The sequence below is a fragment of the Phormidesmis priestleyi BC1401 genome, assembly GCF_001650195.1.
GTDB classification, from domain to species: domain Bacteria; phylum Cyanobacteriota; class Cyanobacteriia; order Leptolyngbyales; family Leptolyngbyaceae; genus Phormidesmis_A; species Phormidesmis_A priestleyi_B.
This window is the reverse complement of sequence record NZ_LXYR01000007.1, coordinates 56,575-114,245: the sequence shown is the minus strand read 5'-3', so window position 1 is coordinate 114,245 and position 57,671 is coordinate 56,575. Positions and strand designations below refer to the sequence as shown.

Genomic DNA, 57,671 nt, shown 5'->3' with positions numbered 1-57,671 from the left:
TCAATGCAGTGACTGGTCCAGAGGCTTCTACCAACATTCTGAGCTACATGGGCGGAATTCACATTAAAGACGTTCTGACACCCGGTAGCACCTTCGGGCTTTTGTTTGGTCAACCACCTGCTCGCGATCGCGTTTCAGGGGCAGCGTCTCCCAAACCTGAAGACGCTAAACCTTATCACCTGGAAGCGTATTTCAAATACAAGGTCAACGACAACATTAGTATCACTCCCGGCGTGTTTGTGATCTTTAACCCTGAAGGATTTAGCGGCAACCGAACCATCACAGTGCCTGTAATTCGGACAACGTTTACGTTCTAGGTTAATTCGGCAATCGATGAAAACTGAAAAACACGCTACTAAGTAGACAGACTTAATTAAACATAAAATGCGGGAGATACCCTCACCCCAGCCCTCTCCCGCAGGAGAGGGAGCCAGAATCTAGTTCCTCTTCTCCTTGAGAAGGGATTAGGGGATGAGGGTCTTCAGTTTAATTGCGCCTACCTACTTAAGTAGACAGGCGCAATTAAAGTCGGCTTGTGGCGATGGGTTTCGACTGCGCTAAACCTGCTGGGAGTTCTGGCTTTGAGCGTTGAGCGCAGCCGAAATGCGTCTTCCGACTAATTCCATCACCTACTTATGAGATCCATCCGCTAAACTAGAAACCAGGAAGGACAGTTCGCTGTTCGTCACCGAGTTTCATGAAGTAAATTCATGAGAAGTGGGCAATATGACCCACTTTTTTTATTTGGAGTAGTGGTCAAATGGCGCATCCTCTGGTTCCCCAAATCCTCGATCTCGCTGCCCCCGTGGCAGACTCTTTGGGCTTGGAAGTTGTTGCAGCGGTATTTCATACCCATCAAAATCCTCCAGTGCTGCGGCTAGACGTGCGAAACAAGCAAGATGACACTGGGCTAGAAGACTGCGAACGAATGAGCCGTGCTTTAGAGCCTGTCCTCGATGGCACTGATTTCTTCCCAGACAACTATGTGTTGGAGGTGTCGAGTCCTGGCGTTTCACGGCTTCTCACCACCGATCGAGAGTTCATCTCGTTTCGAGGGTTTCTGGCGATCATCACCACCTCTGAACCTTACAAAGGTCACACCGATTGGACAGGAGACTTAGTTCGTCGAGATGAAAAAGCCGTCTATCTCAACCAAAAAGGACGACCGATTACCATTCCCCGCGATTTAGTCGCTCAGGTTCAATTGGTCGAAGGTGAAGAATAGACCATTCTGCTGATTGACCTAATCCCCTTTCTAACAATCTAATATTCACGGAGATTTCACTATGTCAATGGTCGCCTTACCCGGACTCAAAGACATGATCGATAGCATTAGTCGAGAGCGCAACCTGCCCAAGCTCTCAGTCCAAGCCGCTCTGCGCGAAGCCCTGATGAAGGGATATGAGCGGTTTCGGCGCACCCAGCGCATGGACAGCCCCAACTTTGAAGAAGAATATTTCGATAACTTTGAAGTCGAGCTAGACACCGACGAAGAAGGCTTTCGCGTCTTGGCAACCAAGACGATCGTTGAAGAGGTCAACAACCCCGATCACCAGATTGCGCTGAAAGAAGTGCAGGAGGTCGCGGCTGAAGCCCAACCTGGCGACACAGTGGTTTTAGATGTCACCCCCGAACAGGGCGACTTTGGACGGATGGCGGCGATTCAGACCAAGCAAGTTTTGGCGCAAAAACTGCGGGATCAGCAGCGCAAACTCGTTCAAGAAGAGTTCCAGGAGTTGGAAGGAACGATCGTGCAAGCCAGAGTGCTGCGATTTGAGCGACAGTCCGTGATCATGGCGGTGACGAGCGGATTCGGTCAGCCAGAAGTCGAAGCAGAATTGCTGAAACGTGACCAGTTGCCCAACGACAACTACCGAGCAAACGCCACGTTTAGAGTCTATTTAAAAAAAGTGAGCGAAGGATCTCATCGAGGTCCCCAGCTTCTGGTTTCTAGGGCTGACGCAGGGCTGGTCGTCTATCTGTTTGAGAATGAAGTTCCTGAAATTCAGGATGATATCGTCCGCATTGTGGCAGTAGCGCGGGAAGCCAATCCTCCCTCTCGCTACGTTGGTCCTCGGACTAAAATCGCGGTTGATACGTTAGAACGTGACGTTGATCCGGTTGGGGCGTGTATCGGGGCGCGAGGATCTCGAATTCAGGCAGTCGTGAACGAATTGCGGGGCGAGAAAATTGACGTGATTCGCTGGTCACCCGATCCCTCGACTTATATCGCGAATGCTCTGAGTCCGGCTCGGGTAGATGAAGTGCGTCTCGTCGATCCCGATGGTCGCCAAGCACATATTTTGGTAGCTGAAGATCAACTGAGCTTGGCGATCGGAAAAGAAGGTCAAAACGTCCGTCTTGCTGCCCGTCTGACTGGCTGGAAAATTGACATCAAAGACATCAAAAAATACGACTACGAAGCTGAAAATGAGAAGAGCGCTGCTTTAGAAGAGTCTCGCCGTCTTGCTCAAGAGCAGGCTGAAGCCGAATATTATGAAGACGAATATTACGACGAAGAGGAGTATGAGACTGAGACTGAGCAGCCTGTGACCGCGGTCGAGTCTCAGCCCGAGACCTCAGAAAACGAGTCAACTGAAGACGAGATTTGATCCTAGAGTGGGGGCGTGTGATATACGCTCCATTATTTTCTCATGGAACCTAACTATCGCCGCTGTGTTAGTTGTCGTCGATCTGCCCCTAAAGATGAGTTTTGGCGAGTTGTTAAAAGTCACTCATCGGGCACGATCGTCCTCGACCAAGGGATGGGACGATCTGCCTATCTCTGTCCTAAACCTGAGTGTTTAACAGCCGCTCAGAAAAAGGATCGATTGAGTCGTGTCCTCAAAGCAGCCGTTTCTGACCAAATCTATAAAGCTCTGTGGCACCGTCTTTCAGAGACAACAAGCCCACCTACGACGGGTGATTTAGGTTTAATTGCGTCCCCTAACCTACCCACTAATTGAAATTGCGATATCATAAGAGTACCGTCATAGGGATTGATAGCCAACTCCAGCGCTTGTAAAGGCGAACTCATGGAAGGCAAGGAAAAGTAGGAAGTGAAGCATTACATCAGGCTCCATGCAGTCATCAGGGGTCGGGTTCGCTAAAATCGAAATTGTCTTGACTATCCCAAGCTGGCTAACTTGAGTGATTGCTCTCGTGCCAAACAAATCTTTTTCTGGAAATTTAGTCAACCTACTTTGAGGAATCAGAGTTTGCCTTTGAAAGATTTTCTTCAGGTTCAGATCGATAACTTAACGCTGCAACCCCTAGACTTAGGTCTAGATGTTTTTCTGCTGGAGTTTGATCTGTTTGAAGTACCGATAAGTGTGTGTGAGTGCGACAATAGTAGAGACAGGGTGGGTGATCGCTGAGACAGATTCTCAGTTATGCCAGCCTACTAAAAGTCTCGATGGACTTTTACGAAAAAACGTAAAAGCTGTCTACAGTGTGAAGCAGTCAGTCTTTAAAGATTGTTTCATCAGAGGCGCTCCAAACATTTTCGGGCTTCCGACCACCGTCAGAGCTTTGAAAAGCGGTAGGAGCGTCACACAGAGTCAACCCAGATCGAATGTAGTTTTAGTCAAAACAGAAGGCAACTATGTGACAACCTGGATCGAATGAGGGAAGAGTGGATGAACAACGCCAAAGTCAGAATTTACGAGTTATCACGAGAATTGAATCTAGACAATAGGGATCTTTTAGCGATTTGTGAACAACTAAACATTTCGGTCAAGAGCCACAGCAGCACGATTACAGGAGACGAAGCCGAAAGGATTCGCGCTGCGGCAGCAAAATACACGGCTAGTCACCCACCTTCTACAAAGCCCAATCCAACTCGTCAAACTGCTAGTTCACAACCTGCTGAGATTAGAAAGAAAACGCCCTTGAATATTCAGAAGAAACAGCAAATTTTAGAAATCCGTAGACCAATTACGCGCTCTGCACCGTCTGAGCAACAATCTGAGTTAAAAGCGCCTCCATCGGCTCCTACTCAACCCGGTCAGGCTTCTGTTGACTCGATCGACTCAAGCCATTCAACTTCAAAACCAGAATTAGAGCTAGAAACATCTGGAGCAGAATTGGCTGCACCGATCGAATCTCTCAAAGAGGCTGAACCAGAGATTTCTGCTGCCCCGGTCGCAACTCCTCAAGCTGCGTCTCCAGCCACTCGCAAGCCCAGTATGTCGATCTCGGTTGAACTGGTTGAAGAAAAGCCATTATCTCAGCCTCCTGCAAGACCTGCGGCAACCGCTTTTCGTCCTTCAACAGCAACTAAGCCTGTCTTGAAACGAGATAAACCCGCCCAGACAGCCCCTAGTACCGAAGCTCCTCGGAGAGAAGCGGGCGTTGCTCCTCAGAGAGAAGGTGGTAGACCTCAAACAGGTGCTCCTGGTGAAGGCGTTCGTCGTCCTGTTCCGGGCGGCAGACCCTCTGAAGATCGTTCTGCTCCTCGCCCACAGACGATCGTAGAGTTGCGTCGTCCAAAGCCTCAAGCTCCTTCAGACTTTGCGGCTTCGGGAGATGGCACTGCTCTTGCGGGTCAGCCAGTTCTACGAATCAACCGCCCAACTAAACCTTCGGCTGATGCGCCCGTTGCTCCAGGTCCGCTTGATTTACAGCTTAATAAGCCGACTCCGCCAAAACCCAAACGGGCAAAAGGATGGGATGACGAGGAAGAGGAAGTTCAAGAATTTCCGACCGATAAGGCGAAGCTTGCGGCTAAAGGCAAGCGACGTGCTCAACCCAAAATTGATGAAGATGATGATGACGATCTAGATGGATCAGCCGGTGGCGGAATTGTAGATGCGGCTCAAATGAGCATCTCCTTAGCTCGCCCTGCTAAACCCAAAGGTCTGCCAGGTCAAATCAGAGTAGCGGCGGCTCCAACCCCGGCGGCTCCTCAGCGCAAAAAGTCTGGCGGGACTCGCGATCGCCGCGATCGCCGCGACCAAGAAGTCAAAGTCGAGCGTCCAGAGACAATCACGCTCACAGGCGGCTTGACGGTGCAGGACTTGGCTCAACGGCTATCCGTTCCTGCTACCGATGTGATCACTAAGCTGTTTATGAAGGGCATTGCGGCGACCATTACCCAAACCTTAGACATCGGCACCGCCACTATGGTTGCCGAAGAATATGGGGTCGAGGTCGAAGCGGGTGAGAAAGAGGAAGCCGCTCGTAAAGTGACTGAAATGGTTGGGGCTGAGGATCTAGAGCACCTGATTCGCCGTCCGCCAGTGGTCACAATCATGGGTCACGTTGACCACGGTAAGACCACTCTGCTTGACTCGATTCGCAAAACTAAAGTCGCGCAGGGAGAAGCGGGTGGAATCACTCAGCATATCGGTGCCTATCACGTTGATGTCGAGCACAACGGGAAAGAGCAGCAAGTCGTTTTCCTCGACACGCCAGGTCACGAAGCCTTTACTGCAATGCGGGCACGCGGCGCACGAGTGACAGACATTGCCATTCTTGTCGTGGCAGCCGACGATGGCGTACAGCCACAGACGATTGAGGCGATTAGCCACGCCAAGGCAGCAGGAGTGCCGATCGTGGTTGCTATCAACAAAATAGACAAAGAAGGCGCGCAGCCCGATCGCGTTAAGCAAGAACTCACTGAGTACGCTCTGGTTCCTGAAGAGTGGGGCGGCGACACCATTATGGTGCCCGTCAGTGCGATCAGTGGCGATAACCTAGACACGCTGCTAGAGATGATTCTCTTAGTGGCAGAGGTCGAGGATCTGTCTGCAAACCCCGATCGCTCTGCGAGAGGAACGGTGATTGAGGCACACCTTGATAAAGCAAAGGGTCCGGTTGCGACGCTGCTGATTCAGAATGGAACGCTGCGGGTGGGCGACATTCTAGTAGCGGGATCGTCACTGGGTAAAGTTCGAGCGATGGTAGACGATCGCAACAAGCGAGTTCAAGTTGCATCGCCTTCATTTGCGGTTGAGGTCTTAGGTTTAAGCGACGTTCCGGCGGCTGGAGATGAGTTTGAGGTCTTCCAGGATGAGCGTGAAGCTCGTGCCGTTGCAGATGCAAGAGCCGATGAGCAACGCCAGTCTCGCCTGCTGGCAGCCGTGTCTTCTCGTCGAGTCAGCCTCAATACGCTTTCGCAGAAGGCGCAAGAGGGTGACTTGAAGGAGTTAAACCTGGTTCTCAAGGCAGATGTCCAGGGTTCTGTAGAAGCGATTCTGGGTTCCTTGCGCCAACTGCCTCAAAACGAGGTGCAGGTGCGGGTGCTGTATGCGGCTCCGGGTGAGATTTCTGAGACAGACGTTGACCTGGCGGCGGCGAGTGATGCTGTGGTGATTGGCTTCAACACGACGCTGGCACCGGGGGCACGACAAGCTGCCGATCGAGCCGGGGTTGATGTGCGCGACTACAACATCATCTACAAACTGCTGGATGACGTGCAGGGCGCGATGGAAGGTCTGCTAGAGCCTGAAATGATTGAGGAACCTCTCGGTCAGGTCGAAGTTCGAGCGGTCTTCCCAGTGGGTCGCGGTGCGGTTGCGGGCTGTTATGTCTTGTCTGGCAAAATCATTCGTAACTGTAAGATTCGCGTTCGTCGAGGCACTAACCTTCTTCATGAAGGCAACCTTGACTCCCTGAAGCGGATGAAAGAAGACGCACGGGAAGTCAATGCTGGCTATGAGTGCGGTATCGGCTTAGACAACTTCAGCGCTTGGGTAGTCGGCGATATTATCGAGGCTTACCGGATGGTGTCGAAGCGTCGGACATTATCGCTTGTGCGGTAACCGTTAGGTCAAGTTTGAAGGTGGGGGCGTACATGGGTATGCCCCTTTTTAATGAGATAGCTGGTACGCAGGAATGTTAGGACGCTGGGTTGCGGGAAGCAACAAGGAGATTAGAGCGCGGTTTAAAGCCCTTTCGCTGCGATTCTGCCTCGCCCTAAGCCCCTTGTCCTAAAATATCTGCGTAGAGCCATAATACTGCCGTCAGCAAAAACGATTGGGAAAAGTTAAACCCAGCGATCCACGGTACTGCCCGTGCAGTCGATATCCTCCCTCGACTCACGTCGCTTTGATTGGGGATCAATTTCGCGTCGCAGGCGAGAAAACCCCATGCCGACGAGTTTTTGTTCCCTGTTCGTATGAGGCAGATAGGACTGCTCAAGGAGTTGATTCTTGCTTTGATACAGCATCGTTGCTGGGCTTTGGGGCTACTTTTCTGTAGAGAGTATCTCGTTGCTGATAGGGACGACCGATCGCGGCGATCGCGCTTTGCAGAGTCTCCACTTCCATACACGTCCCGCCCAAGGCACCCGCCATTGTCGTGATGTGTTCTTCCATCAAGGTGCCGCCGATGTCGTTGCAGCCCCATTGCAGTGCGTCTACGGCTCCAGCTAACCCCAGCTTGACCCAGCTTGGCTGGTGATTAGGAATCCAGTTGCCGAGAAAGATGCGGGAGACTGCCATCAGCAACAGAGCATCTGAGAGAATGGGCTGATCGCGCCCGACTCGACGACGCAGAGGCTTGGGCGCTTCTTGACCCACAAATGGCAGCAGAATAAATTCAGTGATGCCCGTGTAGCCGTGGGCTTTAGCAGACTGTTGGAGCGATCGGATCAATCCCAAATGCCGCATCTGCTGTTCGGGGGTTTCGATGTGCCCTGAGAGCATCGTGCTGGTTGTAGGAACTCCTTGCTGATGCGTCGTTCTGACGATTTCTAACCAAGTTTCTGAGTTAATTTTCTCAGGGCAGAGAATTCGTCGCACCTCGTCGTCTAAGACTTCCGCCGCCGTTCCGGGCATCGAATCGACTCCGCCTTCTTGCAGCGCCGCCACCACGTCTGCAAACGTCAAGCCGTCTGCTCTAGCGATAAACTCAACTTCTTGGGGAGAAAAGGCGTGTAAATGCAGGTGAGGAAACTCAGATTTGATTCCGTCAATCACCTTCAAATAATAAGGAAGCGATGCTCCGTTAATTTGTGCTTCTGGATTCAAGCCTCCCTGCATACAAATCTCAGTTGCCCCGCGCTTGACCGCGTCGGTGGCTTTTTCTAGAATTTGTGCCCGATCGAGCCAATAAGCCCCCTCATCTCCGCTGTCTCGCCGAAATGCACAAAAGCTACAGTGCTGTTCGCAAATGTTGGTGAAGTTGATATTTCGGTTAATCACATACGTCACGGTGTCTCCGGCTTGCCGCTGTCGGAGTCGATCCGCCGTGTCGCGAATCTGCCCGATCGCGGTTTCGTCAGTCTGTTTAAGCAGCACCACTCCCGCTTCTGGCGATAAATCTTCTCCCGCGATCGCCCGTTCCAAAATCTCTTCAACCTGACTATTCATGGTTATACGTCTCCCGGCGCTTCCAGCATCTGCAACACTCGATCGACATCATTCAGGTCTCCCACAATCCGCCGTACCGGACGAGGATAAAGCTCAACCAGCGTCGGCGTTGCCAAAACCTAATCCAGTTCTGCCTGTTCTGTGTGTTTAAAGATATCGACTACTTTCAGTGTATAGGGGTAGCCGAGCGACTCTTCTAACAGTTGGTACAAGTTTTCTAAAATTCGCTGAGTTGCTGCACTATTGACGATATCGAGTTGAAGCGATCGGTGACGACCTCACGAAACCATTCTCGTACATCTGACTACCAAAGAATCAACTGGGCTGCCTGATTAAAAAACTGTCGAAGCAGCCCCTGGGTCACGAGTACTGTAGTTAGCAATGTGGCAAACGCCAACATAAACAAAATCAGCATCTGAAACGCCGCCGCCTGGATCGGATTTGCCCCGCCTAGCAATTGCCCTGTAATGATGCCGGGAAGTGTCACCAGCCCCACCACCATCATCGAGTTGATCGTCGGAATCAGCCCTGCTTTAATCGCATCTCGGCGATAATCGGCGACCGCTTGCTGAGGAGTCGCCCCCAAACTGAGATGAGTCTCAATTTCGAGTTGACTAGAGTTGAGAGTGCTGACCAGCCGATCGCCCGCGATCGCCGCCCCATTCATAGCGTTGCCCAAGACAATTCCCGCTAGTGGAATAATGGTTTTGGGGTCATACCAGGGCTGCGGCTGCACGATCAGCAGATTGGTGTAGGTCAACGTCAGAGCCGTGCTAACTAAAATTGACCCCGCGATCAACGGCAGCAAGCGAGGAATCTTCTGGCTGATGCGATTTCGCGCCACGATCGCCGCGACTACAAGCATTCCTCCTAAAACAGCTAACACCAACCCAGGACTGTTAAACGCAAACACCACTCCTAAAAAGTAGCCCACTACGGTGAGTTGCACGATCGTCCGTCCGGCTGCGAGTGCCAAACTGCCCTCTAAACCAAGTTTTTGCCACGATGAAAGCGCGATCGTTGCCACGACTAGCCCCAATGCCCACGGGAGTCGAATCAGTAAATCCATCGTGTCTCTAGATATCTCAACCTCCTGATCTTGCCAGAAAGGGGATTTGTTGAAACAATTAAGAAGTTTCATAGTCTAACGCCTAAGAAAACCGTTTCTGAATGTGGCGTTAGCAATTACGGCTTGTGGTGCAAAGTGAATACCATCCCCCCTTTTGACCTGTCAGACCAATACAAACTTATCGGCGAGGAGATTAATCAGGCAGTTTTAGGCGTGCTTGCCTCTGGTCGATATATCGGGGGCGCGATCGTCGAGACGTTTGAGCAACAGCTTGCAGACTATGTAGGAGTTTCTGAGTGTGTTGCCTGCAATTCTGGCACGGATGCCCTTTATCTCGCCCTACGTGCTCTAAAGATTGGAGCCGGAGATGAAGTAATCACAACGCCCTTCACATTTGTCGCTACAGGCGAGACGGCGAGCGCAGTTGGAGCTACACCAGTTTTTGTCGATATCGATCCGCAGACATTTAACCTAGATTTGAGGCAGATTGAGGCGGCGATCACACCTCGAACCAAGGCGATTATCCCCGTTCACTTGTTTGGGCAACCTGTCGATATGACGCGATTGATGGCGATCGCTCACGCCCACCGCCTGACGGTTATCGAAGATTGTGCTCAGGCAACGGGTGCAGAATGGGCAGGTCAAAAAGTCGGCAGCATTGGGCAGATTGGCTGTTTTAGTTTCTATCCCACCAAGAATTTAGGGGCTTGTGGCGATGGCGGCGCAGTCACGACGAACGATCCGAAAATTGCGGCGACTCTGCGAATGCTGCGCGATCACGGGCGACGCAGTGGCTACTATCACGAAGAATTTGGGGTCAACAGCCGACTTGATGCAATTCAGGCGGCAATTTTACGGATCAAACTACGCTATCTCGACGGCTGGAATGATCAGCGTCGGGTGATCGCCGATCGCTATCACCAACTGCTTAAATCCATTCCCAGCGTGGTGATCCCGCAAGAGACTCCCAATGGTCGCAGTGTGTGGAATCAATACACTGTGCGGATCGTGGAGGATTCTAGTCAGTCTGAAAGTGGGAAATTGCTCCGCGATCGAGTCCGCACTCAACTTCAGTCAAAGGGAGTCACCTCAATGGTTTATTACCCGTTGCCATTGCATTTGCAGCCGATTTACAAGTCGTTGGGCTACCAGCCTGGGCAGTTGCCCGTGTCCGATCGGGCGGCTCATGAAGTGTTATCGCTGCCGATGTTTCCTGAACTCTCGATCGAGCAACAAGATCAAGTGGTTTATGGCTTAAAAGACTGCTTAGGGTAAAGCAGAAAATTTGTAGTTTTCCATACTAGAATTAAGCAAAAGGTAACAATTAATAATCATTAATAGCAGTTATATGTCCGGGGTTTTTCCGAAGTTTTTGGCAATCAGTTGTTTTTGTAGACGCAAGTCGTCCTCTATTCAACCTGCTCGACTGCTATTGGTGCTTAATATTCGTCTTGAGAGGCACTGTAGAACGTGGGTCGAAGTCCCCTAAGTCAACTTAGACGCTATGATGCGAGCGCGATCGCCCAATATTATCGCTACCGTCCGTGGAGGGCTATCTGGCGTGCCCTCAGAATTGCCGGATTGTTTTTAGGATTTATTCTCGGTCTAAAGTGGGACGACTGGCAGGGTCAGACGGAACGCAACAAATGTCGTCGCGCGTCTCAGCTACGGCAGATTCTCACCGATTTGGGTCCGACATTTATTAAGGTCGGTCAGGCACTGTCTACGCGTCCTGATTTGGTGCAACAAGACTTTCTCGACGAACTGGTGAAGCTTCAGGATCAGTTGCCTCCCTTTCCGAACGAGCTAGCTTTTCGTATTATTGAGACCCAACTCGACGCTCCGATCGCCGACACGTTTAGCGAAATTTCTCCCAACCCAATTGCAGCTGCCAGTTTGGGGCAGGTTTACCGCGCTCGTCTCTTCAGTGGTGAAGAGGTTGCCGTCAAGGTGCAGCGTCCCAATCTTCACCCCATTTTGACGCTCGATCTCTATTTGATGCGCTGGGCGGCGGGTTGGCTATCGCCCTGGCTTCCGCTCAATTTGGGGCACGACCTGACGCTGATTGTCGATGAGTTTGGCACCAAGCTGTTTGAAGAAATCGATTACATCAACGAAGGTCGCAACGCTGAGAAATTTGCGGACAACTTCCGCAATGATCCAACGGTGAAAGTGCCATCGATCGTCTGGCGCTACACGACTAACACCGTCCTCGTTTTAGAGTGGATTAACGGCTTTAAGCTGACTGATTTCGATCGTATCAAACAAGTTGGACTCGACACCGATGCCCTGATTCGGATCGGAGTCACATCAGGTTTACGGCAACTGCTCGAACATGGCTTCTTCCACGCCGACCCGCACCCTGGTAATTTATTTGCGGTTGCGTCACCGTCTACGAACGGTAAGCAGCCCGTGACGGCGCAAATGGCTTACATCGACTTTGGCATGATGGATCAGCTTGATGAAGGCGGCAAAGAAAATCTGGTGGATGCTATTGTGCATCTGATCAACAAAGACTATATCGAACTTGCCAAAGATTTTGTCAAACTGGGTTTCTTAACGCCCGATGTCGATATTCTGCCGATCGTCCCCGCTTTAGAGTCCGTTCTGGGCAATATCATAGGCGAGAGCGTTCGAGACTTTAATTTTAAGACGATCACCGATCAGTTCTCGACGTTGATGTACGACTATCCGTTTCGGATTCCGGCTAAATTTGCGCTGATTATCCGATCGCTCGTCACTCAAGAAGGATTAGCGCTCACTCTCAATCCCAATTTTAGAATCGTCGAAGTTGCTTATCCCTACATAGCTCGTCGTTTGCTGACGGGCGAATCGGCTCAACTGCGACGCAGACTGATCGAAGTGCTGTTTAAAGATGGCAAGTTTCAGTGGCAGCGATTGGAGAACTTAATCGCGATCGCTCAGTCTGACGACGGCTTTGATCTACTGCCTACCGCTCAACTGGGGCTGCAATACATTCTCTCTGGGGAGGGTCAATTCTTGCGGCAACAGCTACTTTTAGCCCTTACCGAAGACGATCGCTTTCACACTGAAGAAGTTCAGCGTTTGTGGAATCTGATCAAAGACGACCTCAAGCCCGATCGATTGCTCAGTGCCGCAGTGGGCGCGATCGCCGAATTTTCTGCCGCTCGCACTGCCGCAATTATTCCGTCGGTTGCGGCTTTGACTCGCAATCCGAGTAACGGTACGATGAAGGAGTTTTAAGAATCGCCGAATTCTGACATCACTCATCGCCTGAGACAACCATCCCTTATTTTCCTAACCAACTGTGTATAGCTTCCCCGAACCTCCTTATCTTCTCCTCGTCGTCGGACTGCTAGCAAGCCTTGCATCGGGCACTGCCTTTGATGCGGTTCTCAAGCAATCGGTGCGCGAGTGGGCAAAAAATCGATCGACCCGCACACTTGCAAATATGCGAGGAACGCAACTGCTCGTCCCATTTCTAGGAATCGCAGGGGGTTGCTGTTTCTTCCTGTCGTCTGGTATGGAGATTTTTGGACTGCCTTCGTTTCTAGCGTATGGAATTGCAGTGCCCTTGACGATCGGAATTAGCTGGTTAGTCTGGTGGCAACTCGGCAAAATTTTGGCGCAGCTCGATCAAGGCGGATCTCAAGCATTAGACTTAGATTCGTTTGGCTAATACATCAACTCTCAGACGACTAAAGTACAGCAACCGTTCTAAAATAAGGGGCTTAAGCCCCTTGCCAAAAGGATATCTCTAGGGAGTTCCAAGCTTTTTAAGCTGCTGATCTGCTTTTTCTGCCCAAGGCAGGTTTTTTTGTGCTGTGAAGAGATTCTTGGCATACTTCAAAACTTGTTGAGCATCGGTGAGTTTTTTTTGACGCACAAGAACTAATCCTGCCCCATAGTAGGCATTGGCATAGTTAGGATTTACCTGACTAGACTTGCGAAACGCCGACAACGCTCCGCCTAGATCTCCTTGATTAAATAAGACTGAACCTAAGCTGTAATGAGCTTCTGCATAGTTAGGATTGCGCTGCACCGCTTGCTGAAACGCCGCGATCGCGTCCTTACTTTTCTGCTGTTTTTGGTAGACTAACCCCAAGTGATAAGGCGGCTCTGGTGCGCTCGGAGTCAACTGAGCCGCCTCTCGAAATGCCCGGATCGCCCCTTGCAAATCGCCTTGAAGCTCTAGCACAAGTCCGAGATTATAGTGGGCGAGTCCGAGTTTGGGTTCTAGTTCGAGCGATCGCTGCAAATAATCTCGCGCCTGATTTAAGTTATTGCCCTCAAGTAGGGCGGCTCCTAAATTTGCATACGCTAACGCAAAATTGGGATCGGCTTGAGTGGCTTGATGAAACGCCGTTGCCGAAGCTTGGAGTTGCCCCTGCTGCCGAAGTGCTAACCCTAAATTGTAGTGAGCGGCTGCCATATTGGGATTGAGCCGAGCAGCCGTTTTAAAAGACTCGATCGCGTCGTTGAGTCTGCCCTGCTGAATGAACTGCAACCCTTGGTTGACCTTCTCTTCGGCTGCTTGCCCGTTGGCTTGCGCCATCAGCACCGGGTTTGCCTGAACGTTGGGCAACCTCACCAAGCCTGAAACGAGCAATCCGCCTGATAGGAGATAGCTGAGAGATTTGAGGAAAATCGGATTCGTGTGGCGAAGTCTAGCGTAGCGCTGTGGCATACCAGATTTGTTTTCGAGAGAGTCGATCGCAGCCAATCATAGCAGCAATGAATCCAGAAAATTAAACGCTTCCTTGGAGACAATAATTCTTGTCTCCAAGGAAGTTAGTAAAATTTTCGGCTTCTTGAAAAAGTCGGGAATCTGGGTGAGCAGTTAGTGACGTTTTATCGTCTGTCCTCTACTCACTGCAAGCCTAGATCGTCACGCACTAAGCTAGAGATAGTATTCTTCTAAATTAATGAATCCCTCAGATCAGCTTAATCCCGTCGTGTTGGTTCATGGTCTGACCGACACCAACGTCATCTTTAAACCCATGACCGCTTATTTGCAAAAACACGGTTGGGCGGTGCATAGCGTTAATTTGCTGCCCTCAAACGGCGATTGTGAACTCGATCAACTCGCCAAGCAGCTTGACACGTTCATCAAGTCAGCCTTGCCAAACCAGCAGCCCTTTGATCTCATCGGCTTCAGCATGGGAGGTCTCGTCAGCCGCTATTATGTGCAGCGATTAGGAGGACTCGATCGAGTCCAGCGTTTTATCACCATTGCCTCGCCTCACAATGGCACGTTGACCGCTCATTTCTCTCAGCGTCCGGGCTGTGTGCAGATGCGCCCTAACAGTCCTTTTTTAAACGATCTCAATCGTGATGTCCCAATGTTAGACCAGCTAAACTTCACCTCGATTTGGACTCCGATGGATTTGATGATCGTGCCCGCAACCAGTTCTCAGCTACAGGTGGGACGAACGATTCAGGTGAATGTGCCGCTTCATTCGTGGATGGTGCAAGACGTGAGAGGGCTGCAAGCAGTGGCAAACGCCCTGCGAGAACCTGTGCAAAACAGGTAAGGGAGTCATTTCTCACCCTCGATCGCCGATTTGGTCATAGTCACGATCGCCAAAAATCGCCGATCGATGCGCGTAAAACTTGAACTCCATCAAGTTATCAAACGGGTCAGATAAAAAGAACGTTCGATGTTCTAATGGCGTTCCGACAAAGCGCTGTTTGGGCTGCTGATAGAGCGACAGTTGCTTAATCTGCACCCGTTCTAACAACATCTTCCAGTCTGCTTCGTCGATAAAGACTAACCCAAAATGTCTGGGATAGATGCCCTTTTGAGGAGTCAGTAGCTCATCGGTCATGTGGGCAACCAGTTGATGACCATAGAGATCGAGAATTATCGCCTGAGAATTTTCTCGACCTAATTGGCAGCCTAACCCGTTCACATAGAATTCTTTTGTCTGAGCGATATTTGTGATGGGAAAGGTGAGGTGAAAAAGCGTAGGAGACATGGGATTAGGAAAGTTAGGTGTCAGAATAAATTATGGCGAATTTCTAGGCTTGCTGATGCTGTCACCCTCCCTGACTCCCTGGCTAATCGCGATCGGACTCAACACTGTTTTGCTAGCGATCGTCTGGGTTGCTCCTAAAAAACTTCTGACTCCCGCAGGCATTGTTCACGCCTGGATTTTGGGAGTCATTGTCTGGGGCAGCTTGGGATGGCGGGGTTATCTCGTAGTTGGGTTCTACTTTCTAGTCGGTTCTGGCATCACGTTTGTCGGCAAAGCGCAAAAAGAAGCGATGGGCATCGCCGAGAAACGATCGGGCGCTCGCGGACCTGAAAACGTTTGGGGTTCTGCCCTAATCGCCACTGTTTGCGCGTTGGGCGTTCTGCTCATTTCGCTCATCGGTCAAGGCGAAGAATTCATTCCTCTGCTGTTGTTGGGATATGTGGCAAGCTTCTGCACAAAACTCTCAGACACTTGTGCGAGTGAGATCGGCAAAGCTTACGGCAAGCGGACTTTTTTGATCACAACTCTAAAACCTGTGCCGAGAGGAACGGAAGGAGCGGTTAGTCTAGAAGGCACCTTGGCAGGAATTGTGGCATCGATCGCCATCGCCCTCGTCGCCTGGTCAGTTGGGTTGATTAGCCCGATCGGGATTGGGCTGTGCATCGTGGCAGCGTTCATCGCCACAAATCTAGAAAGCGTCATCGGTGCAACGCTGCAATCAGACTTTGATTGGATGACGAACGAAGTCGTGAATGTTTTCAACACGCTGATTGGCGCGATCGTGGCGATCGGGTTAGGATGGGCGATCGGAATTTGAAGTCAAACACTCACATATCGTCTCAAAAAGCTTTCTAGCGTTTCTAACTTCAAGTTAAAGAGTGATTCAATGCGTTCAGTCTCGGCAGGAGTGCAGAAAAACTCATTGGCGAGGAGTGCTCTTAAAGTCCCCAATGATTCTTGACCTTTAGAATTGAGCAAACCGACCAAATTTCGAGTCGCGTCAAATGCCAATAGAGGCGGATTGATGATGATGGGTTCTCGATCGAAAATCCGCCCAAAGATGCGAGGAATCTCCTGACGTTGCAAAATTTCAGCACCGCCCACGGGTAAAACTTGATTTCGTGCGGCATCTAGAGAGACGGACTCGATCGCTATTTTCGCCAAATCATCGGTGCTAATAATCGACGTGCGACTTTGAGGATCGCCAATCAATAAATAAATTCCAGTTCGTCGAAACTGTTCTGCTAGGGGCAACAAGTTGGACGCAAACCCCGCAGGGCGAAGAATTGTGTAGTTTAGCCCACTGGTCTCTAAATATTTCTCGACCTCGCGTTTTGCCTTAAAGACCGGAGCATCTTCATAGCCGCGATCGACCCCCAACACCGAGATAAATACAAAGTGCTCGACTCCTGCCTCTTTTGCTCGATCGATGAGGTCAATGTTGGCACGATAGTTGATTGCTTCCGCGTCTCCGCCGTGGGCGCTAATCACATACTGCGCCCCTTGCACCGCTTTTTGGATATCCCGTTCACGAGACAAATCTCCGATAAAAATCTCAGAGCCTCGCTGCTCAAGTTCCGCATAATTTGACATTAGCCGCACGAACGATCGCACCGCTAATTCTCGCTCTCGCAAAAGTCGGACGATTCGACGACCTAACCCACCTGTTGCACCCGTCACTAAAAACATAGAAATAACCCACAATCGTTTCCTACTAACTTAGCGAAAGTTCGGCAATCACGGGCGTATGATCACTTGGCTGGGTGAGTTTGCGAGGTGCGGTGTCGATCGTGCAGGCGATCGTGCGTTCATATAAGTGAGGAGTCACATAATGGTGATCAATTCGCCAGCCCGCATTGCGACGAAACGCCCCCGTGCGATAATCCCACCAGCTAAACTGTCCGCCATCTTGATTAAATTTGCGAAACAGATCCGCCAAGCCCAAATCGAGAACGTGGCGCAGCGCTTCTCGCTCAGCGTCGGTTGCCATCACCTGCTTTTCGCGTCCTTTCGGGTCGTGAATATCCAAATCGTCTAAAGCGATGTTGAAGTCACCGCACACCAGCAAATTCTCTGTCTGTTGCAGCAAAACGTGCAGATATTCTCGCAGCACCTTGAGCCAGTGCAGCTTATAGACATATTTGTCACTTCCCACTGCTGACCCATTAGGGACATAGAGATTGACGACTCTAACTCCCTCTAAAACCCCGGTGATCACCCGTTTCTGTTCATCCAAATCGCCCACTAGACTCTCTGGCAAGACTGCCCCAAATCCCATGCTGACATTCGCAAGCGTTGATCGACTGATCAACGCCACGCCGTTATAGCTTTTCTGCCCAAACGCATAAACCTGATAGTCAAGATCAGTAAACGCCGATCGCGGAAAACTCTCATCGACCACTTTGGTTTCTTGCAAACACAACACGTCGATCGGGTTGTCTTGCAGCCATCCCACAACTTGCTCCAGTCGAGTTCTCACCGAGTTAACATTCCACGTCGCAATTTTCATAAGGCAATCAAATCAGGCAATAGAAAACAGCGTACTGGAAAAAGCCGCGAGTCTCCAATCCTGTTTTCTGCTGCTTAAATAATTTGCCGCAGTGCCTCCGAAACTTCTGGCGCTGATGCGTAGCGATCGCTGATTTCGGGGTGGGTCAATTTGCGAATCACCTGCACAACCTCAGGGCTTAACCCAGGCACATACTCCGCATAAAAGCGGTATCCCTGCTCTCGATAGCGATAAAACTCGCCGGGGTCTTGACCCGACAACAAAAACGCCAGCGTTGTTCCTAGAGAATATAAATCTGAAGCAGGACTGATCTCTCCTTGATACTGTTCGGGTGCGCTGTAGCTAATCGCGCTAGTCCGGTGTTTAGCCTCTAAGCTCAAAACTCTAATCGCCCCAAAATCGACCAAAGCAATCTCGCCAAAGGCAGTTGGAGCCGATCGCCGGATTAAGTTGTGCGGTCTAATATCTTGGTGTAAAACCGGAGGCGACAGTTGATGTAGATACTCTAGGACTTCACACAGTTCTAGCATCCAGCCGATCGCTTGTTTTTGAGGAATCGCGCCCCACTTTGTGACCTGCTGAAACAGCGATCGTCCAGAAACTAATTCCATGACCAGATAGGGCTGTCGCTCGATCGTAAAAAAATCCACGATGTGAGGAATGCTCGGATGACTCAGTTGGCTGAGGGCTTTGGCTTCTCGTTCAAACAAATCGAGTGCCTTGGGGTGTCTCACCCAATTGGGATTTAGCGTTTTCAACACCCAATGTTTGCCATCGCACCAAACTAGATAAGTAAAGCTCATCTCACCTTGACCCAAAAGCTTCACGACCTGATAGCGTCCGATCGTCTGCTGAACTCTTAGAGGCGCGCCGCAGTCAATGCAAAATCGCAAGTCTGGTGTTTTGCGAAGGTGAGCACAGGTGATGTTGCCTGATAAACTGGGCTTCTCACTGGGTGGTTCCATCGCCGTTGATCGCTCAGGAACCTGACTTTCAAGCACTCCCATTGCAGGCAGAGGTTGGGTGATGTCGTCGTCTAAAGCCGCGACTGCATTAAGTTGGGGTTGCTGCGGCACGGTGCGATCGCCCGCTAGCATCGTTGCTTCGTGGCTAGCAGAGACCCCGACGTGAATTTGAATATTAGGACCCGATCGTGCCAACCGAATAATCATTCCATTTCTGATGGGCACTTGAGTCATCCGTTTGCCGTCTAAATAGGTGCCGTTTGCACCCAAACTTTCGACTTCCCAAACAGAGTTAACCCGCCGCAGTTCTACATGATATCGAGAGACTACAGCGCTATAGAGAACGACGTGATTGTCGGTCGATCGCCCAATGCGAATCACCGATTCGTCGTCAAACGTCCAACACTGAACGGGCTTTAACTGGACAGGGTGTAGAAGGGTCAGAGTAATCACATTAGCGCCGTAGAGTCTAGATACGCAGACAGAACGAAAAGACTGCTACCGTCTAAAACTTTTTTATATTCTAATTCTGCTTTGAGAAGAGCGGTCAAACTATTAAGTGTCATCACTCTAACTTAGAGGAAATTTATCTGAACAGCTTTTTTTAAGGTCAAAAAAGATACGTGTCACAACGTTTGAAATAAGAATGAGACTTTATCCCCTTTACCGAGCGCAATGCGATCACCCGGACGCAGCCGATGTCGATTTCCTAGCAGCAGAGGCACGTTGTTGATATAAGTCCCATTTGAGCTTCCCACATCTTCAATGTAATAAGCATCACTATCTGCCCGAATATCGGCATGAATTCGAGAGACGATTTCAGAGTTAGGGAAGCCAGACACGTCAATATCAGGCGGAATCCGATCGTTGGGTTTGCCAATATGAACGACAGGCAACCCTTGCGGTAGCTCAATCACAACATTGGTTTGCAGATGCAGTAGTCTGCCTGACTGATGCTGCAACTGAGTGTTTGCACTAACCGGAGCAGATTGAACAGCAGTCTCTTGGGGCGGAATTGAGGTCGATTTGACGACTGACTCTTCAACCGGGATTTGGGGGGGTGGCACCACGAGCGGATCGGGCGAGACCAGCGGCTCGATCGCCAGCAAATCTGGAAAGCCACCAGGATCAGATGCCACCACGGATGATGAAACGGCGGTTGCGACCTGGCTCTCAGCCTCTACGGTCTTCAAGTTCAAGCCACACTGACCACAAAAGCTGGCATCTGCCTGCACAGTTGCTCCACAGGTTGGGCATTGAGTGGTCACCGGAAGCGGCGTATAGCACGCCTCGCACTGCACCGCACCATCAGGATTTTGATGATTGCAATTAGGACAAACAATCATGAAGGGTTCCCCATTTACCAAACCCTATGATAGATGAATAATTCTAAGTTTTAAGCTCCAGATTTTGTCCGGCTGGCTGGTCTAATAGCCACCACAGTTCTCCTGATGGATGAATCAGACGAGCAGGATAGGTCATATCGTCTGCAACTGAGGCAAAGATTTGCGTGAGGGCACTCTGTTTACTGGCACCTGCCACCATAAAAATCACCGATCGAGCGTGATTGATCAGAGGAGCGGTAAAGGTGATGCGCGGCTGTCCATCTTTGCTGCCCACCGTAATCAGTCGATCGTGCACCTGCAACGCATCGGTATGAGGAAACAGCGAGGCAGTGTGAGCATCATCGCCAATGCCCAACAAAATCACGTCAAATTCAGGAAACTCATTCGCTTTGATCTGAAAAAAGGCTTGCAGTTCTGCTTCGTGAGCTTGAGCGGAGATCGCGGGATCGGATTCGTTTGTCGCCATCGGATGAATATTACTCGCCGGGATCGCGACCTTATCGAGCCATGCGAGACGCGCCATTCGTTGATTGCTGCCGGGGTGGTCGGCAGGCACATATCGTTCATCTCCCCAAAAGACATGAATCTTATCCCACGGCAAGGATTGCTCCGCCAATTTTTCATAGAGCGGCTTGGGAGTGCTACCACCGGATAGCGCGATCGTCCCGATTCCTCGTTCTGCAACTGCCGTATTTAGTTTGTCTACAACGATTGCTAAGGCACGATCGATCAACGCCTCCAAATCTGGCAGAACTTCGACAACTCTATTCATAATTTCCACCATTGAAACAGTCCCCTGACAGAATAAGGGGAATTTTGCCATCTCGCCTTGCCCTACGGAATAGTTTCAGATCACCCAGATTTTTTGGGATTTTGCAAAGGTTTGAGGGTAGATTGAATGGGTCATTTCTATATGGGCGATCGGAGAAAGAATTCGTGAGCTATTCTGTCAAAGATTTAGGGGGAGAGATTTTGTTGATCGAAAATCTCTTAGAACCCTCACTGTGCTCCCACATCATCGACATAGCGGAATCTTCTCACTTTACGCCCGCCTCAATTTTGATCGGAACCGTTGATGCCGATGTTCGCAGCAGTGGATTGTTGAAGCTTGATCCCAAAAATTCGCTGCTCAAATCGACCAACGAGCTGCTGATTGGCAAAATCTCGATCGTCCAGCAAGCTCTTTTTAAGTGCTATGGAGTCAAGTTTCCCTATGCCGAAACCTGCTCTATCTTGCGCTATCTGCCCGGACAGCACTATAAGCGCCATGTCGATAATGTTTTGCTGACCAGTCGCTTTCAAGAGATTGAGCAGGGCATTCCGACAAGAGATGTCAGCGTGGTTGGCTATCTAAATGACTGCGAAGGGGGCGAGACCTTGTTCGATCGCCAAAACATCAAGGTCAAACCTCAAATGGGCAGTGTGATCGTGTTTCCGTCGTACTATACCCATCCTCACCAGGCGCTCCCCGTCACCAAAGGACGAAAATATGCCTGGACCAGTTGGCTCTATCACTAAATTAGATTGAATAGTAAAGCGGAAAAGATTTTGCGTCTTTTGGCTTGACATAGACCCGCTGCTCAGGTTCTAGCTTCAGTTCATCAAATCGATCGCGGGTCAGATGCGCCGTCACCACTTGCCCATCGTCGAGCGTCAGTTCAGCCTGAATTTCCCAACCCAAGTGAATCAATCGACTAACTCTAGCGGCAACCGTGCTGCCGTTTGCAGAAGTCTCGATCAAAACATCTTGGGGGCGCAAAAACATTTCTGGATGCGCTGAGTCAAACCCGTTATTTTGGAAGATGTGTGACGAGCTAGGCAGCACGTTGACCGGTCCGATAAAGCTCATCACAAAGGCACTCGCTGGGTGATCATAAATCTCAGCCGGGGTGCCGACTTGCTCGACTTTCCCTTTGTTCATCACCACGATTTCATCTGAGACTTCCATCGCTTCTTCTTGGTCGTGGGTGACAAAGACCGTCGTGACGTGGACTTCATCGTGCAGCCGCCGCAGCCAAGCTCTCAGGTCTTTTCGCACTTTGGCATCAAGTGCCCCAAACGGCTCATCTAACAGCAAAACATTTGGCTCTACTGCAAGTGCTCGTGCCAGGGCAACGCGCTGCCGCTGACCTCCTGATAGTTGGGAGGGATAGCGATCGCCCAGCCCCGCCAACTGCACTAAGTCCAGCAGTTCTTCGACGCGCTTTTTGACTTTGGCTGCCGTCACTTTGCGGATTTCTAGCCCAAACGCAATGTTTTGGCGCACTGTCATGTGTTTAAACAGCGCGTAGTGTTGGAAGACAAAGCCGATATTGCGAGCTTGCACACTGCGATCGGTGGCGTCTTCACCCGTAATCAAAATCTTGCCCACATCAGGAGTTTCTAACCCTGAGATCAATCTCAGCAGCGTTGATTTGCCTGACCCAGACGGACCGAGCAGCGCAACGAGAGAGCCGCTCTTGATTTCTAAACTGACTCGATCGACCGCCTGGAAACTGCCAAATTTCTTGGATACGTCTTGTATTACAATGCCCACCGCAATCTCCGGTTTTTTGATGAGATTACTGTAGATTTATAGCATAAATTCCGACGCACGTTTTTCTATGACTCTAATGAGATTATTTTTGGGCTGAGTGTCGGTGAAGAGAGGTTGCTTATGCTCATACAGAGTCGGTTATTCAGAAGATGGCTCGGCAACAGCTTCCTGAAATGAGGCGGATAGCGTGTGGTGATTGGTGGGCTCGATCGCTGGGTTTGGGTAGTGGTTGGCTGTCGAAGCACTTTTGACTTGACGCATCAGGCTTGCCATTTCTAGGGCATCCATGCCATAGCCCCAGCCGTGATTGCTCTTGATCCCGGCGCGCTCTAGTGCCTGCTGCATGGTGTCTGCGGTGATTACGCCAAAAATGACGGGAACCCCTGTTTGAAACCCAGTTGCCGCGATCCCCTTCGAGACTTCTGACGCAACATAGTCAAAGTGAGGAGTTTGCCCCCGAATGACGGCACCTAAGCAAATGATGGCATCATATCGGTTAGTGATGGCAAGCTGACGGGCGACCAGTGGTAGCTCAAAACAGCCCGGAACCCAGGCGTAATCGACCTGTGTGCCTTGAGGATTGACATCAACCCCGTGGCGCTTGAGGCAGTCTTGACACCCCTCTACCAGCTTATTGGTGATCAGGTCGTTAAACCGTGCAATCACCAGTGCAAAACGAAGGGACTCCGCTTGCGAAAAAGATCCTTCAAATATAGTCATTTTTTCAGTCTGAGTATCAACATTTCACAGCTACGATCGAGAGCAGATTGCCCCAGCTTCCACCTAATACTGTGACCCCAAGAATATTTGCTCAATCCACCAAAATCGTCAGCCTTTGAGTAGAGGCGACACTGTTATTTATTTAGAGTTTGCGTTTTGCGTCAGAATTCAGGCTCTGCTCAGGCATCTTAATCTGCGGAACTCCAGTTTAGAAGGGGTTGAAAGCATTGTGTTTCCTCCCCCTAAATTATATGACTTTATCAAACGACGAGGAAGTTTAATGCCCCAACTGCTAACACCAACAGAGTCCAGATTCCAGCACCTAGATAAAGTAGGCGCTTTGACTGATCCCAGTCTTTAGGAGATGCGTAAGCAACTGGCACTGCAACAACCATCACAAATGAGAACATGACTAAAGCAGCCAAAGCGGCTTGAAACAAAATGGTCATCGTCTTCTCCCTACTACAGCAAGTAAATTAAATCTAGGTTTGGCGGCATATAGGCTGCAACATTGATTAACCCTGAGTAGTAACCTATCAGAAAAATGGATCTGATTCTATGTCATGCCACGGCAGATTTCGATACCTTAGGTGCCGCGATCGGGCTATCGCGTCTCCTACCGGGATCGCGGATTGTGCTGTCGGGGGGTGCCCATCCCACGGTGCGAGATTTTTTAGCCCTATATCGCGATGAATATGCGCTAATTGAACGGCGATCGGTGAACCCGCAAACCATCCGCTCTCTGTCTGTGGTTGATGCTCAACGGCGCGATCGCTTAGGCAGCGTTGCAGAATGGTTAGATCTGCCCGACATTTCCATCACGGTTTATGACCATCATCAAGATGCAGAGAGCGATATTTCTGCTCAAGAACGTCAGGTTGAAGCGGTTGGAGCGACGACCACGTTAATCGCTGAACGACTTCAGACGGAGAAGATTTTGCTGACTCCGATCGAAGCCACGGCAATGGCGCTAGGTATTCACGTCGATACCGGATCGCTGACGTTTGACCACTCAACGGCACGAGATGCCCTGGCGCTAGCGTGGTTGATGACTCAGGGGGCAAATTTGCGGGCGATCGCAGAATACGTCGATCCCGGACTCTCGCCGATGCTGCAAGATCTGCTGAGTGTGGCACTCGAAAATTTACAGTCCGAAACGATTCAAGGCTACATTCTCTCTTGGGTGACGCTAAAAACTGAGGACTATATACCCGGACTTTCTAGCCTCGCTTCTCGAATTGTGGAATTGACTGAAAGTGATGCGCTGCTGTTGACCCACCGCTATTGTCGAGGAGCCAACTGTCAGGTTGACGATGGAAACGTGCTGAGTGTGATCGGTCGATCGCGCATCGAGGGCACCGATCTCAATGAGTTGTTCAAACCTCTGGGCGGAGGCGGACATTCCAAAGCTGCCGCTGTGACGCTGAAAGACGGCGATTTTCAAGTAGTCTTGACCCAGCTTCTGACGCGATTCAAGGCACAAATTCCGCCGCCGCCCACCGCACGAGAATTGATGTCATCGCCCGTTCGCACGATCCGCCCCGATACGACGATCGAGGCAGCTCAACGCATTCTTTTACGCTATGGTCATTCGGGTTTGTCGGTTGTGGATGCCGATGATCAGCTAGTCGGGATTATTTCTCGTCGTGACTTAGACATCGCCTTTCATCACGGATTTGGTCACGCCCCAGTTAAAGGGTATATGTCCACGAACGTGAAGACGATCGTGCCTGAGACGCGATTACCAGAAATCGAGGCGTTGATGGTCACTTATGACATTGGTCGGTTGCCTGTACTCGATCGCGGTCTACTCATTGGCATTGTGACGCGCACAGATGTGTTGCGGCAACTTCATCAAGCCAATACTCACCCTAGAGATGAGACGAACCCTTCAAACTCCAAAATCCAGACTTCAAAACCTAAAATTAGTCTCGATCGGCTCTCTCTCCACCTGCAAGAATTATTAGCGATCGCGGCACATCAGGCAGAACAGCGCGGTTGGCATCTTTATTTAGTAGGCGGAGGCGTGCGCGATTTGCTGCTGACCAATTCTCAAGAACCCGTGACGCTGACTGACGTTGATTTAGTCGTTGATGGGTTTCATCGCTCGGCAGACGTGGGCGCAGGGGTGGAGTTAGCGCGATCGCTGCAAAGTCTCTATCCCGATGCGCGTCTAGACATTCACGGACGATTTCAAACTGCTGCGCTGCTGTGGCACAAAGATCCCACCTTTGACTCGCTGTGGATTGACATCGCCACCGCCCGAACTGAGTTTTATCCTTACCCAGCGGCAAACCCAGAAGTTGAGGCAAGTTCGATTCGTCAAGATCTCTATCGTCGAGATTTCACCATCAACGCAATGGCGCTGCGGCTGACTAATCCCCGTTCAGGTGATCTGCTAGATTTCTTCGGCGGAGCGCTAGATTTGCAGGCAAAACAAATTCGAGTCCTGCACCCCAATAGTTTTATCGAAGATCCCACCCGAATTTATCGAGCCGTTCGATTTGCAGTGCGGCTAGGATTTGAGATTGAGCCACAAACCGAACGCTATATTCGCTATGCGATCGCCAGTGGCATTTATGAACAAGTCCAAAACCGTCAAGTGGCAGGTCGAGTCAGTGCCCCCGCGCTGCAAACTCGTCTTAAATCAGAACTCAAATACATTCTGCAATCGTCTTATTGGAAGGCAGCGTTAAAGCAGCTAGATCATTTGGGAGCATTGAGCTGCATTCATCCCAGTCTCACGTTAAACGACGAATTAAGGTGGCAATTACGCTTGGCGGATCGTTGGCTGCGTCGCTTCGATCGCTCCCAAACGTTGACTCACTGGCAGGTGCTTCTAGAAGTTCTGATCGCGGATCTGGCACCGAGCGATCGTGCTCTTGTTGCCCAAAACCTGCAACTCTCGGCGGATGGCACCGAGCGATTAGACCAGCTTGAAGCCGCTCAATCTGCGTTGGCGAATTTGTCAACCCGTCAGCCGCCAAGCCAGATAGCGCAGCAATTAAAACCTTACGAACTGCCGCTCTTAATGCTCGTAGCGGTCAAGAGTTCCCGATCGATTCGCAGACAGATTTGGTGTTATTTGACCGTTTGGGCGCATGTCAAGCCACTTCTAGACGGCAACGATCTCAAAGCACTGGGCTATCAACCAGGTCGGCAGTTCAAGCAAATTTTAGATGATTTGCTGGCAGTTACGTTGGATGGGAAAGTGCACGATCGAGCCGAAGCCGAGGCGTATCTAGCACACCACTACACCCCAAAGTCCTAAGTCCTGATCCTCAAAGATCGTTCAGAAAAAGGTAGCATAGTCTGGAATTGTGGAGGAAACCCAATGAAGCTGACACCAGGAATGACCTTACAAAGCGGTAAATACCTGTTAAATCAAGCTTTGGGAGAGGAAGGACTTGGCATCACTTATCTCGCAACTCAAACGCTCTTGAATCAGATTGTCGTCATCAAAACCCTAGAGTCTAGTTTGCAGGTGACGCGCAGTTTTCCTCAGTTGCACCAGCGCTTTGTCGAAGAAACGCGACTTCTTGCCCGAAGTCAACATCCCAGCATTGTCCGAGTTCTCGACTTCTTTCAAGAAGAAAACCTTCCCTTTCTCGTGATGGAACATGTGCCAGGGCACACGCTGGCAGAACAGGTCAAATTTAACGGAGCATTGCCCGAAGCTGAGGCAATTCATTACGTTCGACAAATTGGATCAGCGATTGAGATTGCCCATCGCAACGGGCTAGTTCACCGCAATCTCAAACCTAGCTCGATCATTCGTCGCCCCGGCACTAAGCTAGCTGTGCTGGTTGGCTTTGGAATCGCCCACGAAGTCGCGAGTGCCGTCAACTCACCTCAGACGAATCGTTCTGACTTCAACGAATTTGCGCCTCCCAATCAACCTAGGATCGCCGAGAACCGATTCGCGATCGACCTCTACAGCCTCTCTGCCACTCTCTATTATTTGCTATCCGCCCGTTCTCCCAGATCTCCTCAATTCGATCAATCGTGGAATCCAACAATCAAGCAAGCGATTTTGCGAGGAATGACCTCTGATGAAACTCATCGCCCTCAAACGATCGCTGATTGGCTAAACCTGTTGCCCCTTGAAGCCGTTCCTCTCGCCTCTGCTACGGCGCTGACGACTCCTAGTCAGCCTGCTCAACTAATAGAGCCAGTTTTAGAAGTCGCCAAAAAACAGGTGGCTCCCCCGATCGCCACCTCGTTACCCGTTTTACCAAAGTCAGAACCTGTCAAAGCCGCGATCGTGCAGGAAGATAATCTCGCCACCAAACGCCCATCTCCGGCGACGATCGCTCCGCAGAAACCCCCTTCTGCACCTAAATCGATTTCCGCAATTCCGCCTCGTAAGCTGTCTTTAGCATCAATGGCGATTCCGCTCGGCATTAGTCAACGTCTGCCTAAATTTCTTGGAATAACGAGCGCGGCTGCTGTCTCGATCGGGGTGGGGTTTGGGTTGGCGTTACGTTTCAGTGCCGCTCGCGCTCCGGGTGCTAGCTTCTTTCATCCCAATCAAGCCTTCCCCTCAAAAGATTGGAAAGGAACGCTGACTCCTCAAGGAGATATGTCTGATGTCCCGATTGAAAAATCAGGTGCGGTTCCAGGGGATTATCAAAATAATTTGGCATCTCCTCGGAGTGCTTCACCTACATCAAAATCCTCAAATAATGCGCCTCTCCCTGCGAATAATAGGGAAGAAGTGGCTGCTCCGTCCATTTCATCAGGAACGCCTCGTCGATCGTCTGCTAAACCCATCCCGGCTGCCCCAACCGTGAAGTCTGACCCGATTCCGGCTGGCTCGGCTCCTGCGATCGCGCCCTCGACTGCACCCGCTCCAGCGACGAGCGACCCAGTGCCGCCCACTCAATCTACTCCTGGCACCAATCGCGAGGCAGTTCCCGTAGTTCCGACTTCAAAGAACGACCCAAAACTTTAAACCCCTTCTGACTTCATCCCTCTCATAAGCAAGCTATAATCTTGGCAGCGCGCCTAACTAAAACTTCCTATGAACACCTCTCTGGTTCACGCCTTTTTTATGGGTCGAGCGATCGCCGAAATCGCCTACGAACAGCTAGAAAACGGGGTCACCAATGCCCTCAGCGAGTTAGGCAAATTTGATGCCGAGCAGCGAGAAAATTTAAGAATCTTCGTCGATCAGGTTGCCGAAAGAGCAGCCCGCGAAGAAGAGATCGCGATGCAGGCTAGAACGGGTTCGACTGGAGTGCGCGTAGAGTCTCAAACTGAAGATTTGCAAGCGACGATCGACGACCTTCGCGCCGAGATTGCCCAACTCAGATCAGCTCTACAAAGCCATCGTAGTCGTTCTATCTAAACAACACTACGCTTGTTATCGAGTTACATCAGCCCTATTTAGTTGGAAAGTCGAGTGTCTGTTCCTCCAAATGACTCCACTACGCCTCAGCGTTCGCACAGCGAAATTTTTATAGAAACGGCGGAGTCAGTCACGGGTGCTGATCTCCACGATCGCCCTGAGCAACTCCCACTTAACGCTATAGCGTTGCCCCCTGCAATGCCTGATAGAACCCGTAAATCAATGGGGAAACTCCACTCTGCAAAAGCCTATCGCTGGAGTCGAGAAAATTATTCACGTCGGGGTCGCTTTATCGACATTTGGGCATTTGTGCTCAAGCTGGTTGGGGCGAGGTGGCTCTATAAAGAGTCGTGGAGCTATCAGGGCGGCATTTCAGACGAGAAAAAGGCGACGAGACGAAGGAACCTGGCAGTTTGGATTCGCGAGACGCTGTTAGATCTTGGACCTACCTTCATCAAAATTGGGCAGCTTTTCTCGACTCGCGCCGACCTGTTTGCACCAGAATTTGTTGAAGAATTATCTAAACTGCAAGACCGCGTTCCAGCGTTTAGCTATGAGCAGGTCGAATCGACTATCGAGCAAGATTTGGGCAAGTCGATCGCAGAACTCTTTCGCAGCTTTGATCCGATTCCGCTGGCTGCCGCTAGTTTAGGGCAGGTTCACCGAGCGCAACTGCACTCTGGCGAAGAGATTGTCGTTAAAATTCAGCGTCCCGGACTTCGCAAACTCTTTGAAATTGATCTGCAAATTCTCAAGGGCATTACTCGCTATTTTCAAAACCATCCAGAGTGGGGCAAAGGGCGCGACTGGCTCGGCATTTACGACGAGTGCTGCAAAATCCTCTGGGAAGAAATCGACTACCTCAACGAGGGGCGCAACGCAGACACCTTCCGCCGCAATTTTAGAGGCATGGACTGGGTAAAAGTGCCGCGAGTCTACTGGCGTTCTACTTCCCCCCGCGTGTTGAGCCTAGAATATGCTCCTGGAATTAAGATTAGCCATTATGAAGCCTTAGAGGCAGCCGGACTCGATCGTAAAGAACTTGCCCAAATGGGGGCTAGAGCCTATCTCCATCAACTGCTGGACAATGGATTTTTTCACGCAGATCCTCACCCTGGCAACATTGCGGTCAGCCCCGACGGCTCTCTAATCTTTTATGACTTTGGCATGATGGGGCAGGTGCAAGCCATCACCCGCGAGAAGTTATTGGATACCTTTTTTGGGGTGGCGCAGAAAGATGCTGATCGGGTGGTTGAGTCTCTGGTTGCATTAGGGGCATTGGCTCCCACTGATGACATGGGTCCAGTGCGGCGATCGGTGCAGTTCATGTTAGACCACTTCATGGATAAACCCTTTGAGGATCAGTCTGTCAGCGCTATTAGCGACGACCTATATGAAATTGCCTACGATCAGCCGTTTCGCTTTCCGGCAACATTCACGTTTGTGATGCGTGCTTTTTCCACTTTAGAAGGGGTGGGCAAAGGCTTAGACCCAGACTTTAACTTTATGGAGGTTGCAAAACCTTTTGCAATGCAACTTATGACCAACGGAAATTCCTCCTCAGAGACGGGAAGCCTGCTGAATGAACTAAGTCGTCAAGCGGTTCAAGTCGGCAGCACCGCGTTTGGGTTGCCCCGTCGTATTGAAGATACGCTAGACAAACTAGAGCGAGGTGATATTCGCGTGCGCGTGCGATCGACCGAAACCGATCGCGTTCTGCGACGCATCAGTGGCGTGAACATGGGCACTAACTACACGCTGCTGACCTGTGCGTTTACGGTTTCTGCGACTATTTTGTTTGTGAGTCACTATCTCTGGTTAGCCATTGCGATGGCAGTTGCCGCACTTGCTGCCGCGATCGTGTTGATCCGATTGTTAATTAAGCTCGATCGTTATGAACGAATGCCTTAAGCTGGAGTGTCTCTAACTATCCTCGCTCACCCATGAAATGCCTCTTCACCGGGATGACGGATACGGGTTTGATCCGTGCTGTCAACCAAGATGCCTATCACCTCGACTCAGATGGGCGGTTTTTTATCGTGGCAGATGGCATGGGTGGGCACGCAGGGGGGCAAGAAGCCAGTCGTCTAGTGACGCAAGTCATTCAGTTATGTTTAGATGCTCATTGGAACGCAGCGATTCCTTCACAAGATTTGTTAGAGAAATCTTTGTTAGAGGCAAATCAAGCGATCTTAGATGATCAACAGCAGCACCCGGAACGATCGGACATGGGGACTACGGTCGTCGTGGTGATCTTTCGAGATGACCAACCTTTATGTGCTCACGTTGGTGATTCTCGGCTCTATCGTCTGCACGGGTCAAAACTAGACCAAATCACAGAAGACCACACTTGGGTGGCGCGGGCAATGCGTTTAGGCGAAATCACTCCTGACCAAGCGCGAACTCACCCACTACGTCACGTTCTTGCTCAGTGTCTAGGGCGAGAAGACCTTCAGAAAGTTGATGTCAACTCGCTGTCTGTGCAACCGGGCGATCGCCTGTTACTTTGCAGCGATGGCTTGACTGAAGAGCTTTCTGACCAATTGATCACAAACCAACTGAAGTCGATCCAGGTCGGTGAGAAAGCCGCCTCTGCCCTGATTAATGCCGCAAAAGATCATGGCGGGCGAGACAATATTACAGTCGTGATTGTGACGATCGAGAGTCTGAGCCGCAGTGACTATTAGCGGCATTTTCAGTGAGAATGTTCAACCAGTACATGTTGAGAAGATCTAATCATGCAACTGTCGAACGAAAGATTTACCTGATCAATAAGTCTCCCTTTTGTCATAATCGCTACCAAAATTTCTGCTAGTCTGTCGCGATACATACCGTTTTGAGGCTCACTTCCAATGAGGTATGAGAACCTTTGCTAAAGTAATCCGAGCGGGGTATGGTCGTTTTGTCAAATAGTTGTTATCTTTTGTAATAGCAAGGGACAGGTTGATTGATTCATTGGGTATCTTTGAAAAATCAATCCAGTCCAACGAGAACCTACTAACGGCTTTCCAAACCAATGATTCTCTAGCTGACCTACTCTCTTTTACATTGGAGTGTATTATGAACCAACCTGTAGAACTGTCTCTGGAACAAAGATTCAGCATTCGATCGTTTGAAACCCAAGTCGAAAAGATGAGCCATGAGCAAGCTCAAGACTTTTTGATCAAGCTCTATGAGCAAATGGTCATGCGTGAAACGATGTATCGTCACTTTCTTAAGCATCAGTGGGGCTTAGAGCCAGGTTCTCAAATGCCATAGACTGCCCTGAATTATTGGGCGACCTCTATCTCCTGCTTTGTTCTGAGCCAGAAAGAAGCCTGGGTCATGGGGCGTTCAACCAGACCAAATTGAACTAGAAAGCTTGCACCATATAGACTTCATTTACAGGTCGCTTCTCATCACAGTGACTCTTTCACACCTTAGATATCCCCTTAAGATTATCTTTCTGGTGCCAGCCACAGGGCGAGGTTTTTAATATATATCTGAATATCTAAGATTGCCCTCGGCTCAGTCTGCATTAAGTTGCCGAGAGGTTCATCGACAAAGCCCGAACATCCAGATGTCGCAGGAATGGTAGAAAGTCGATCTAGCAACAGCGCGGCGACGGAGCTTTCGACTAGCTTTTGTAAACGATTTTTGACCCTTTTGGAATGGCAGAACGCTGGTCCTGAGATGAAGAGGGCTTCAGTGAATCTGATAGCGCATTCCCGGTAATTGTGAAACGAGTCCCAACATTTCTAACTGCAATAACGCTCCTGAGACGGAACCTGCTGCCATCCCAGTTTGGTTTACGATCGCATCAAAAGCAGCCGCGTCCACGTTGGTGGTTTTGACAATCTCGCTGACCGATTGCAACACTTGACTCAATTCTGCACTCAGATCAATCAGGGGTAACTGCGTCTGCGTCGCGTCCATAATTGGGTAGTCTAGCTGAGGCATCGTCCCCAACATTTCTAGTAATTCTGCTTCTCCCAAAATCATTTGTGCGCCTTTGCTGATCAGTATCAGACAGCCTTTTGATTTGAGATTATCTAAACTGCCAGGAAGTGCATAGACATCGCGCCCATAGTCGTTGGCGAGATATGCCGTAATTAGAGCACCTGATTTTTTAGGAGCCTCAATCACCAGCACGGCTCGACTCAAACCCGCTACGATTCGGTTCCGACGAGGGAAGTGAGTCCGATCGGGCTGTGTCCCCACTGGATATTCGCTCAAAGCGCATCCGTTTTGCAGCACTTCTTGATAGAGCTGGCGATTTGCCCAAGGGTAAACGACATCGACTCCTGTTCCCAGCACAGCAACGGTTTTGCCTCCAGACTCAATGCAGTTGTGGTGAGCTTCGGTGTCGATGCCATCGGCTAAACCAGACACGACGACAAAGCCATTTTGTGCCAGAGTTGAGCTAAGTTTGCGCGTCCAGCGTCTGCCATAGTCTGAGGGATCACGAGTCCCTACGATCGCGATCGCGGGCAGGTTCCCTAAATCTTTCACCAGCTTAGAGTCGCCGCAGTAATACAACACGGGCGGCGGATCAGGAATTTCTCGTAGCAATCGAGGATAATCAGCCTCGGCAGGAGTCCAAAAATGTTCATTCTTTTGTTCGTGTTGTTGCAGCAAGCGATCGGGCTGACACTTATTTCGCTCTGGCAGAAGCTCTTCTACGGTTTGACTTCCGATTCCCTCAACTTCCATTAACTCTTTTGGGCTGGCTTCCCAAGCGGATTCCAGACTGCCAAAATGCCGATATAGTCGCTTGATCAACACCGGACCAATGCCCGGAATTTGCGACCACGCCAGCCAAAACGCACGTTCCTCCAATTTTCCGTCCTCACATTAAGGTGATTCTCGGTTAAGTGTTCCCTTAATTTGAATGTAATGAATAGTAGGGCGGTTCTCGTTTCCTGAAGTGGTTGGGGTTGAGGGTCAATTCGTAGCTGCATTCAGAAACGCCAAAAATTGCTTCAAGGTTTTCGTAGCCTTATTTTAAAAAAGTTCTCTTCTAAGCAGCATTTTGTCAAAAGCGCTTATCAGCACTGAGTTGTGATCTGGTATACGTAGAAAAACGCTGCCCTGACAGACAATAATTGGAATTCTCTACATTTACTATCAGTAAGATAAAAATGTCTCACCATGAATTTCTTATAAAGAAACTTTCAAAAGTATTAGAAATAGACAGAGACTGTATAAAATTTTACTGCGGGTTCAAAATTTACGGTTTAGGTCTGTAAATTACCTAAGTCATCATTGTCTTTAAGTTTTCGTGGCATTCGCACAAGTTTCTCATTTACCCGCACCACCTTCTTTAAGCGTTGCCTCTGCCAGCATCAGGTTTTATAGGTGGATTCACGTTAATTCTTTAAAGAAAAATTTAAATCTATGCCAGTTATATCCGTTATTGTTCCCGCTTATAATACAGAGCGGACCATTTTAGAGACGATCGCGTCACTCCAGTTGCAGACCTTTTCAGACTTTGAGCTAATTGTCATCAATGACGGCTCCACCGATCGCACATTAGAGCGGTTAAACACAGTCCGGGATGCTCGTCTCAACGTTTTTTCCTACGAAAACGCAGGGGTCTCGATCGCTCGCAATCGAGGTCTTCAGCACGCCACAGGTAACTTCATCACCTTTATTGATGCAGATGACTTATGGACACCTGATAAGCTTGAATGCCAGTTTGCTGCTTTAACCCAGTGCCCTCAAGCAGGAGTCGCCTACAGCAGAACCTGCTTTATGGACGAGCAAGGAAAAACCTTTCACGTTGACAACCTGACGTTGCCCGAAGGAGATGTTTACGCAAAACTACTGACCAAAAACTTTCTTCTCAGCCCCGGCTCCAACCCTTTAATTCGTCGGCACGCGCTTGAGTCAGTCAACGGGTTTGACCCAAGCCTAACCCACGGTGAAGACTGGGATCTCTACCTGCGTCTCGCCGCCCGTTGGGAGTTTGTCGCCGTGAACAAGCCCCAAGTTTTTTATCGTCAGTCTGCCACCTCAGCCTCTTCACAAGTCGAAGTCATGGAGCAAAATTCTCTCAAAGTCATTGAGAAGTCGTTTCAGGCTGCTCCTTCATTCTTAAAACCGCTCAAAAAGCAGAGTCTCGCCAATCTCTATCAGTTTTTAGCTCATCTTTATATCAGTCGTTGCAGGGAGAAGGATGGAGTTAATCTAGCAACCCAAAAGTTGTTAACAGCCGTTAAGTTTCATCCCCAGATTCTCCTCCAGAAAAAGACTTTAGGGTTGCTCTTCAAGCTCCTGCTCATGCGAGTGCTTTCACCCACGATCGCTCAAGATCTGCTTACAAGCGCTAGAAAACAGCGTGCTAATCGGATGCAAGTCTCTCAAGATGACCTGATCGTGACTGAGCTGCGAGCGCTGCTGAGTCGTTGATGCGATCGTCTACTCCTGTCGAGTTAAAAATATCATGATCTTAGTCAAGTTTTACCAGAAGGTGAGGTCTGCCCTCGCTTGGAGAAAGCAAAATCTTCGCGCAAAAGTGCTGAGATGTTGGATTTTGCACCTCAAGAGTCAGCCCATGCTCTCAAACCAAAAGCCTGCGATCGTGTTCGCTCCTCATCCAGATGATGAAACTTTAGGATGCGGTGGCATGATCGCATTAAAGCGTCAGCAAGGAGTCCCGGTTTGGGTCGTGTTTATGACCGATGGGCAAGACTCACAGTTTAATCACGAGCGCATTAAGACGATCGCAGAACTGGTTGAAATTCGCAAACATGAAGCCCTAGCCGCTTTGAACACGCTAGGCGTTCAGTCCTCAGAGATCCACTTTCTCGATTTACCCGATGGCAGCTTACCCGCCCTACCCGAAGCAAAGCGTCAGCAAGTAGTCGAGCAGTTGGTTGAATTGCTCAAGATGACCCACGCCCAAGAAGTGTATGTGACTTACCGTAAAGAGATCCATCCCGATCATCAAGAGACCTATGCTCTGGTGCGATCGGCGATTCTTCAATCTCAGCAAGCGCTAGAGCTAATTCAATATCCCGTTTGGGCAAACTGGCGACCGCAGCAGATCGACTTCAAGGCAGCAGAAATCGAGAATGTGTATCGCCTTGCGATCGCTGGCACACGAGATAAAAAGATACAGGCTCTAGATGCCTATCGCTCTCAGTATCTCCCTCTAAAACCGGGTGCAAAGCCTCCTTTGCCACCAGGGTTTCTCAAGTGGTTTGCCTCGCCCTACGAGATTTTCTTTAAGGTTCCTGATCAATAACCTTTCTTAAAGTCATTCAATAGAAGAATAGGGCGGAAGCGTTTGAGGTTCGCCTCTACCCCACTCTAATCGATTCAGAAATTAAGCTACTCGCCGATGATTTCTGGTTGAGTTAGCTCATCAGACATCTCAACGATCGCCCGCATTACAGGCTTCATCATGGGGTCGTCCCCACTATCAAAATCTTCAAAACGCCGCCGTTTAGCACGATTTGCCACCTGAACCGTAATGCGATAACGGTTAGACGCTGCCGAGATTAGTTCATCTGCTCGACGCATTAGCTGAGTCGTATCAAACACGGGGCGCTTATGAAGAGAGCCAGACTTTGCCATAGGGATTGCATTTGGTGAATAGTTCGCAGAAAACAAGAGCTACCAGGCTCTATATGCCTATGAGACAATATAGGTTCACCCAAGGAGTGTGAAGATTTGAAAATCTTCTTCCATAGTGGTAGATTCTCAAGAAGCATACTCTATTAATAGCGCAGACCTGACCCCGATCGCCCGCCTTCATGCAAACAATCGCTTCCTCATCTCAACTGAATGAATTTCAAGTAAATCAGCCCTCATTGAGACTGCTCGCCCTTGGAGACAGTCTAATTTATGGTTTTGGTGATCCGATCGGAGGCGGTTGGGTCGAGCGTCTGCGGCGGCAGTGGATGACCCCTGGTAACGCTAATCACGCTCTCTATAACCTGGGAGTGCGCGGAGATGGGGTACGACAGGTCGCCAGACGGCTAGAAGACGAATTTCGGCATCGCGGTGAGTTGCGAAACAAAGTCCCCGATCTGATTATTCTCTCTGTAGGAACCAACGATTCTCCTAGACTTGCCCGATTGGACGGCAAAAATTTCACCGAGTTTGAGGGTTTTCAGGTGGGCATTGCAGACCTGCTCGATCGTGCCCGTCGCCTCTGCCCCGTCTTGTTTGTGGGCGCAGTGCCCGTAGACGAGACTAAAATGCCCTTTCTTGACTGTCTCTACTACAACCACGCCGACCAGCACCGCTATAAAGAAGCCACGCGCATCGCCTGCTATGAGCGACAAATCCCCTATCTAGACCTCTTTGATCTGTGGATGTCTCGCGGCATTACCTGGTGTCAAACTCAGCTAACCGAAGATGGGCTGCACCCCAATGTATCGGGCTATCAGACCCTGCTGCAAGACATTTTGAACTGGGAAGCGCTCCAGCAGTGGATTGGAGTCACAGAACTGGTTACAACTCATGCCTAAACTCATTGTCGCCACCGGAAATCCTGGCAAACTGCACGAAATGCAGGCATATCTCACCGACCCGGTTTGGGAGTTGACCCTCAAGCCAGACACGTTAGATATTGAGGAAACCGGAACGACTTTTCTCGAAAATGCTGGACTGAAAGCGTCACAGGTTGCTAAAGCATTGGGTCATTGGTCGATCGCCGATGATTCTGGTCTAGAAGTCGCTGCTTTGGATGGCGCACCAGGGTTGTTTTCGGCTCGATATGGCAAGACCGATGACGATCGCATTTCCCGATTGCTGCGCGAATTGGGAGACAATCCAAATCGTCAAGCTCGGTTTGTGTGCGCGATCGCTCTGGCGCGACCGGATGGGACGATCGTGCTTCAGACTCAGGGCATTTGTCCTGGTGAGATTCTCACGGCTCCTCGCGGGTCAAAAGGGTTTGGCTACGATCCGATTTTTTATGTGCCAGCGCAGGGGATGACCTTTGCAGAAATGTCGCCTGACATCAAGCATGACATCAGCCATCGAGGACGCGCCTTTGCGGAACTGCTGCCCCAGCTAAAAACACTTGAATTCTAAGGTTTGTCCTGTGAAATCATGCCCACGGTTCCTTTGACGGCTCGAAGATAATCCGCAGGAGCCAGCAAGATTTGCGTTCCGCGCACTCCCGCAGAGATCGAGATGACCTCAAAGATCTCGATCAACTCATCGACAAAAATAGGATAGTCTTTTTTGCACGCCAGAGCCGTGACCCCGCCGCGAATGTAGCCTGTTAGCGGCTGAACTTCTTTGAGAGAAACTGTCTCTACTTTACGATCGCCCGACACCTGGGCAAGTGCTTTCAGATCTAGCTGAGTGTTTCCCGGAATCACCGCTAACAGAATGCCTGTGCGATCGCCCCGTACCACCAGCGTTTTAAACACTTGCTCTGGCGGAAATCCGATTTTAGCCGCGACGGTTTCAGCCGCTAAATCATCGGGGTTAATGTCATAGTCGCGCAACTCATAGGCAATACCCAGATTGTCTAAAACGCGCACAGCATTCGTTTTCACTGCGTCTCTAAACTCGGTAGATAAGGCAAATCAGTCACTCCTAAATCGTATCCTAACTGGTTCAGCAGCGTTGCTATCTGACCACGATGATGAGTTTGATGATTGAAAAAATGCGTTACCAGCAGCCATCCAGGTCGAGTTTGTGCGATCGGGCTAGTAGTTCTGGTGTAAGTAAACGGGTGATTGAGCCACTCAGAAGACACGGTATCGCACCACTCTATAATTTGCTGGTCAGTGAGTTCCCGTTCTCGACGAAGCTCGTCAAAGTCTGAGTAGATTTCTTGATCTAATTTTGCGAGAAAGGGCTGCTTAGTAAAACGTCCTAGCCAGAGCCGATCGCCCACCAAAATATGATTTAACGTCCCGTGAATAGACTTAAAAAACGCGCCTAAGTCCTCTCGACGTTTGATGTCTGAGATTTTAGAACAGACGGTATAGAGGTTTTGATTCATCCAATGGTTATAGTCTGCCATCGTTTTGTAATAACTTGGATTATCCATTACGCCTCGCATAAACGCTAAATTTTTAGAACCCTTGATCTTTTGCCTAGATATACGGACGCTAACACGATCGCTAACACCAAGAACATATCAGGAGAAAGCTTTTCTGAAAACAAAACAGCAGACGCAAAAATTGTAATAAAGGGTTGAAGTAATTGCAGTTGTCCAACTTTTGCAATACCGCCTAGCTCTAATCCACGATACCAGGCAAAGAAGGCGAGAAGCATACTAATAACGCTCACGTAAGCGAATCCAATCCACGCAGAAATTACGTTGTGCTGAGGGTTTATCTGCACTGAAACACAAAATATTGGAATTGAAATTGGCAACGACAGCACCAACGCATAGCAGACAACTCGCCAACTTCCGAGTTCTTTGGCTAATCTCGCTCCTTCTGCATAGCCTAACGCTGCACTAATCACAGCGAATAGCAATGCGATATCAGCAACGTGAAGAATTCCACCACTCACGTAGATAGAATAGATCACGATCGTGGCACTTCCCACAACAGCAGATGCCCAAAATCTAGCGGTTGGCTTCTCGTTTGCTAAGATTACAGCAAATAACGCTGTGAATAATGGTAGAAGACCCGTTACGATCGCGCCATGAGATGCAGGAACATAATTCATTGCGTAGGCGCTAAAAAGCGGAAAGCCAAAAACAACGCCTAATGCTACGATGCTCAATCTTTGAATCTGCTTAAAAGTAGGTATTTTACTCTTTGTGATCCACAGTAGAGATAATCCTAAAATACCAGAAACAACAGCACGACCAATGCCAACTGCAACGATCCCAAATAAAGGAATTGCTGCTTTTGTAGCGGGCAATGTTAAACCGAATCCGATGATTCCTAAAAAGCCCCAAAGGTAAGCCTTAACTTCGTTACTCATTGAATATTAGTGTCGTCGATCGAGCCAAGTCCGCACTTCTTCCTCAGAATCCAGTGAACTCACAAAATTTCTTAACGAATCGTGCTTTTATCAGTTCGGTTACTGAGTTAATTTCAGTTCTAACAGTTCGATGTTTGAATTGTTGAAATGCCTTCTTCTGAAGGACAATATTTCTTATTCCACTCTTCTAGAGTGATCACTACTAGACTATTGGGATTTTCTGACCGCTCGATCGTGCCCAACAGTTTTGCCCGATTCGCTTCACTAAAAAGAAAATAGGCTGTCTCATCGTGTGGTTCTGACTCATACGAAACATCACTACTCGTGATCTTGCTCAATTCTCGCAACGCCTGTTTTGGGATAGTAATTCGCCAAAATTTGATGATAAGAATAGCCGTGTTCTGCTAAATTCAACGCCCCTAACTGGCTCATCCCCTTTCCCTGAAATGCTTCCGCCACGATATCGTCGGAGGCTGCATAAAGCGATTCTACAATGCCGCCGCGATAGCTCACAAACTCTCCTGCTGTCGCATCCACTGCTTGCTGAGTCCGATCGGCTTCTCTCGAAATGCCGCTATAAACCTGATAATATTCATCGGCTCCCATTTGATAGAGTGCGTTTGCAGGTTTGAAATAATAGGTCAACGCATACGATCGAGCCGCCACCGCTTGAGCTTTAAGCGCATTCATGTGCCAATTAGGAGACACCTCACTGCCAACTACGCTAGAGAGATAGTGCCGCAAGTCGATATAGTTTACGACCCAAATTCGCCCCTGTTGCGAAGCCAGCAAAAACTTACCGCGATAAGGTTTATCACCCAAATACAGCACGCCTCCTGCCGCAGGTTCCACCCAAACCAGTGCCGGAATCTGCCATGCGCCTAGAGTCCCGGCTTGTGCTGGATATGCCGCTCCTGCCGCGAGCGAGTGCAGAGAACGCCCCTTCTCATCGGTCATATCAGCCCCCGTAGACGAACCGATCGAGGCACTGCTCACTCCGATCGCGATTCCCACATGCATCTCAATAAATGAATCTACTGTCGCTGTAGATGCCGCAAATGCCGCCTTTGCCTGTGCATTAATGGCAGATTGCTCTTTTGTAAACGTTGCTGGATTTACCGGAATCAGACCTGCCGTTGGTTTCGGTGAAGTCGAAGATTTGGGTTGAGGAGACTTAGACGAGGCAGGAATCGGAACCGACGCGATCGGAGACAGCACAACCGGACTCACTTGAGGTTTAGGCTGTTCTGTAAGCTGATTAAGCGCCAGCCCCGCCAGTGGAATGACTCCCAATAGCGGCAATAACAGCCAGGGACGCTGCTGAAACCACTTGAGAATGTGCTGTCCTGCCATGAGTTTGATATCCAATTTGACCACTAAGGAGAGCGTCTGTAATCACCTCCACCCTCGATCGTAGATTACCGGAAAATCGCCCGATTAGATGTGATTTATCAACCCTTTTCAGACTGGGTGAGAACGTGAGTTGATCTGCTGAATCTGTAACCCTTTGACGGTGGGAGTTGAGGGTTTGCAACACTCTACAAGAACCCGATCGCCCCCAAAAAACCTTTACAGAACTCAGGTTGACAAACTGTATAGTACAAAGATACTGTAGATTAAGTGTACTGAGTTTGTCCCAGATTGCGGTATAGATTGTACCCGAACAAACACGTAAACTTCGATCGCGCATTCTATTTTGTGAGGAGCGATCGATGAGTGAGGCAGCGAGGACGCGGGTACTTATAGAGAGCGTTCTGGGAAAAGCTCAGATAGTTCTAAAGGAGCTTCTGATGAATTCATCTCCCAATAACAGTTCAGATATTAAAGATGCAGAAGAGAAGATCGATCGGACTTTGCAAAATGAGCAGGTTCTTGCAGAGGCTGCTCAACAGATCAGATACCACACATTAGTCCAAAACCTAAGAGCAAAAGGAATGCCAATTACGCCTGAAGAACTTGATGAAATGGACGATTTCTAGAGTTAGTATGAGTGCTTGAAAATTTAGTTGCAACTATTTGTGCAAGGTCTCGATTAATTTATCTAGCTCTTGCCTGAGTATTACTTTTGCTGATTCTATGTGTTCTGCTTTCAAGCACTCTTCTACTCGCAGCTTATTGATCGACTTTTCTCGAATATATCGAATTGCTCTGATGTAAGCATACTTATCAGGTGAATTCTCATCAGGAAACCCTTGCTGAATTAAGTCGATCGACATCTCCCTTTTATACTTGATACTCATAATTAGCCAAGCACGAAGGTAGATGTATATATCCTGTCGAAAACGTGCAAATCTGAGATCAGTTTCGAGGTACGCTCGATCATCTTCTTTCCTTAAAGCTACAGCACATGCCTTCACAGCGATTCTTTTCAGTACGTACTCATTTGCTAACCCGCAGACGATCGTATCTCTAACGCGCGAGTCTTGTTCAATATCTTCAAGGGTCTGAGTCTGAACGCTCAGTAACTTACCAGCTTGCTTTCTATGCTCCGGCGGAATTACAGAATAGTATTCTAACTCTTGTAATGTGTGAATGCTATCAGGAGATTGCTTGTCTAGGAAATCCCGCTGTTTCTCTTCCGCAGCAAAATCAATTGCTCCCCCAACTAAAGCATTCACCATGCTGTAAGAAAACGTAAGAAAAAAACCACCTACTACAAGTTCTAAAATTGGTTTTTCTTGAGGGACAAGCAACGGCATCACTCGCGATAAAAGCAAAGCAAGAAAGATCAGAAAGAAGGCTGTAAATACGGCATGATCTTTACGAACTTGGAAAGGCACTCTGTTTTGAGCTTGCATTAACTAATCTCCAACTCATTCGATGAATTAACGTTTACTGATTGAAAAGAAAATGAACCCGTTAATCTAGCAATCTCACTAGTTCTTGTAGTAGTTCTGACTCCTCCTCTACGGCTTTACGAATTCGGGCAATCATGTACGAAGCCGTATTTTTGCTCACTCCGACTTCTTGAGCAAGTTGACGGACACTGACTGCCCTAGACGCTTTCAACACTAATTCAAGTGCATGAAACCACTTATGTAAATCTACATGAGTCTGGTGAAAAAGTGTTCCAACCGTAACGCTGTATGAAGTAAAACAAGTGTTGCAGTGATACCTTTGTTCTGATTTAAAGGCTGAGGCACTTGTTGAATCGCAATACGGACACCGAGGTTTGCCTTGCCAGCGAATGACTTCCAGAACACGCAAGCATTCCTGATGAGTTTTTGACATAGCGAGATTCAGAATTGAGCATCAAGCTAATCAAAAGCTCAATCTGACCCCTGCTACGCAGAAATTCAGGCTAAATCAGGCACATTCCATAATTCAAACCAAATCTTAAATGTTGTACCGCGTCTCCTTTAGGTATTCGTCGCTTTGACTCACAGAAATTCTCAAATCGCTCACGAGCCGAGATGTTGACATAGGCGACGACTCACATGGTTGACCTTAGCAGTCGAGTTGCTCACAGGCTCCGATCGAGACCCAACTACTAGAGCCATCCTGCCAGTGTTCTTTTTTCCAGATGGGCGCGTTGTGTTTGAGTGTGTCGATCGCAAACTGGCACGCCTCGAATGCCTCCGATCGGTGAGGACATCCCACCGCAATCAACACGCTGATTTCGCCAATCTGCAATTTGCCTACGCGATGATGAATCACGACACGATTCACGTCTGCCCAGGTTTTACGAATCTCTGCCGCAATTTGCTGAAAGACACGCATCGCCATCGGTTCATACGCCTGATATTCCAGCGATTCGACCGCCTTGCCATCGGTTTTGTTGCGAACCATCCCGCTCATCACTACGATCGCGCCACTTGCAGGATTATCTGCCAGGTCATAAACCTCTTGAAGCAGCAGGGGCGCAAAGGTGATGGCGAAGCGATCGTCGGGGTGCGGTTGAATCGGGTAAGACGTGGAGAGCGTCGTGGCAATCATAAAATCAAGCTCAGTGAGACTGACTCTATTTTGCACAGATTCGATCGATTACTGGAGGCGCTTTTTCTCACTGCGATAGCGAATGGTTTCTGCAATCAGTGCCACTGCACCAGAAGCAACCATGAGAACGACACTCAAGGCATTGATATCGGGTTTAACACTGGTGCGAATGCGGCTGAAAATCTCCATTGGGAGGGTTGTTGCGCCGCCTCCAGCAGTAAAACTGGCAATCAGAAAATCATCCATGCTGAGGACAAATGCGAGGAGACAGCCAGAGACGATCGCGGGCATCAATTCTGGCAACAGCACCCTCACTAATGACTGATAGGGCGTTGCGCCTAAATCTTGGGCGGCTTCTTCGAGATGAGGATTGAGATTGACAAGGCGAGTGGATACGACAAACGCGACGTAGGATAAACAAAATACGGTATGGGCAGCAACGATCGTCCATAAGCTTAATGGCACTGCGATCACCGCGAGGAATACTAACGTCGAAACCGCGATCGCGATATCTGGAATGATCAGAGGCAAGTAAGAGGCACCCTGATATAACTGCTTACCCGGAAATCGATAACGCGCTAATCCTACTGCCATGAGTGTGCCAATGATTGCAGAAATGCCAACGGCACAGAACGCAACCGTTAAGCTATCTGACAACGCTGAGAGGATACGACTGTCGTTGAAAAATTTGACATACCACGACAGCGTAAATCCGCCCCACTGAGCACTGTTGGGCGATTGGTTAAAGCTATAAAACCCTAGTACCAAAATCGGTAAGTACATGAAGCCAAACATCAGCACCGAAAACAGCGCTTGCCAGGAGATGCGAAGGGGACTTTTAGAGGGAGCTTGCATTTTTGTCGCCGTATTTAATGAGCAGCGCGATCGCTAAACTAACTGCCAGAATTAACACCATGCTGAGGGCTGACCCAAATCCCCAGTTTTGAGTTGCGCCTAAAAATTGGTTATAGATCAGTCGCGCGGCTGTCATGCTCGACGTGCCGCCCAACAGTTCAGGATTGATAAAATCTCCTAGCCCGGTGATAAACACGAGTAGAGACCCTGCGGCGATTCCGGGCAGAGTTTGCGGGACGGTGACTTTCCAAAATGCTTGAGGGGGAGTGGCTCCTAAATCGGCGGCAGCTTCTAAAAAGCGACGATCGAGCTTTTCTAACGAAGCATAGAGAATCAGCACCATGTAGGGCAACAGGCTATAAGTCATGCCGATAAACACAGCAGGCGATCGGTTGAGTAAATCGAGCGTCGGTAAACCCAGACTTGTCAGCAGCGTGTTGAGAACGCCTGTCGGACGCAGAATGCTAATCCAGGCATAAGAGCGCAATAGAGAAGATGTCCAAAGCGGCAGCACGAAGGCTAACAGCAGCAAGTTGCGCCAGCGTTTAGGAGAGAGGAGCGCAATCCAGTAGGCGACCGGGAAGCCCATCAGGAGACAAAGTAGCGTAGTTCCGGTAGCAAAGAGGAGCGATCGACCAATTACGTTCAGCACATCTGACTGAAAGATTCGCCAATAGTTGCCTAGCCCCGATGGATTTACAAGGTCTCCGGGTTTGATGTTGGGCACCAAGCTCAATTCAAAAATCAGCAGCGTCGGAATCACTAAGAGCAGTGCCAGCCAAACGCCTGCGGGAACCAACAGCAAAAGCGCTTGCAGCCATTGGGGAGTGGGAGCGATCGGGCGAGATTCAGAAGGAACTTTGGTAGACACAGGAGGAAAAGGATGAAGGATTAAGAGATAACGACCCTAACTGCTCGTCAGCTTTGTCCAATATTTTTCATAGAGTTCGAGTATAGATTTGTCTAACGGAGCCACGGTTTCTGCTTTATCGAGCAGATTTTGAGGCGGAAAGAGAGTGACGTTGTTCTTCAACGTGTCAGGGAGTTGATTGAAGGCAGCCTGATTGGGCGTTGCAAAGAATAGCCGCTCAGTGACTCTAGCCGCGACTTCGGGTTGCAGCATAAAACTCAGCCAAGCGTAAGCGGCATCTGGGTTAGGAGCCGTTTTAGGAATCACCATCGTATCGCTCCAGAGTGAGGTGCCGCTGGTCGGAATCACATATTTGAGCTTAGGATTTTGATTGATCACGTTGACCGCATCCGCCGAATAGCCCATCGCGATCGACAAGTCTCCCGCCAAAAGCTGATCGCGCCAAGCATCGGTGGTAAATGTCGTAATGGCAGGTTTGAGTTCTTGCAGTTTTTCGTAGGCTTGCTTGATCTGCTGTAGATCAGTGGAGTTATAAGAATAGCCGAGCGATCGCAGCACTGCCCCCATGACTTCTCGCACATCGTCCATTAAAGTCAGGCGACGAGTCAGTTTATCTTTGTGCGTCCAGAGATAATTCCAATCGGTGGGCGGTTCTGTCAGCTTTTCGCTGTTGTAAATCAGCCCCGTTGTGCCCCAGCTTACCGGAACGCTGAAGCGGTTGCCCGAATCGTGAACGGACTTCTGAAATCTCGGCAAAATGTTCTGAAGCCCATCTAAGCGAGAATGGTCTAACTCACTCAGATAGCCCAACTTCACCATCTGCGACACTTTATAGTCAGACGGATAAATAATGCTGTAAGTTCTAGCTTTGCCTGCTTGAAAGGTCGCCAGCATCGTCTCGTTAGAGTCAAACACGTCAGAAATGACCTTGATGCCCGTCTGCGATCGAAACGCATCAATCAACTCTTGATCGACATAGTTAGACCACGTATAAACATGCAGCTCGTCAGAGGCACCTTGCCGCACCTGATCAGTTTGCACTTTTGCCAGCGTCCAGCCGCAGCTTGAGAGTGCTATGCCTGACAAGCCCGCGATCGAGGTTTGCAAAAACCGCCGCCGCGATCGAGATAGATGAAGACGAGTCAAATCAGCCATAGAAGTCATTCTGGCAGCGCCAAACAATCGTCTGCGCCCCAGTGGAGGTAAACGGGCGTATCACCAGTGGGAACGTTGAGCGCATTGGGCTGACGAACGGTAATCTGATCGCCCGATAAAAGCTGCACCACATAATGCACATGGGTTCCGAGATACATCACATGCTTGAGTCGCCCTTCAAAACAGTTGAGCGAGCCATCAGGCGGCGAGAAGCCAACATTCACCTTTTCGGGGCGCACACTGACGACCACCGCGCCAGAGGTGAGCGGCAGCCCATTCGTATCATTGGCAGGCTGCACCTTCATTTTCAACCCCTTGTCGGTGATCACCCACAGCATGGTGGGGTGTGCGCCTTCGATTCTGCCGCGAAACAAATTGGTGTCTCCGATAAAATCAGCGACAAACGGCGTTTGAGGACGATCGTAGATTTGACTCGGTGAACCCATCTGCTCAACTTTGCCGTCAACCATCACTGCGATGCGATCGGACAAGCTCAATGCCTCTTCTTGATCGTGGGTCACCAGCACAAACGTCACGCCTAATTCTTGATGCAGATTCGACAGTTCGACCTGCATTTCTTTTCGCAGCTTCAGATCAAGCGCCCCCAGCGGCTCATCGAGCAAGACCACCGTGGGGCGATTGACCAACGCTCGTGCCAAAGCGACTCGCTGCTGCTGCCCCCCAGACAGTTGAGCCGGAAAGCGCTTTGCAAAGCCTTCCATCTTCACCAACTTTAAAGCCTCTTTGACTCGCTCTTGCACCTCTGCTTTGCCGCGCTTTTTAATCCGCAGCCCAAAGGCGACATTCTCCCAAACGGTCAAGTGGCTAAACAGCGCGTAGTTTTGAAAGACCGTGTTAGCAGGTCGGCGATAGGGCGGAACGTTGAGCATCGATTGTCCGCGAATCAGCACATCCCCAGCGGTTGGAGTCTCAAATCCAGCAATCAATCGCAGAGTGGTCGTCTTGCCGCAGCCCGACGGACCTAAGATACTAAAGAATTCACCGCGTCGAATACTGAGATCGATCCCGCGAACGACAATCTCTCCGTTGAAAACTTTAAATACTTTTCGCAGCTCAACATCAAACTCAACATTGATGCCTGTTGTTTGCTGATTCTGCGTTGCCGTCTGAGCCATAGTGACGATTTCCTGCGGTGATTCCTGCTTGTTGCGCCGAAGGTAGCTTGCCTGATCCCCGATAAAGATGCTAGATGTGACGTTTGGTTTATCTTATATCGTGAAGTCGTCAAGAAGATTACCTGCCTGCTGCGTCTGAGTAACGTTATTTAACGAATGGCAACGAGACCGATATTTTAGAATGGCGCTGTTAGCCCTAGACTGCCCATCTGGATGAACGAATTCCCAATTTAGATTAGTCGATCTTTTGCCTGAAAGATCTGTCTGTTCGCCTTCGCCCTGAAGATATCTTCAGCTGACTATAGACTTTGCTTCAGTCTCCTCCTACGATCGCTTACCAGAAACACACTCGCAGCGTCGGTCGCAAAAACCAGGCTCTGACGCTGACGTTTGGCGTTGCGGCGATGATTTTAGGAGGGTTGGGCGGTCGCCTTGCCTATCTGCAACTGATGCAGGGCACTCAAAACCGAGAACTGGCAGACAGCAATCGCATTCGACTGCTTCCTAAACAGCCAGAGCGGGGGAAGATTCTCGATCGCAAAGGCAAAATTCTTGCAGGCAGTCGTCTCTCTCACTCAGTCTTTCTGTGGCCCCTTGCTCAAAAGAAAGCCGAGTGGAGCCACACTTTAGAGCGCGTCTCGCAGATTCTCAACATTCCTGTCGCTGATATTCAAAAGCGTCTGGAGACGGAAGGCTATAACTCCCCCTATCGAGTCCGCATTGCTCGCAGCATCAGCCCTCAAAAAGTCACAGCTTTAGCCGAAAGCATTGGTGAACTGGATGGAGTCCAGGTGGATGCAGAAGCTGTGCGGAGCTATCCCAACGGCGATTTGGCGGCTCATGTGCTGGGCTACACGGGCGAACTCACCGATGATGATTTTAAGAAACATCATCTAGATCACTATCGGCTCGGTGATGTCATTGGTCAAATGGGCATTGAATCGGCGCGTGAGCAAGACTTGCGGGGCGAGTGGGGCGGTCAACAAGTCGAAGTCGATGGGGCTGGAAACGTCGTTAAGATCTTAGGAGAAAAGCAAACTCACGCCGGAAAAGACGTGACGCTGACGATCGACCTCGATCTCCAAAAAGCTGCCGAAACTGCGTTGGGAAATCGCAAAGGCTCGATCGTGGCGATTAACCCCAACAATGGCGAAATTTTGGCGATGGTCAGCCGTCCGGCGTTTGACCCCAACCTATTCTCGACTCGCATCTCAGAAAAGCAGTGGCAGCGATTGCAGGGTGAAGACCACCCGTTTGTGAATCGGGCGCTGCAAGGCTATCCTCCCGCCAGCACGTTTAAGATCGTCACGACAACGGCGGGGTTAGAGTCGGGCAAATTTTCGCCGGATACCGTGCTAGCGACTTCGGCATCGATTCGAGTCGGCGGCATCGATTTTGGCGATTGGAACCACGCAGGGTTCGGTCCTCAAGGCTTTGTAGGTGCCCTGACGTGGAGTAGTGATACCTTTTTCTATCAAATCGGCATGGGAGTTGGCGACCAAACTCTGATTCAATGGGCACGTCGGTTTGGGTTTGGGCAAAAAACAGGCATTGAGCTAGGCGATGAAGAAGCGTCAGGATTGGTGCCAGACAACGCCTGGAAACAGAAAGAAATCCACGAATCCTGGTTTTTGGGCGACACGGTTAATATGTCGATCGGACAAGGCTTTTTGCAGTGTACACCGCTGCAAGTTGCAGGGATGTTTGCGATCGCTGCCAATGGCAGTTATCGCGTCAAGCCTCACCTCCTTCAAGACAATGAATCTGCTGAAAACTGGCGCGAACCTCTAAACCTGAAGCCCAAAACCGTGCGGATTCTCCACGAAGGACTGCGAGGCGTGGTCAATGGAGGCACCGCAACGGCGGCATTTAGCGGAACCGATTTAGCGATCGCCGGAAAAAGCGGCACCGCAGAAGATTTTGGGCGTGAATCGCACACCTGGTTTGGCGCATTTTCTCCGGTTGACAAGCCTCAAATCGTGGTGGTCGCGTTTGGAGAAAACTCTGGTGGGGGCGGCGGCTCGTTTGCGGCTCCGATGGTGCGACAGGTGCTAGAGGCATATTTCCACCCGGATAAAGCCAAGAAGCAGCAGGCGGAAGTAGTTGCTGCACCGAGAGACTAGACTGTAGGAAATATGCCATTATGGAACAAACCTGGAACTCTAAGACCTATGCTGAGAATGCCCGATTTGTCTCCGATTTAGGAATGGCTGCGGTCGAATGGCTTGCCCCCCAACCCGGTGAACGAATTTTGGATCTGGGCTGTGGCGACGGAGCGTTAACGGTAAAGTTGCAGGATTTTGGCTGTGAAGTGATTGGGGTCGATTCAAGTCCTGATTTCGTCAACTCTGCCCAGTCGATCGGACTCAATGCCCGATTGATCGATGGGCACGAACTGCATTTCAACCCTGAATTTGATGCCGTGTTTAGCAACGCTGCACTGCACTGGATGACCCAGCCCGATCGAGTGATCGATGGCGTGTGGCAAGCGTTGAAACCAGGCGGTAGGTTTGTGGGTGAGTTTGGCGGAGCGGGTAACACTGCCGCGATCGTGTCTGCTCTAGGCAAGGCATTAGAGAAACGGGGGCTTGATGCAGCGACCCTAAATCCTTGGTATTTTCCAACAATAGAAGACTATCAGACGCGATTGGAATCAAGAGGGTTTGAAGTCGGCAGAATTGCGCTGATTCCTCGCCCCACTCCTCTACCTACCGGGATTAGAGGATGGCTGACAACCTTTGCAAATCCGTTTACAACGGCGCTGCCCAGTTCAGAACGAGATGTTTTTTTAGATGAGGTGACTGCTAGTTTAAAGCCTACTCTGTGCGATGCGTCTGGGCAGTGGGCTGCCGATTATGTGAGGCTGCGGTTTTCAGCTAGTAAGTAGACTATCTGCTTTACGTTTCTTAAACTTCCTCCTCCGAAATTTCTGCCAGCAGAGGTGAATCATTGGGAAATGAATACCCGCGTTCAGTCCTCTCGATCGTCACTTATGTACGAGCAGCTAAAAAATTCTCAATTCGCCCGACTGCTTCTAATTACGTTCCTGATACTCGTTCTCCAAATTCCGACTGCGATGCTTCAGGGGTTGGTGAGCGATCGCCAAAATCTCCGTCAAGAAGCCATCAGCAGCATCACGTCTAATTGGGGGCGAGAGCAAGCCATTTTAGGACCGCAGCTCTATGTGCCTTATATTCGACGATCTCAGGTCGGCAAAGATGAAAAAGCTGATGTGAAATACGGCACATTTCTGCCGGATGATTTGCAGGTGACGGGCAATCTTAAGACAGAAGTGCGCTATCGCGGCATTTTTGAAGTCCCGATCTACCAGACTAAACTCGATATTCGGGGTCGGATTTGTCCGTCCTGATGTCACGAGTTGGGGAGTGCGCCCAGAAGATATTCTGTGGGATCGCGCCGAACTGAGTTTGCAGATCTCAGATGCTCATGCCATTCAAACTCAAGCGACGTTGAACTGGAATCAAAAATCGATTCCGTTTACCGCAGGTCAGGGCAAATATGGCGGCGCAGACCAAGGCATTCACGCCAATCTAAAAGATCAGCTTAAGGGCGACAGCTTTGATTTCACCATTCCGCTCACGGTAAACGGCAGCGAGAAAATTTCCTTTGCGCCCTTCGGCAAAGTCACCAAAGTCAGCCTCAATTCTGACTGGACAAATCCTAGCTTTCAGGGCGTGTGGTTGCCTGATCAGCGATCGGTGACGACCAAAGGCTTTAATGCCACCTGGGATATTCCCTCGCTCGGTCGCAACTATCCTCAACAGTGGAACAACGAATCACCTGTGAATCCTGAGCTGATTCAGACATCTTTGTTTGGAGTCGATTTGATTTCGCCCGTCGATAACTATCGAATGAGCGATCGCAGCATTAAATACAACTATTTGTTTTTAATCCTGACGTTTGCAGTGTTTTGGCTGTTTGAGACCGCCACTCGCTTGCGCGTTCACCCGTTGCAATATTTGCTAGTTGGGGTGGCGATGTCGATGTTTTATCTGCTGCAACTGGCGATTTCTGAGCATCTCGGCTTTAAGGTCGGCTATCTGATTGCAACGGGTGCAGTGGTTGTTTTGATCACGGCATACTCGATCGCCGTTCTGCGAGCCAGAAAACGAGGCGCGATTATTGGAGTCATGCAGGTTGCGCTCTACAGCTACCTCTATGTGGTGCTGGCAAACCAGGACTATTCGCTATTGATGGGTTCGATCGGGCTATTCCTCTTCTTAGCGATCATCATGTATTTCACTCGCCGCATGGAGTCGCTAGAGCCGCCTCTTAGCCCAAAGCGCACAGAACTACAGCCTCCCCAACCTGAACCGCATTCTCCAGAAACGCCTTAATTTAATTGCCGTGTCCATCTATCTAGAGATAGTAGTTCATCTGAGCTACTATCTCTAGAGTATCAGATTGATGCTCTACTGCAAATTCAACCAACAGTGCTTGATCAGATGCCCATTTAGAGAAAGGAATTAGGATCATCGTTACTCACAGCGCTTTAAACAATGACCTCTCAATCTGATCTGACAAAACGGGTTGAATCGTTGGGACTCGCCCAAATTCAGCGACACGTATTTATCTGTGCTGACCAGACCAAACCCCTGTGCTGCTCTAAAGAAGACGGGTTAGCCGCTTGGGACTATCTGAAAAGTCGCCTAAAAGAACTCAACCTCGACAAACCCACGATCGAGCGCCCAACCTGCATTTTTCGCACCAAAGCAAACTGTTTGCGCGTTTGTGATCAAGGTCCGATTATGGTGGTTTACCCTGATGGAGTTTGGTATCGAGCCACTAGCCCAGACATCATCGATCGCATCATTCAAGAACATCTAATTGGCAATCAAATCGTGCAAGACTGTGCATTCTTGACTCATCCGCTTCCAACTCCCGCCAATTTTGAAGGAGATCACGATCATCAGTAATGATGTAAAAAACGTGCCGCTGACTCAGATTGAGATTAGACGTTCGACTGACAATGTTAAATTCACTGAGCAGTCGTATATAATGACACGAGAAACAGGGGCGATCGCTCTAGGCGTTAGTCAATGATTAGAAATAATCAACTTAGTCGATGACTACTTCGAGACTTTTCACCAGAAAAATAGGCTTCAATCAGATTTCCGTTAACTTAAACGGTCAGTTCTGTAGAATATGGCAGTTGATAGAACTTAGTTTCTATCGGTTTTTAGAACGTCAATCCTGATCAAGGCAGAGCGAGTGTCACAGCATGAAGGAAACTAGCGCAGGGAATCACAGACGATTGCTGTTGATCGATGATGACCCCAACCTGATTTTGTTAGTGAAAGACTATCTAGAGTTTCGTGGCTATGATGTCATCACTGCCGAAAACGGGCGTGAGGCTCTAGAGGTGTTAGAACAAGAAACGCCAGATATGATCATCTGTGATGTCATGATGCCAGAAATGGACGGCTATTCTCTTGTAAGCGCCATTCGTCAAGATCCCAAAACCAGTTGGGTTCCGGTGCTCTTTCTTTCTGCAAAGGGGCAGAGCCAAGACCGCGTGAAAGGGCTGAACATCGGTGCAGATGTTTATATGGTCAAGCCGTTTGAGCCAGAAGAACTGGTCGCTCAGGTCGAGTCTTCTCTAAAGCAAGCTTCGCGGCTGATTCAGCACAAAGACTCTAAGGGGGGAGACAGCTCACCCAAAATTCAAGTGCCGTTTGATGTTGATTTGACCCCAACCGAGCTGCGGGTTGTGCATTTTGTCGCGCGAGGCATGGCAAACCGAGAAATTGCTGAAGAGTTAAAGGTCAGTCAACGCACGATCGAGAGTCACGTCAGCAATATGCTCGGCAAAACGGGGCTACACAATCGCACTGAGCTAGCCCGGTGGGCGATCGAGAACGGCATGGCGTAGTCATTAGCAACCATTCATCTCATTATTAAGAGGGACGTTCTATAGAGCGTCCCTCTCAGCGTTTAGGGCGGGCTTGGCTGAAGCGATCGCCCAATCTTTTGAGACACTTGCTGAATCTGACGGGTGAAATAATCGGTTCGGTAGTTGAGTTGTTTGGCGGCGACTAACCCTTGATTAAACGCTGTCAACGCCTGAGGATAGGCTTTACGCGCGAGATAAATCTGACCCATCTGGTCATAGGCTTCCATCAGCCCATAGGTGTCATAGGTTTGCTGCTGAACTCCTGCGAGATATTCATAGACCTGCAGTGCGGCATCTAAGCGATCGTGCGATCTATATAGCGCTCCTAACTTTCGCAGCGCATCACTGGCATAGGCGAGTTGAAAGACAGGTTGTGCTAGCTTAAAGGCTTCCTGATAATTTTGCTCGGCTAGATTCACCTGCCCGCTTGCCGCATAGTTGTCAGCAATTCTAATTTTGAGGGCAGGGATCAACTCAGGCTGAGGATTTTTTTGATAAAGATCCGCGAGTTGCTGCTGATATTGAACGGCTTGGGCAGGTTGCTTGGCTTGCTCGTAACCATAAGCCAGTTGAGTCAGATAGAAGGCTTGACCGGATGGATCGCTTCTGGTCTGAGCCAGTTTCAGCAACTCTGTATAAGTCGCGGCGGCATTGGGATAGTCAAACCAACTGAGATGCAGTTGCCCGATCGTGTTCAACAAGCTCACCTCTTCGGTGGCATCTTTGCGCTGACGGGCTTCTGCCAATAATTGCTCGTAAATGTTGACAGCTAATCCGGGCGATCGCACAAGCTGATAGGCTGTCCCCAACGCTTGCATGGTTTGAGGACGTGACAGGTTCATTTCATTCGTCGTTGGGGTCTGCACCTGTTTCTGAATCGCTTGCAGCCGCCTCGTAATCAGATTCACTTCATTGGGCTGATTCTGCTTCCAAGCGCTATCGCCGACTCTGCCCAGCGCGGTGACTTCGTTTAAGAAGCCCAACGCTCGACGCAGGCGCAACTCGCGGTTCCAAATCTCAAAAGCGTTGAGAATGTCGCCCGATCGATACTGGGCGATCGCTTGGGCGTTGAGGTCATCGAGGGCAATGCCCAACGTCTGACGCTCCGATTCGCTTAAAGGACGCTGCAATCCCCCAGGCAATAATGGGTCAGGTGCCGTCAACTCTAAAGGGCTAGGCGGAAACTGGTCGGGCTGAGGCGGTTTCTTTTGAGGAGTTTGAGCAGGAGTCGGTTGGGGAGTGGGCGAAGTCGCCGCCTGTCCGGGAAGCGTCCCGATTAGGCAGATAAAGACGATCGTTTCAAGGCAGCGCTGGCGAAGAAAATTGGCAGTCATGAGACAAATGTTAGCGATCCTTAATATGGTGAGCGACTCAGATTTAGCCTAGAAGGTTTCAGGGTTTAAACTGACATCTGACCCTAATTCATGACAAGCTGCTTCAAAACTCTACATTCCCATGACATAATGAGATGCTATTTGGCAGGTCAGTAGGATTGCTCGATAGGCTTAATATTCTACCGAATTAGAAACACCGATTCAGGAAACCCCATTGAGATTTAAACCACCGATAGGCTGGGCTGTCAAACACCATTTAGTAAGGTCTGAGCGAGGGTAATGTGAGGGTTTTGATTGTCGGTAATGGGGGTCGTGAACATGCCCTGGCTTGGAAGCTATTGCAGTCGCCGCAGGTTCAGCAGGTGGTCTGTGTTCCGGGCAATGGAGGCACCGCTACGCTCGATCGCTGTAGCAATTTAGCCCTGTCTTTAGACGACTTTGAAGGCATTGCGCGATTTGCTTTAGTGAACAATATTTCATTAGTGGTCGTCGGTCCCGAAGTTCCGCTGTCTCAAGGGATCACAGACTTTCTGACTGAGCAGACGTTAGCGGTGTTTGGTCCGACTCGTGAAGGTGCTCAAATCGAGTCGAGCAAGGCGTGGGCAAAAGCGCTGATGCAGGAAGCCGGAATTCCGACTGCTCAGGCAGAGGTCTTTACAAGTGCGGAGGCTGCCAAAGCGTATGTTCGCCGTCAAGGTGCCCCGATCGTAATCAAAGCAGACGGACTCGCTGCTGGCAAAGGAGTCACCGTTGCATCAACCGTGGAAGCCGCCGAAGCCGCGATCGACGACTGCTTCGAGGGGCAGTTTGGCTCTGCTGGCTATCGGGTTGTTGTTGAAGAATGCCTGATAGGGCAAGAAGTCTCGATTTTGGCAGTCACCGACGGGTTGACGATCCGCCCTCTGCTGCCTGCCCAAGATCATAAGCGCATCGGCGACGGTGACACCGGAGAAAACACGGGCGGAATGGGGGCATACGCTCCGGCTGCGATCGTCACCCCGGCTCTGATGGCGCGCATTCAAACCGAGATTTTAGACCCGACGATCGCCACTTTGCGCGATCGTGCTATTGACTATCGCGGCATTCTCTATGCAGGCTTGATGATTACGCCCGAAGGCGACCCGAAAGTGATTGAGTTTAACTGCCGCTTCGGCGATCCTGAAGCTCAGGCGATTTTGCCCCTGCTTGAAACGCCCCTAGAAAAACTGCTGTTTGCCTGCACTCAACAGAAACTAGAGCAGTTTCCTCCCCTTGAGTGGAAATCTGGAGCCGCTGCCTGTGTGGTGATTGCCTCAGAGGGCTATCCAGGCAGCTTTAAAAAAGGGCTGCCGATTGCAGGCATTGAGCAAGCTGAGATGACAGGAGCGGTGGTTTTTCACGCTGGGACTCAGCGCAAACATCAAATTCTGGTCAGCGATGGAGGACGGGTGCTCGGAGTGACCGCTGTTGGAGAGAATCTTGAGCAAGCGATCGCTCAGGCTTATGAAGCGATCGAGTCAATCCAATTTGAGGGGATGTATTACCGTCGAGATATCGGCTACCGAGTCAGAACGGTTAGCTCAACTCAAAATTGACTTATATTTAAGATCAGAAAAGATAAGCGTTTGCAGCCGTTCTTCAACCTGAGAAGGTGGGCTTAATTGTCTAGCATTAGGCAACTGTCTAAGAACTGCGAAACGGTCAGCGCGCTCTAGTCCTTCATCTCTGGTCTTGACCTTGGATTCCTCCTTAAAATCTGTTCGAGAAGTTTTGGTGCGCTGGTGGTCGGAGTTTACGCTCCAGACTAAGCTGATGGCGGCTGCAACATTGGTCGTGTCGCTGATTATGAGCGGTCTCACCTTTTGGGCAGTCAATACCATTCAGCAAGATGCGCGTGTCAACGATACCCGGTTTGGCAGTGATTTGGGGCTGCTGTTAGCGGCAAACGTGGCTCCGCTCGTCGGAGAAGACAACCGCACAGAATTGGCACGCTTTTCTCGCCGCTTTTATGGCAGCACGTCTAGCGTGCGCTACATGCTGTATGCCGATGCCAATGGCGAAATTTTCTTTGGGATTCCCTTCTCAGATTCTGAGGTGCAAAATTCGCTCACCATTCGCCGCCGCATTCAGCTTCCCGATAATTTTGCCGAGACTTCAGATCTGCCGATGGTGCGTCAACACCTAACCCCCGACGGTGAAGTGACCGACGTGTTTGTGCCCTTGGTCTATGAAGGGAAGTATCTGGGCGTATTGGCGATCGGCACCAATCCCAACCCAACGGTGGCGGCATCGTCTCACCTGACGCGAGACGTGACGGTGGCGGTTTTTGTCTCGATTTGGGTAATGGTGATTTTAGGCGCGGTGTTTAACGCTCTGCAGATCACAAAGCCGATTAAAGAACTGGTCGTGGGCGTTAAAAATATCGCCAAGGGCAACTTTCAGCAACGGGTCGATCTGCCCGTTGGGGGCGGCGTTGAGCTGAGTGAGCTGATTGCTAGCTTTAACGAGATGGCAGAAAAGTTAGAACGCTATGAAGAACAAAACATTGAAGAACTGACGGCAGAAAAAGCGAAATTGGAGACGTTAGTGGCAACGATCGCCGATGGTGCTGTGTTGCTCGACACCAATCTGCAAGTGGTGTTAGTGAACCCAACGGCTCGGCGCATTTTTGGCTGGGAAGGCAAGCCCGTTGAAGGCACGAATGCTCTGTATTGTTTCCCTGTTCCGGTGCAGGTCGAGCTAACTCGTCCGCTCTATCAAATTGCACGAGGTGAACTGCGTGAAGAAGTGGAGTTTCGCATTACGCTAACTGAACCCGTCAGCCGGACGCT

57 protein-coding genes and 1 pseudogene (2 of these 58 only partly in view) are annotated in these 57,671 nt (G+C 49.9%); 30 read left to right on the top strand and 28 right to left on the bottom strand.

Annotation, left to right across the window (positions count from 1 at the left end):
• The 5 genes from A8707_RS06170 to infB form a co-directional block, all read left to right on the top strand.
• Window positions 1-317, top strand: partial view of an iron uptake porin gene (locus A8707_RS06170; protein WP_068815923.1) — the 3' portion only. Its footprint begins 1,516 nt before the window's first position; only the last 317 of its 1,833 coding nucleotides appear in the window; the start codon falls outside the window, past its left edge; it ends in the stop codon at window positions 315-317.
• A 443-nt stretch (window positions 318-760) separates the two neighbouring features.
• Window positions 761-1,225: a ribosome maturation factor RimP gene (gene rimP / locus A8707_RS06165; RefSeq protein WP_068815922.1), complete on the top strand. Its 465-nt coding sequence runs from the start codon at window positions 761-763 to the stop codon at window positions 1,223-1,225.
• A gap of 61 nt (window positions 1,226-1,286) precedes the next feature.
• A complete protein-coding gene (gene nusA, locus A8707_RS06160; RefSeq protein WP_068815921.1) occupies window positions 1,287-2,612 on the top strand; it encodes a transcription termination factor NusA in 1,326 nt (441 codons plus the stop codon).
• 42 nt (window positions 2,613-2,654) lie between these two features.
• On the top strand, window positions 2,655-2,966 hold the full coding sequence (locus A8707_RS06155; RefSeq protein ID WP_068815920.1) for a YlxR family protein: 312 nt from the start codon (window positions 2,655-2,657) through the stop codon (window positions 2,964-2,966).
• A gap of 672 nt (window positions 2,967-3,638) precedes the next feature.
• On the top strand, window positions 3,639-6,764 hold the full coding sequence (gene infB / locus A8707_RS06145) for a translation initiation factor IF-2 (protein ID WP_068815918.1): 3,126 nt from the start codon (window positions 3,639-3,641) through the stop codon (window positions 6,762-6,764).
• 375 nt (window positions 6,765-7,139) lie between these two features.
• Here infB and cofH read toward each other — a convergent pair whose 3' ends face one another.
• From cofH to A8707_RS06135, 3 genes and pseudogenes are all read right to left on the bottom strand, one after another.
• A complete protein-coding gene (cofH, locus tag A8707_RS06140) occupies window positions 7,140-8,315 on the bottom strand; it encodes a 7,8-didemethyl-8-hydroxy-5-deazariboflavin synthase subunit CofH (protein WP_068815917.1) in 1,176 nt (391 codons plus the stop codon).
• Window positions 8,316-8,317: 2 nt separating this feature from the next.
• Window positions 8,318-8,566, bottom strand: a pseudogene (locus tag A8707_RS29525) (circadian clock KaiB family protein).
• A gap of 53 nt (window positions 8,567-8,619) precedes the next feature.
• Complete coding sequence (locus tag A8707_RS06135; protein ID WP_231947954.1) at window positions 8,620-9,456, bottom strand: ABC transporter permease; 837 nt, start codon at window positions 9,454-9,456, stop codon at window positions 8,620-8,622.
• Between the two features lie 63 nt (window positions 9,457-9,519).
• On the opposite strand from A8707_RS06135, the gene A8707_RS06130 reads away from it, so the two are divergent.
• The 3 genes from A8707_RS06130 (at window position 9,520) to A8707_RS06120 (ending at window position 13,045) form a co-directional block, all read left to right on the top strand.
• The gene (locus A8707_RS06130) at window positions 9,520-10,659 is read left to right on the top strand and encodes a DegT/DnrJ/EryC1/StrS family aminotransferase (RefSeq protein WP_197484643.1); all 1,140 of its coding nucleotides are present in this window, start codon (window positions 9,520-9,522) and stop codon (window positions 10,657-10,659) included.
• 195 nt (window positions 10,660-10,854) lie between these two features.
• On the top strand, window positions 10,855-12,609 hold the full coding sequence (locus A8707_RS06125; protein ID WP_068815914.1) for an ABC1 kinase family protein: 1,755 nt from the start codon (window positions 10,855-10,857) through the stop codon (window positions 12,607-12,609).
• A 64-nt stretch (window positions 12,610-12,673) separates the two neighbouring features.
• Window positions 12,674-13,045, top strand: a complete 372-nt coding sequence (locus A8707_RS06120) for a hypothetical protein (RefSeq protein ID WP_068815913.1) — start codon at window positions 12,674-12,676, stop codon at window positions 13,043-13,045.
• A 78-nt stretch (window positions 13,046-13,123) separates the two neighbouring features.
• On the opposite strand, the gene A8707_RS06115 is transcribed toward A8707_RS06120, so the two are convergent.
• The gene (locus A8707_RS06115) at window positions 13,124-14,053 is read right to left on the bottom strand and encodes a tetratricopeptide repeat protein (RefSeq protein WP_082906251.1); all 930 of its coding nucleotides are present in this window, start codon (window positions 14,051-14,053) and stop codon (window positions 13,124-13,126) included.
• A 238-nt stretch (window positions 14,054-14,291) separates the two neighbouring features.
• On the opposite strand from A8707_RS06115, the gene A8707_RS06110 reads away from it, so the two are divergent.
• Window positions 14,292-14,900, top strand: a complete 609-nt coding sequence (locus A8707_RS06110; protein WP_068815912.1) for an esterase/lipase family protein — start codon at window positions 14,292-14,294, stop codon at window positions 14,898-14,900.
• A 12-nt stretch (window positions 14,901-14,912) separates the two neighbouring features.
• On the opposite strand, the gene A8707_RS06105 is transcribed toward A8707_RS06110, so the two are convergent.
• Window positions 14,913-15,344, bottom strand: a complete 432-nt coding sequence (locus A8707_RS06105) for a VOC family protein (protein ID WP_068815911.1) — start codon at window positions 15,342-15,344, stop codon at window positions 14,913-14,915.
• Between A8707_RS06105 and A8707_RS06100 the strand changes: the two genes are divergently transcribed.
• Window positions 15,343-16,161 (top strand): TIGR00297 family protein, encoded by an 819-nt coding sequence (locus A8707_RS06100; RefSeq protein ID WP_331711685.1) that lies wholly within the window; start codon window positions 15,343-15,345, stop codon window positions 16,159-16,161. The genes A8707_RS06105 and A8707_RS06100 overlap by 2 nt on opposite strands.
• Before the next feature lie 2 nt (window positions 16,162-16,163).
• On the opposite strand, the gene A8707_RS06095 is transcribed toward A8707_RS06100, so the two are convergent.
• The 5 genes from A8707_RS06095 to pgl form a co-directional block, all read right to left on the bottom strand.
• A complete protein-coding gene (locus tag A8707_RS06095) occupies window positions 16,164-17,033 on the bottom strand; it encodes an SDR family oxidoreductase (protein WP_068815910.1) in 870 nt (289 codons plus the stop codon).
• 25 nt (window positions 17,034-17,058) lie between these two features.
• Window positions 17,059-17,853 carry an exodeoxyribonuclease III gene (gene xth / locus A8707_RS06090; RefSeq protein WP_068815909.1) on the bottom strand — a complete coding sequence of 265 codons (795 nt, stop codon included), beginning with the start codon at window positions 17,851-17,853 and terminating at the stop codon, window positions 17,059-17,061.
• Between the two features lie 74 nt (window positions 17,854-17,927).
• Complete coding sequence (locus A8707_RS06085) at window positions 17,928-19,271, bottom strand: protein kinase domain-containing protein (RefSeq protein ID WP_068815908.1); 1,344 nt, start codon at window positions 19,269-19,271, stop codon at window positions 17,928-17,930.
• A gap of 173 nt (window positions 19,272-19,444) precedes the next feature.
• Window positions 19,445-20,164 (bottom strand): FHA domain-containing protein, encoded by a 720-nt coding sequence (locus A8707_RS06080; RefSeq protein WP_068815907.1) that lies wholly within the window; start codon window positions 20,162-20,164, stop codon window positions 19,445-19,447.
• A 43-nt stretch (window positions 20,165-20,207) separates the two neighbouring features.
• Window positions 20,208-20,936 carry a 6-phosphogluconolactonase gene (gene pgl / locus A8707_RS06075; RefSeq protein WP_068815954.1) on the bottom strand — a complete coding sequence of 243 codons (729 nt, stop codon included), beginning with the start codon at window positions 20,934-20,936 and terminating at the stop codon, window positions 20,208-20,210.
• A gap of 164 nt (window positions 20,937-21,100) precedes the next feature.
• Between pgl and A8707_RS06070 the strand changes: the two genes are divergently transcribed.
• Complete coding sequence (locus tag A8707_RS06070; protein WP_068815906.1) at window positions 21,101-21,682, top strand: prolyl hydroxylase family protein; 582 nt, start codon at window positions 21,101-21,103, stop codon at window positions 21,680-21,682.
• Between the two features lies 1 nt (window position 21,683).
• On the opposite strand, the gene A8707_RS06065 is transcribed toward A8707_RS06070, so the two are convergent.
• The 3 genes from A8707_RS06065 to psbZ all read right to left on the bottom strand — a co-directional run bounded on the left by A8707_RS06065 (window position 21,684) and on the right by psbZ (window position 23,869).
• Complete coding sequence (locus A8707_RS06065) at window positions 21,684-22,700, bottom strand: sulfate/molybdate ABC transporter ATP-binding protein (RefSeq protein WP_068815905.1); 1,017 nt, start codon at window positions 22,698-22,700, stop codon at window positions 21,684-21,686.
• Between the two features lie 138 nt (window positions 22,701-22,838).
• Window positions 22,839-23,420, bottom strand: coding sequence for a 6,7-dimethyl-8-ribityllumazine synthase (gene ribH / locus A8707_RS06060; protein WP_068815904.1), 582 nt, complete (start codon window positions 23,418-23,420; stop codon window positions 22,839-22,841).
• A 260-nt stretch (window positions 23,421-23,680) separates the two neighbouring features.
• Window positions 23,681-23,869 carry a photosystem II reaction center protein PsbZ gene (gene psbZ / locus A8707_RS06055; protein ID WP_068815903.1) on the bottom strand — a complete coding sequence of 63 codons (189 nt, stop codon included), beginning with the start codon at window positions 23,867-23,869 and terminating at the stop codon, window positions 23,681-23,683.
• Between the two features lie 95 nt (window positions 23,870-23,964).
• On the opposite strand from psbZ, the gene A8707_RS06050 reads away from it, so the two are divergent.
• The 6 genes from A8707_RS06050 to A8707_RS06025 all read left to right on the top strand — a co-directional run bounded on the left by A8707_RS06050 (window position 23,965) and on the right by A8707_RS06025 (window position 32,028).
• On the top strand, window positions 23,965-26,691 hold the full coding sequence (locus A8707_RS06050) for a CBS domain-containing protein (RefSeq protein WP_068815902.1): 2,727 nt from the start codon (window positions 23,965-23,967) through the stop codon (window positions 26,689-26,691).
• Between the two features lie 63 nt (window positions 26,692-26,754).
• Window positions 26,755-28,374, top strand: coding sequence for a serine/threonine-protein kinase (locus A8707_RS06045; protein ID WP_082906246.1), 1,620 nt, complete (start codon window positions 26,755-26,757; stop codon window positions 28,372-28,374).
• Window positions 28,375-28,443: 69 nt separating this feature from the next.
• Entirely contained in the window at window positions 28,444-28,770 is a 327-nt protein-coding gene (locus A8707_RS06040) for a DUF6825 family protein (RefSeq protein WP_068815900.1), read from the top strand.
• Between the two features lie 54 nt (window positions 28,771-28,824).
• Window positions 28,825-30,681: an ABC1 kinase family protein gene (locus tag A8707_RS06035; RefSeq protein WP_331711684.1), complete on the top strand. Its 1,857-nt coding sequence runs from the start codon at window positions 28,825-28,827 to the stop codon at window positions 30,679-30,681.
• A gap of 32 nt (window positions 30,682-30,713) precedes the next feature.
• Entirely contained in the window at window positions 30,714-31,457 is a 744-nt protein-coding gene (locus A8707_RS06030) for a Stp1/IreP family PP2C-type Ser/Thr phosphatase (RefSeq protein WP_068815898.1), read from the top strand.
• Between the two features lie 373 nt (window positions 31,458-31,830).
• Window positions 31,831-32,028: an NblA/ycf18 family protein gene (locus A8707_RS06025; protein WP_068815897.1), complete on the top strand. Its 198-nt coding sequence runs from the start codon at window positions 31,831-31,833 to the stop codon at window positions 32,026-32,028.
• A 426-nt stretch (window positions 32,029-32,454) separates the two neighbouring features.
• Here the strand turns inward: A8707_RS06025 and dprA are convergent, their stop codons facing one another.
• A complete protein-coding gene (dprA, locus tag A8707_RS06020; RefSeq protein ID WP_068815896.1) occupies window positions 32,455-33,588 on the bottom strand; it encodes a DNA-processing protein DprA in 1,134 nt (377 codons plus the stop codon).
• Window positions 33,589-34,146: 558 nt separating this feature from the next.
• Between dprA and A8707_RS06015 the strand changes: the two genes are divergently transcribed.
• Window positions 34,147-35,160: a glycosyltransferase family 2 protein gene (locus tag A8707_RS06015; RefSeq protein WP_068815895.1), complete on the top strand. Its 1,014-nt coding sequence runs from the start codon at window positions 34,147-34,149 to the stop codon at window positions 35,158-35,160.
• 34 nt (window positions 35,161-35,194) lie between these two features.
• Window positions 35,195-35,998, top strand: a complete 804-nt coding sequence (locus tag A8707_RS06010) for a PIG-L deacetylase family protein (protein WP_068815894.1) — start codon at window positions 35,195-35,197, stop codon at window positions 35,996-35,998.
• 86 nt (window positions 35,999-36,084) lie between these two features.
• On the opposite strand, the gene A8707_RS06005 is transcribed toward A8707_RS06010, so the two are convergent.
• Window positions 36,085-36,330 carry a DNA-directed RNA polymerase subunit omega gene (locus A8707_RS06005; RefSeq protein WP_068815893.1) on the bottom strand — a complete coding sequence of 82 codons (246 nt, stop codon included), beginning with the start codon at window positions 36,328-36,330 and terminating at the stop codon, window positions 36,085-36,087.
• A gap of 179 nt (window positions 36,331-36,509) precedes the next feature.
• On the opposite strand from A8707_RS06005, the gene A8707_RS06000 reads away from it, so the two are divergent.
• Window positions 36,510-37,229, top strand: coding sequence for a GDSL-type esterase/lipase family protein (locus A8707_RS06000; protein ID WP_068815892.1), 720 nt, complete (start codon window positions 36,510-36,512; stop codon window positions 37,227-37,229).
• Window positions 37,222-37,797 (top strand): RdgB/HAM1 family non-canonical purine NTP pyrophosphatase, encoded by a 576-nt coding sequence (gene rdgB / locus A8707_RS05995; RefSeq protein ID WP_068815891.1) that lies wholly within the window; start codon window positions 37,222-37,224, stop codon window positions 37,795-37,797. Before A8707_RS06000 ends, rdgB begins: the two co-directional genes overlap by 8 nt.
• Here rdgB and ybaK read toward each other — a convergent pair.
• The 5 genes from ybaK to A8707_RS05970 form a co-directional block, all read right to left on the bottom strand.
• Window positions 37,794-38,270: a Cys-tRNA(Pro) deacylase gene (gene ybaK, locus A8707_RS05990; protein WP_068815890.1), complete on the bottom strand. Its 477-nt coding sequence runs from the start codon at window positions 38,268-38,270 to the stop codon at window positions 37,794-37,796. The genes rdgB and ybaK overlap by 4 nt on opposite strands.
• A complete protein-coding gene (locus tag A8707_RS05985) occupies window positions 38,267-38,770 on the bottom strand; it encodes a DinB family protein (RefSeq protein WP_068815889.1) in 504 nt (167 codons plus the stop codon). The genes ybaK and A8707_RS05985 overlap by 4 nt, the downstream gene beginning before the upstream one ends.
• Window positions 38,771-38,787: 17 nt before the next feature.
• Window positions 38,788-39,660, bottom strand: coding sequence for a DMT family transporter (locus A8707_RS05980; RefSeq protein ID WP_068815888.1), 873 nt, complete (start codon window positions 39,658-39,660; stop codon window positions 38,788-38,790).
• 119 nt (window positions 39,661-39,779) lie between these two features.
• Window positions 39,780-39,998 carry a hypothetical protein gene (locus A8707_RS05975; RefSeq protein WP_156518378.1) on the bottom strand — a complete coding sequence of 73 codons (219 nt, stop codon included), beginning with the start codon at window positions 39,996-39,998 and terminating at the stop codon, window positions 39,780-39,782.
• Window positions 39,979-41,028: a SpoIID/LytB domain-containing protein gene (locus A8707_RS05970; RefSeq protein WP_231947953.1), complete on the bottom strand. Its 1,050-nt coding sequence runs from the start codon at window positions 41,026-41,028 to the stop codon at window positions 39,979-39,981. Before A8707_RS05970 ends, A8707_RS05975 begins: the two co-directional genes overlap by 20 nt.
• Before the next feature lie 422 nt (window positions 41,029-41,450).
• On the opposite strand from A8707_RS05970, the gene A8707_RS05965 reads away from it, so the two are divergent.
• A complete protein-coding gene (locus A8707_RS05965) occupies window positions 41,451-41,639 on the top strand; it encodes a hypothetical protein (protein ID WP_197484641.1) in 189 nt (62 codons plus the stop codon).
• A gap of 33 nt (window positions 41,640-41,672) precedes the next feature.
• Here the strand turns inward: A8707_RS05965 and A8707_RS05960 are convergent, their stop codons facing one another.
• The 7 genes from A8707_RS05960 to A8707_RS05935 form a co-directional block, all read right to left on the bottom strand.
• Window positions 41,673-42,458, bottom strand: a complete 786-nt coding sequence (locus A8707_RS05960; RefSeq protein WP_068815884.1) for a hypothetical protein — start codon at window positions 42,456-42,458, stop codon at window positions 41,673-41,675.
• Window positions 42,459-42,519: 61 nt separating this feature from the next.
• Window positions 42,520-42,891 carry a transposase gene (locus A8707_RS30570; protein ID WP_074382465.1) on the bottom strand — a complete coding sequence of 124 codons (372 nt, stop codon included), beginning with the start codon at window positions 42,889-42,891 and terminating at the stop codon, window positions 42,520-42,522.
• Window positions 42,892-43,107: 216 nt separating this feature from the next.
• Window positions 43,108-43,596 carry a molybdenum cofactor biosynthesis protein MoaE gene (locus tag A8707_RS05955; protein WP_068815953.1) on the bottom strand — a complete coding sequence of 163 codons (489 nt, stop codon included), beginning with the start codon at window positions 43,594-43,596 and terminating at the stop codon, window positions 43,108-43,110.
• A gap of 48 nt (window positions 43,597-43,644) precedes the next feature.
• A complete protein-coding gene (locus A8707_RS05950) occupies window positions 43,645-44,451 on the bottom strand; it encodes an ABC transporter permease (protein WP_068815883.1) in 807 nt (268 codons plus the stop codon).
• Window positions 44,435-45,322 (bottom strand): ABC transporter permease, encoded by an 888-nt coding sequence (locus A8707_RS05945; protein WP_068815882.1) that lies wholly within the window; start codon window positions 45,320-45,322, stop codon window positions 44,435-44,437. Before A8707_RS05945 ends, A8707_RS05950 begins: the two co-directional genes overlap by 17 nt.
• A 36-nt stretch (window positions 45,323-45,358) precedes the next feature.
• Window positions 45,359-46,486, bottom strand: a complete 1,128-nt coding sequence (locus A8707_RS05940) for an ABC transporter substrate-binding protein (RefSeq protein ID WP_082906244.1) — start codon at window positions 46,484-46,486, stop codon at window positions 45,359-45,361.
• Window positions 46,483-47,613: an ABC transporter ATP-binding protein gene (locus A8707_RS05935; RefSeq protein WP_068815880.1), complete on the bottom strand. Its 1,131-nt coding sequence runs from the start codon at window positions 47,611-47,613 to the stop codon at window positions 46,483-46,485. Before A8707_RS05935 ends, A8707_RS05940 begins: the two co-directional genes overlap by 4 nt.
• A gap of 308 nt (window positions 47,614-47,921) precedes the next feature.
• On the opposite strand from A8707_RS05935, the gene mrdA reads away from it, so the two are divergent.
• The 6 genes from mrdA (at window position 47,922) to A8707_RS05905 (ending at window position 53,506) form a co-directional block, all read left to right on the top strand.
• Entirely contained in the window at window positions 47,922-49,736 is a 1,815-nt protein-coding gene (mrdA, locus tag A8707_RS05930) for a penicillin-binding protein 2 (RefSeq protein WP_068815879.1), read from the top strand.
• Between the two features lie 20 nt (window positions 49,737-49,756).
• Window positions 49,757-50,500 (top strand): class I SAM-dependent methyltransferase, encoded by a 744-nt coding sequence (locus A8707_RS05925; protein WP_068815878.1) that lies wholly within the window; start codon window positions 49,757-49,759, stop codon window positions 50,498-50,500.
• A 69-nt stretch (window positions 50,501-50,569) separates the two neighbouring features.
• Window positions 50,570-50,983 carry an inner membrane CreD family protein gene (locus A8707_RS30150; RefSeq protein WP_082906243.1) on the top strand — a complete coding sequence of 138 codons (414 nt, stop codon included), beginning with the start codon at window positions 50,570-50,572 and terminating at the stop codon, window positions 50,981-50,983.
• Window positions 50,925-51,971 (top strand): cell envelope integrity protein CreD, encoded by a 1,047-nt coding sequence (gene creD, locus A8707_RS05915; RefSeq protein ID WP_197484640.1) that lies wholly within the window; start codon window positions 50,925-50,927, stop codon window positions 51,969-51,971. Before A8707_RS30150 ends, creD begins: the two co-directional genes overlap by 59 nt.
• A gap of 162 nt (window positions 51,972-52,133) precedes the next feature.
• A complete protein-coding gene (locus A8707_RS05910; RefSeq protein ID WP_068815875.1) occupies window positions 52,134-52,550 on the top strand; it encodes a (2Fe-2S) ferredoxin domain-containing protein in 417 nt (138 codons plus the stop codon).
• Window positions 52,551-52,855: 305 nt separating this feature from the next.
• Window positions 52,856-53,506 (top strand): response regulator transcription factor, encoded by a 651-nt coding sequence (locus A8707_RS05905; RefSeq protein ID WP_068815874.1) that lies wholly within the window; start codon window positions 52,856-52,858, stop codon window positions 53,504-53,506.
• 62 nt (window positions 53,507-53,568) lie between these two features.
• Here A8707_RS05905 and A8707_RS05900 read toward each other — a convergent pair whose 3' ends face one another.
• A complete protein-coding gene (locus A8707_RS05900; RefSeq protein WP_068815873.1) occupies window positions 53,569-54,861 on the bottom strand; it encodes a tetratricopeptide repeat protein in 1,293 nt (430 codons plus the stop codon).
• A 281-nt stretch (window positions 54,862-55,142) separates the two neighbouring features.
• On the opposite strand from A8707_RS05900, the gene purD reads away from it, so the two are divergent.
• Both purD and nblS read left to right on the top strand, forming a co-directional pair.
• A complete protein-coding gene (gene purD / locus A8707_RS05895; RefSeq protein ID WP_068815872.1) occupies window positions 55,143-56,435 on the top strand; it encodes a phosphoribosylamine--glycine ligase in 1,293 nt (430 codons plus the stop codon).
• 142 nt (window positions 56,436-56,577) lie between these two features.
• A protein-coding gene (gene nblS / locus A8707_RS05890) for a two-component system sensor histidine kinase NblS (RefSeq protein ID WP_068815871.1) crosses the window boundary here: on the top strand, window positions 56,578-57,671 show its 5' portion. 877 nt of this gene lie beyond the right edge of the window; the window shows 1,094 of its 1,971 coding nt (coding positions 1-1,094); the start codon lies at window positions 56,578-56,580; the stop codon falls past the right edge of the window.

Bases quoted from the DNA above. Each gene is read 5' to 3' on its own strand.
- rimP (WP_068815922.1), top strand. From the start codon at position 761: ATGGCGCATCCTCTGGTTCCCCAAATCCTCGATCTCGCTGCCCCCGTG.
- nusA (WP_068815921.1), top strand. From the start codon at position 1,287: ATGTCAATGGTCGCCTTACCCGGACTCAAAGACATGATCGATAGCATT.
- A8707_RS06155 (WP_068815920.1), top strand. From the start codon at position 2,655: ATGGAACCTAACTATCGCCGCTGTGTTAGTTGTCGTCGATCTGCCCCT.
- infB (WP_068815918.1), top strand. From the start codon at position 3,639: ATGAACAACGCCAAAGTCAGAATTTACGAGTTATCACGAGAATTGAAT.
- cofH (WP_068815917.1), bottom strand. From the start codon at position 8,315: ATGAATAGTCAGGTTGAAGAGATTTTGGAACGGGCGATCGCGGGAGAA.
- A8707_RS06135 (WP_231947954.1), bottom strand. From the start codon at position 9,456: ATGAAACTTCTTAATTGTTTCAACAAATCCCCTTTCTGGCAAGATCAG.
- A8707_RS06115 (WP_082906251.1), bottom strand. From the start codon at position 14,053: ATGCCACAGCGCTACGCTAGACTTCGCCACACGAATCCGATTTTCCTC.
- A8707_RS06110 (WP_068815912.1), top strand. From the start codon at position 14,292: ATGAATCCCTCAGATCAGCTTAATCCCGTCGTGTTGGTTCATGGTCTG.
- A8707_RS06100 (WP_331711685.1), top strand. From the start codon at position 15,343: ATGGGATTAGGAAAGTTAGGTGTCAGAATAAATTATGGCGAATTTCTA.
- A8707_RS06105 (WP_068815911.1), bottom strand. From the start codon at position 15,344: ATGTCTCCTACGCTTTTTCACCTCACCTTTCCCATCACAAATATCGCT.
- A8707_RS06095 (WP_068815910.1), bottom strand. From the start codon at position 17,033: ATGTTTTTAGTGACGGGTGCAACAGGTGGGTTAGGTCGTCGAATCGTC.
- xth (WP_068815909.1), bottom strand. From the start codon at position 17,853: ATGAAAATTGCGACGTGGAATGTTAACTCGGTGAGAACTCGACTGGAG.
- A8707_RS06080 (WP_068815907.1), bottom strand. From the start codon at position 20,164: ATGATTGTTTGTCCTAATTGCAATCATCAAAATCCTGATGGTGCGGTG.
- pgl (WP_068815954.1), bottom strand. From the start codon at position 20,936: ATGAATAGAGTTGTCGAAGTTCTGCCAGATTTGGAGGCGTTGATCGAT.
- ribH (WP_068815904.1), bottom strand. From the start codon at position 23,420: ATGACTATATTTGAAGGATCTTTTTCGCAAGCGGAGTCCCTTCGTTTT.
- psbZ (WP_068815903.1), bottom strand. From the start codon at position 23,869: ATGACCATTTTGTTTCAAGCCGCTTTGGCTGCTTTAGTCATGTTCTCA.
- A8707_RS06050 (WP_068815902.1), top strand. From the start codon at position 23,965: ATGGATCTGATTCTATGTCATGCCACGGCAGATTTCGATACCTTAGGT.
- A8707_RS06045 (WP_082906246.1), top strand. From the start codon at position 26,755: ATGAAGCTGACACCAGGAATGACCTTACAAAGCGGTAAATACCTGTTA.
- A8707_RS06040 (WP_068815900.1), top strand. From the start codon at position 28,444: ATGAACACCTCTCTGGTTCACGCCTTTTTTATGGGTCGAGCGATCGCC.
- A8707_RS06030 (WP_068815898.1), top strand. From the start codon at position 30,714: ATGAAATGCCTCTTCACCGGGATGACGGATACGGGTTTGATCCGTGCT.
- A8707_RS06025 (WP_068815897.1), top strand. From the start codon at position 31,831: ATGAACCAACCTGTAGAACTGTCTCTGGAACAAAGATTCAGCATTCGA.
- A8707_RS06015 (WP_068815895.1), top strand. From the start codon at position 34,147: ATGCCAGTTATATCCGTTATTGTTCCCGCTTATAATACAGAGCGGACC.
- A8707_RS06010 (WP_068815894.1), top strand. From the start codon at position 35,195: ATGATCTTAGTCAAGTTTTACCAGAAGGTGAGGTCTGCCCTCGCTTGG.
- A8707_RS06005 (WP_068815893.1), bottom strand. From the start codon at position 36,330: ATGGCAAAGTCTGGCTCTCTTCATAAGCGCCCCGTGTTTGATACGACT.
- A8707_RS06000 (WP_068815892.1), top strand. From the start codon at position 36,510: ATGCAAACAATCGCTTCCTCATCTCAACTGAATGAATTTCAAGTAAAT.
- rdgB (WP_068815891.1), top strand. From the start codon at position 37,222: ATGCCTAAACTCATTGTCGCCACCGGAAATCCTGGCAAACTGCACGAA.
- A8707_RS05985 (WP_068815889.1), bottom strand. From the start codon at position 38,770: ATGGATAATCCAAGTTATTACAAAACGATGGCAGACTATAACCATTGG.
- A8707_RS05980 (WP_068815888.1), bottom strand. From the start codon at position 39,660: ATGAGTAACGAAGTTAAGGCTTACCTTTGGGGCTTTTTAGGAATCATC.
- A8707_RS05965 (WP_197484641.1), top strand. From the start codon at position 41,451: ATGAATTCATCTCCCAATAACAGTTCAGATATTAAAGATGCAGAAGAG.
- A8707_RS05960 (WP_068815884.1), bottom strand. From the start codon at position 42,458: ATGCAAGCTCAAAACAGAGTGCCTTTCCAAGTTCGTAAAGATCATGCC.
- A8707_RS30570 (WP_074382465.1), bottom strand. From the start codon at position 42,891: ATGTCAAAAACTCATCAGGAATGCTTGCGTGTTCTGGAAGTCATTCGC.
- A8707_RS05955 (WP_068815953.1), bottom strand. From the start codon at position 43,596: ATGATTGCCACGACGCTCTCCACGTCTTACCCGATTCAACCGCACCCC.
- A8707_RS05950 (WP_068815883.1), bottom strand. From the start codon at position 44,451: ATGCAAGCTCCCTCTAAAAGTCCCCTTCGCATCTCCTGGCAAGCGCTG.
- A8707_RS05940 (WP_082906244.1), bottom strand. From the start codon at position 46,486: ATGACTTCTATGGCTGATTTGACTCGTCTTCATCTATCTCGATCGCGG.
- A8707_RS05935 (WP_068815880.1), bottom strand. From the start codon at position 47,613: ATGGCTCAGACGGCAACGCAGAATCAGCAAACAACAGGCATCAATGTT.
- A8707_RS05925 (WP_068815878.1), top strand. From the start codon at position 49,757: ATGGAACAAACCTGGAACTCTAAGACCTATGCTGAGAATGCCCGATTT.
- A8707_RS30150 (WP_082906243.1), top strand. From the start codon at position 50,570: ATGAATACCCGCGTTCAGTCCTCTCGATCGTCACTTATGTACGAGCAG.
- A8707_RS05910 (WP_068815875.1), top strand. From the start codon at position 52,134: ATGACCTCTCAATCTGATCTGACAAAACGGGTTGAATCGTTGGGACTC.
- A8707_RS05905 (WP_068815874.1), top strand. From the start codon at position 52,856: ATGAAGGAAACTAGCGCAGGGAATCACAGACGATTGCTGTTGATCGAT.
- A8707_RS05900 (WP_068815873.1), bottom strand. From the start codon at position 54,861: ATGACTGCCAATTTTCTTCGCCAGCGCTGCCTTGAAACGATCGTCTTT.